We start from the raw sequence: 54,002 nt of genomic DNA, 5'->3' as shown, positions 1-54,002 counted from the left end.
CAAATTCATCGACCGCGGTCATGGAATAGGCCTGCCGCGCGGCAGCCGGGCGGCCCGAGCGGCCCATCATCGGCTCGATCCCTTTGGCCGGGTCCACGTTGCGGGCAACCAGGAAGAACTCCATCTCGGGCGCGACAACCGGTTTCCACCCTTTGTCCTTGTACAGCTGGACCACGCGTTTCAGCACGTTGCGCGGGCTGAACGGAATCGGATCGCCGTCGCGGTCGTAGGCGTCATGGATCACCTGCAACGTCCAGTCGCCCGTCCACGGTGCCGCGGTGGCGGTGGAAAAATCGGGCTTGAGGATCATGTCGCGCTCTATGAAACCATCTTCGCCTGCGGCTTCGCCCCAGTCTCCGGTTATGGTCTGGTAGAAGATGCTGTCTGGCAGATGGAAATAGGATTGCTTGGCAAATTTCGAGGCCGGAACCGCTTTGCCCCTGGCAATGCCGGGCAGGTCCGAGATGATGCATTCCACCTCGTCCAGCCGGTGTCCTTCGATGTAATCGCGCGCCGCCTGTGGCAGCTGCTCTGTCCATTCGGCCATCAGGCCCTCTCTTTCTTCAGGAAATCGGCCATCAGGCGGCCGATCCGTTCGTTGTCATCGGGGGCGGCTTCGCGGGTCTTCGCGTCTTTCATCAGCGCATCGGGCACCACACCCTTGCCGCGCGTTTCCATCAGCCCCTGGATGAAGTCGTTGGAATATTCCGGGTGGGCCTGCACGGTCCAGATCGTGTCGCCATAGGCCAGCATCGCGTTTTCGCAGAACGGGTTGCTGCCCAGCAGGTGCGCGCTTTCGGGGCGTTGCGTGACCTGATCCTGATGCCAGGCGTTCAGGCTGACGGTTTCGCCGTCATAGTCGTATTCGGTGCGCCCTATGGCCCAGCCGCCTTTGAATTTCTCGACCTTGCCGCCCAAGGCCTGCGCGATGATCTGGTGGCCGAAACAGACGCCGATCAGGGGTTTGCCGGCCGCCTGGATCTGTCGGATCAGCTCTTCGAGCGGCGGTATCCACGGATGATCCTCATAGGCACCGTGACGCGACCCGGTGATCAGCCAGCCATCGGCATCATCGGGATCATCGGGAAATTCGCCATCAACCACGGCATAGGTCACGAATTCAAAACCGTTGCCATCCAGCAGGGTGCGGAACATGGCGTCATAGTCGCCGAATTTCTTCTCCAGCGGTTCGGGCGCGTGGCCGGTCTGCAAAATGCCGATTTTCATGGGTCACCAAATTTGATCAAATTTAATCTAGCTGAGTCCCGCCGAACGGGCAAGGGGGTCAGACGGCCTCGAGATAACTGAGCCAGTGCTGATCTGCCGGGATCTGCTCGAAGCGCGCGATCTCCTGCCGCTTGGTCATGGCCATGTTGCGGATCAGAACAGTGGGAAAGATGCGCGCGACGATCGGGTCGGTCTCGAACGCAGTCACGGCCGTGTCCCAGTCAGCGGCCAATTGCGGCAGGCCGTCGATGTCGTAAGCGTTGCCGGTGATCGGGGCTGGGGGGTGCAGGCCGTCCTCGATGCCCACGAGGGCCGCGCCCAGAACCGCAGCCAGCATCAGATAGGGGTTGATGTCGCCGCCGGCCACGCGGTGCTCGATCCGGCGGGCGGCGGGCGCACCGCCCGGAATGCGGATCGCGGCGGTCCTGTTTTCATAGGCCCAGGCCGCGCCTGTGGGGGCATGGGCTCCGGGCACGAGCCGCGTGTAAGAATTGCCATGCGGAGCAAAAATCAGCGTGCTGCCGGGCATGGCGGCCAGACAGCCGGCGACGGCAGAGCGCAGGATTTCGGTTCCTTCACGCCCGCCATTGTCAAAGACGTTGCGGCCCTGGCCATCAAGCACCGAGAAGTGCACATGCATTCCGTTCCCCGCATCATCAGCATAGGGTTTGGCCATGAAGGTCGCGGTAAAGCCGTGCTTGCGAGCCAGCCCACGGGTCAATGCCTTGAAAAGCCACGTATCATCGGCGCAGCGCATGGCGTCCTGATGGTTCAGGTTGATCTCGAACTGGCCGATGCCGCTCTCGGAAATTGCCGTCTGGGCGGGGATCCCCATTTCGGCGCACCCGTCATAAAGCTCGGTGAAGAAGGCGTCGAAGGCGTCCATTTCGGCCATCGACAGCACCGCCTCGCCGCGCAGCCGACGGCCAGTGACCGGGTTATGTGGGGGCTTTGGATGCGCATCCGAGGAATCAAGCAGGGTGAATTCCAACTCGGTCGCGGCAACAACTTTCCACCCGCGCTGGGCATAGCGCGACAGGACCGCGGCCAGCGCATGGCGGGGATCGCCGGCAAACGGCGTGCCGTGATCGTCGTACAGACACATCGGCACCAGCGCCGTGGGTGTAGTCAGCCAGGGCATCGGCACCGGCCCGCGCTCGGTCGGGCGCAGCACGCCATCGGCGTCGCCGGTTTCAAACACCAGCGGGCTGCCCTCGATATCGGCGCCCCACAGATCGACGTTCAGCGCCGAAAACGGCATGCGCACCGCGCCGCTGCCCAGCTTGTCGGCGTAAGACGGGGGCACGCGTTTGCCGCGCATCTGGCCGTTCAGGTCACAGGCGGCAACGCGAAATGTGTGCAGGGCGGCAAGGTCCATCTGGGGCTCCGTAGCTGTGCTGCGGCAAACCTAGTCGAGCTTTCTGCCCTTGTCACGATATTTGATCAAATTATCCGCAGCAGCTGTCGCCTTGCTGAATGGGCGGGCAGGCCATGGTTCCGTACGAGCAGTAGACACAGCAATCGCCCGGCTTGGGTTTCAGCACCGTGTGACAGGCGCTGCATTCGTAGAACCACTGGCAGGCGTCGGTGGGCATGGTCTCGGTTTGCGAATGGCCGCAGGCGGGGCAGGTCAGGGTGCTTTCAAGCGTTACGGTCGTGTCTGTCATGGTCTCACATCTGTTGGATCAGAAATTCGTTGATGCGGGCCTCGTTGAACACGACGACCCAGGCGAGGGCGGTCATCGCGGTGCTGGCCGCCAAGCCCCATTCCAGATGGCGCACAGCATTGCGCCGACAGGCCACCAGCCACGCAGTCGCGATCAGTGCCGTCGAGGCCGCCTGAACATGGTAGCTGACCGCCATGATCTGGCCAAAGACGGCCAGCCAACTGCCGCCAAGGCCCAGCAACATCATCGTCATCGGCAGCATGCAGCACGCGCCCACACTAAGGGCCGACAGGGATCCGGCGAAGCTGAGGCCGAGAAATCCGCGCATCTTGTTCATCCGTTATTCAAGGCCTGCGGCATTGCCGCATCGCGTGGGCAGAGGTCTAAATCCTGTAGTCACTACAGGATCAAGCGAAAGAGGTCACATGATTGCGATCGGCGAAGCGGCCCGTCAAAGCGGCGTGGGGATTGAGAACATCCGGTATTACGAGCGCGAAGGCATCGTGCCGCGCCCGGCGCGGGCCACCAACAATCGGCGGCTGTATTCCGCGCAGGATGTGGGGCGGTTGCGGTTTCTGAAACGCTGCCGTGACCTGGGGGTTTCGCTGGGCGACGCAAAGGCCTTGCTGGACCTGCCCGAGGGCGGCGCGGCCGATTGCGCCGAGGTCAACGCATTGGCGCAACGTCACATGGAAAGCGTACGCCGCAAGATCGCCGAGTTGCAACGGTTGCAAGCCGCCCTGGACGAACTGACCGCCAATTGCGCCGAAGGGTCGGTGGACTGCCGGATGCTGGGCCAGTTGCGGATGGCCTGAACCCTGGCGCCTCAGCGCGCCAGGTTCAGGCGGAACCGCATCTTGGCCTTGCGCGCCACCGGCAGGTGCCGGTTCAGCCGCTTGTTGATCAGGCCGAACATGCCCACGATCACCAGCGTCAGCAGGATGAAGTAGAACGCCAGGATCGGGTAGGGGACGAACGGGTTGAACGTCTTGTCAGCGAAATAGCTGGCATAATACAGCGCATCCCCGCGTTGCTGCCAGGCCGGGAAGGCCGAGAAGAAGACCAGCGTTGTGGCATGGAACAGGAAAATCGCCTCGTTCGTGTAGGCGGGCCAGGCCAGCCGCAGCATGGTGGGCCACACGATCCGGCGAAAGCGCGACCAACCCGACATGCCATAGGCATCGGCGGCCTCGATATCACCCTTGGGAATCGACCGCAGCGCGCCATAGAAGATCTCGCCGGAATAGGCGGCGGTGTTCAGGAACAGCACGATCAGCGCCCCCAGCCAGGCCGAGGTGAAGGCGTCGAACATCGGGTAGGTCTTCTTGAGCGACAGGAACAGGAAGTAGGCAAAGAAGAACTGGATGAACAGCGGCGAACCGCGGAAGATGAAGATGAACCACTCGGACGGTTTTCGCAGCCACTTGCGGCTGGACGCCTTGCCCAGAGCCACGGCCGTGGCCAGGAAGAACCCGGTGGCCAGCGCCATCACGCCGAAATAGATGTTCCAGATCATCCCCGAACCGATCAGGGTGAACTGTTCGCATAGGGTGAAATCGCTGCGCGGCAGCAGGCGCTCGCCGATGCCGATCGAGCGCAGGCCGTAATCTTGGATGGTCTGCAGGCAGCTCATGCGGTGGTCTCCTTACGCAGCAGCTCTCCGCCCGAGGTCGCCTGGCCATGCGACAGGCGGCGCATCAGCCGTTCAAGGCCAATCTCGGAAACGCGGGTCATGCCAAGGTAAAAAACCAGCAGGAACAGGAAGTACCACATGCGCCAGTCGCCATGCGGATAGGCGGTGAATTTCGAGGTCTTGGTGCCGCCCAACTCGCGCGCCCAATAGACGATGTCCTCGACCCCCAGCAGGAACAGCAGGGGCGTGGCCTTGATCAGCACCATCCACAGGTTCGACAGGCCGGGCAGAGCATAGACCCACATCTGCGGCACGAGAATGCGCCAGAAGGTCTGGCGGCGGGTCATGCCATAGGCCTCGGCGGTTTCAAGCTGCGCCAGCGGCACGGCGCGCATGCCGCCGAACAGCACGTTGGCGGCGAAGGCGCCGAAAACGATCGAAAAGGTGATGACGGCCAGGAAAAAGCCGTAGGTTTCGTGCACCCATTCCGGTGCGGTGCCCAGCGGCAGCTTGGCGGCGGGGCAGACGAGGAAATCGTTGCCCTGACGGATCGGATCGGTCCAGTCGGGACACAGCACCTGGTGCCGCATCCATTCGAAACCCTGGTCCAGGGCGATCACGAAGAACAGGAAAAACGCAATGTCGGGCACCCCGCGCACGATGGCGATATAGCCCTTGCCCAGCCAGCCTAGCGGCGGGACATGCGACCGGGCCGCCATGGCCCCCGCAAAACCGAAGGCCAACGCCACCGGGGCCGTCACCGCCAGCAAGGCCAGAACCTTGATGAACGACAAGTAGAACGACCAGTGCACGCCGTTGGTCAGATAGCATGAAAACCAGCGGAAAGTGCCGAGCGTGTCGGGATCAGCGCAGTAGGAAAACATGAGGCGTCTTTCGAACGTCAGGCCCGGCGCGAGGCCGGGATTGGTTCGGCGCGCGTGGCGCCGAACCGTAGGACCGGATGCTTAGTTGGTGACGACCGAGCCGTCAGGTGCATAGGTGGCGGTATCCTCACCGAACCACTTTTTCAGCATCTCGTTCAGGGTGCCGTCCTGTTTCATCGAGGTAATCGCGGCATCGAATTTTTCACGCAGCTCCGTGTCGCTTTCGCGCAGACCCATACCGACGCCACCGCCCAGCGGAACTGGATCGCCGACAAAGACCAGTTCGCCATTCGATTCCTCGACAAGCGGCACCAGATAGTCGCGGTCGGCCAGAACGGCATCGGCTTCGCCGTTGCGCACGGCGGCGATGGTTTCCTCGGGCGTTGCGAATTCAACCAGGGTTGCGCCCGACTCGGCCACGTGGCCGGCCTGGATGGTCGCGGTCTGTGCAGCGACAACGCCACCGGTCACGTCAACATCCGCCGAGGTGGCCACATAGGCCGACGCGGTCGGCGGGTAGTAGTCCTGGGTGAAGTCGATGACCTCGTCACGCTCGGCCGTGATCGACATGCCGGCGATGATGGTGTCGTAGTTGCCCGACACCAGGTTCGGAATGATCGAATCCCAGTCGTTCTTGACCCATTCGCATTCCAGTTGGGCGCGTTTGCACAGCTCGTCGCCGACTTCACGCTCGAAGCCGTCGATCTCGCCGGCGTCGTTGATGAAGTTGTACGGAGGATAGGCGCCCTCGGTGCCCATGCGGACCGTGTCGGCCATGGCCATGCCGGCGCCAAGCGCCAGTGCCGCGGTGGTCAGAATCAGGTTTTTCATTGGTAACTCCCCTGTTTGGTTCTGTTCTGATGTTATGCCGCCATCGTGGCGGAGAGAAAGCCCCGAAGCCGTTCGGATTCGGGCGCGGAGAAGATATCTTCGGGCGAGCCTTCTTCTTCGATCAGGCCCTGGTGCAGAAACACCACGTGGCTCGAGATGTCGGCGGCCATCTGCATGTCATGGGTGACGATGATCATGGTGCGGCCTTCGGCGGCCAGATCCTTGATTACCTTGATCACTTCCTGTTCCAGCTCGGGATCCAGCGCCGAGGTCGGTTCGTCAAACAGAAGCGCCTCGGGCTCCATGCAGAGCGCGCGCGCGATGGCGGCGCGCTGTTGCTGGCCACCCGAGAGCTGCGCCGGATAGGCGTCGCATTTGTCGCCGATGCCAACCTTGTCCAGATATCTGCGGGCGCTGTCCTCGACCTCGTGCCGGTCACGGCCCAGCACGGTGATCGGGGCCTCCATCACGTTTTGCAGGATGGTCATGTGGGCCCAAAGGTTGAACTGCTGGAACACCATCGACAGGTTGGTGCGAATGCGCAGCACCTGCTTGGGATCGGCGGGGCGGCGATGGTCGCGGGTTCCTGTCCAGCGCACCGGCTCGCCCTTGAACAGGATCTCGCCTTCCTGGCTGTCTTCCAGCAGGTTGCAGCAGCGCAGCAGGGTGGATTTGCCCGACCCCGATGACCCGATCAGCGACACCACGTCGCCGCGATGGGCGGTGATGTCCACTCCTTTGAGGACTTCGAGATTGCCAAAGCTTTTGTGCAGGTTCCTGATCTCGATGACGGGAGTGCTGTCGGTCACGGGTCGTCCTGGTGTTGTTGAGTGCGTTGGTGCGGTACTAGGGCTGAAAAACCAGAGCAATGCAATGCGCAAATGACAAGTTCAAGACCTGAAATCTCCGATTCGGCCAAGGAAAGTGGTCAAATTGGTCAGCTTTCGGGCACCACCGCCGCGGGCGGTGGCGGGTTGGGAACGGCAAGGTAGAGATCGGGAGCAATGTCGATCAACCCGTGAATGTGCAGCGCCGCGCGATCGGCCGGGGAAAGGTCTGAGATCGCGGCGCGAACCGCGGCGGCGACCGCGGCCGGATCGCGCGTGATCGCGGTGATGTAGGGCAACGCCGGGGTGGGGCGCGTGGTTGCCACTTGGCGCAGGCGCTGGCCCAGATCGGTGTGCTCTTGCAGCAGCACCCATGTCAGCGCGTCCAGCGATGCAAAATCGGCATGTCCGTCGGCCACGGCCTGCGCTGACAGGGCGTGTCCACCGGTTTCCAGCAGGCGCGCCGGTGCAAGGCCCAGTTCGGACAGATGCGTGACCGGGGCGGCCCAGCCCGAATGGGACAGGGCCTCGTTATAGGCAAAGACGCAGGCGGCCAGTTCTGGCAGATCACGCGCATCATTGGCCCGGGCCACGAAAGCCGAACAATAATGCCCCGGTGGGCAACCCGGCAGGCCATAATCGGGGGTGCCAACCAGATGCACCTTGCCATGCAGTCGGGTGCGATAGGGCATGCCGCAGGTCTGGGCAAAGACTAGGTCAGGGTCCTGCCAGATTTCCCAGAAATCGCGATCACGGGTCAGTTGGCCCGGACCTTCGCCCAAATGCGCGCGAATCAGGCTCCAAAAGCGATCATTGACGGGCCGAAGGGCGGGCATGTCGTACATGCCCAGCATTGCGGTCACGATTTGGCGGCCTTCTGCCGGGCCCGTGCCGAATCCACGTCGCTGACGCCCAGAAGGCTGACCACCAGCCGCAAAAGCGAATCCTCATCCTGCGAGCGCTGACCGTCGGCCAGCGCCACCGACCACAGCGCCTGAACCACGCCGAGGCGGTGATCATAGGGCACCGCATCCTTGATGGCACGGGTGAAACGGACGGTGTCGGGGGCTTCTGCCTCGAGGTCCTCGGCCCGCGCACGCAGTCCTGCGGCCTCGAACGGCGACAGGTCATAGCGTTCAGCCAGGACCTTGTCGATGCGCGACATTTCGCTGTCGGCATAGTCATCGTCGGACCGGGCAAGGCGCACCAGCAGGGCGGCAAGCGCTAGCCGGGCGTCGTCATCGGTCAGTGGGTCGGGCTGCGGCTGGGTAAGCCGGGACAGGAAGGCATTGAACATGCCTCAGATATAGCGGCGGCTCAGTCTGCGTCCAACCGGCTTTGCACGCGTTCGCGCGCGGCCTGGCTGTCATTGTAGCTGAGCCCCATGGCGATGCGTGCCTCTTCCACAATCTTGATCTCGCCCTCGTCCGAGTTTCCGTCGGCCAGCACCACCTCCCACAGGGCCTCCATCGCGGCCAGCCGCTCCTGCAAGTCCGTCGTTTCGCGGATCAGCTTGCCGAACGTGTCGGTGTCGGGGGCTGCGGCGTGCAGCTTCTCGCAGGTGGCGCGGACCTGGGCGGCCTCGATCGCGTTGTGCTGGTACAGGCGTGCCAGGATGCGATCGATCAACCGGATCTCTTCCAGCTTGTAGTCGCGGTCGGCCTGAGCCACGCGCACCAGCAACGCGCCTAGAGCCAGTTCCGTGTCCGGATCGGGCAGGGTGGTCTGTTGCTGCGGGCGAAACGCCTGAAAGAACTTTTTCAACATTGGCGCAGACTATTCCGTATTTTGTGGTCCGCCAAGCCCGGGCTACCCGTCATAGCCTTCGATGACCACCAGATCGCCCAGCGAGACCGGATCGCGCAAGGCCTTGGCTTTCTGGTAACCCGCGCTTTCATAGCAGGCCAGCGCATCCTCGTAGCTTGGGAATTCGATCACCACGGTGCGGGCGCGGGCTGCACCTTCCTTGACCTGGCGCTGACCTCCGCGCACCAGAAACCGCGCGCCATAGGCGGCGAAGGGTTCGGCGTTTGCGGCGATGTAATTCCTGTAGGCCTCCATATCGTTCACGTCGACATGCGCCACCCAGTATCCTTTGGCCATGAAACTCCCCCCTGCGGTTCTTCCGGGTCAAATTGACCCGGAACGGAATGCAACGCAAGCCCAAGCCGAAGGGGCGCGTCAGACCAGGCGCGAGCTTTCCTTCGCAGCGCGCACGAAATCGCGGAACAGCGGGTGCGGGTCGAAGGGTTTGGACTTCAATTCTGGGTGATATTGCACGCCAATGAACCACGGGTGATCCGACCATTCGACGATTTCCGGCAGGCGCCCGTCGGGCGACATCCCCGAAAATTTCAAGCCCGCTTTCTCAAGCTGTTCGCGATACTTGGTGTCCACCTCATAGCGGTGGCGGTGGCGTTCCTCGATCTGGGTGGTGCCATAGACCTCGGCCACCTTGGAGCCTTCGGTCAGAACCGCATTGTAGGCGCCCAACCGCATAGTGCCGCCCTTGTCATCGCCAACCTTGCGTTCGATCTTGGCGTTACCCTGGATCCATTCCTTGAGGTGATAGACCACCGGTTCAAACCGTTTCTGGCCGGCCTCGTGGTCGAATTCCTCGGACCCCGCGCCGGAGATGCCGGCAACGTTGCGGGCGGCTTCGATCACGGCCATCTGCATACCCAAGCAGATGCCCAAATAGGGAACCTGATGTTCGCGGGCGTATTGCGCCGCCTTGATCTTGCCCTCGGTGCCACGCTCGCCGAATCCACCCGGCACCAGAATGGCGTGGAAGCCTTCCAGATGCGGACCGGGGTCCTCGGTGTCGAAGATCTCGGCATCGACCCATTCGACCTTGACCTTGACGCGGTTGGCCATGCCGCCGTGGGTCAGCGCTTCGGCAATCGATTTATAGGCGTCTTCCAGCTGGGTGTATTTGCCGACGATGGCCACCTTCACCTCGCCTTCGGCGTTGTGGATGCGGTCGCTGACGTCTTCCCATTTCGACAGGTCGGGCTTGGGGGCCGGGCTGATCTGGAAAGCGTCCAGCACCGCCTGATCCAGCCCTTCCTTGTGGTAGGCCAGCGGCGCGTCATAGATGGTCGAGAGATCCTGCGCGGCAATCACTGCATCGGGGCGGACGTTGCAGAACAGGGCCAGCTTTTCGCGCTCTTTCTGCGGGATCGGACCTTCGGAACGGCAGACCAGGATGTCGGGGGCCAGACCGATCGAGCGCAGTTCCTTGACCGAGTGCTGGGTGGGTTTGGTTTTCAGTTCTCCGCTGGCCTTGATGTAGGGCAGCAGGGTCAGGTGCATGAAAATGCACTGTCCGCGCGGCTTGTCCTGGCTGAACTGGCGGATCGCTTCAAAGAAGGGGAGGCCTTCGATGTCGCCGACAGTGCCGCCGATCTCGCACAGCATGAAATCGACCTCATCCTCGCCGATGGCGATGAAATCCTTGATCTCGTTGGTGACGTGCGGGATCACCTGGATGGTCTTGCCCAGATAGTCGCCGCGGCGCTCCTTCTCGAGCACGTTCATGTAGATGCGGCCCGAGGAAATGGAATCGGTCTTGCGTGCCGGAACGCCGGTGAAGCGTTCATAGTGACCCAGGTCCAGGTCGGTTTCGGCACCGTCATCGGTTACGAAGACCTCGCCATGTTCGAACGGCGACATGGTGCCGGGATCGACGTTTAGGTAGGGGTCGAGTTTGCGTAGACGCACCGAATATCCGCGTGCCTGCAGCAACGCGCCCAGTGCGGCCGAGGCCAGCCCCTTGCCCAGCGACGAAACAACACCACCAGTGATGAAAATAAAACGCGCCATGTTTTTCGGCTGCTCCCGTGAGACGTCATTACCAACTGCCCGGCGGCCTGAAAAACCGCAGCATCACGGGACTTCACATATAAAGGATTCGCGCCAAAAGCGCAAGAGAACCGCAAGATGCTGTTGCCGTTCTCTTTCAGATTTCTAGGTTTTGTGGATCAGTCGGCCTGCGGGATCAGCGGGGCATTGTCGCCCTGCGCCGGAGGCAGCAGATCTTCGGCCGGCGGAACCAACGGTGTGGTTTCTTCGGTTTCCACCGGAGCCGGAACGCCAAGACGATCGATGACCGACGTGCCAGCCGATTTCTGCGCCGCCAGAATCGTCAGCGTGATCGAGGTGACGATGAAACAGGCCGCAAGAATCCAGGTCAGTTTGCCCAGCGCCGTCGCGGCTGCGCGGCCGGTCATGGCGCCGCCGCCACCGCCGCCCATCCCCAAGCCGCCGCCCTCGGACCGCTGCATCAGGACAACGGCAATCAGGCCAAGGGCCAGAAGAAGGTGGATGATGAGAACGACGTTTTCCATGGTGGTCCTGTACGGCGTGGCGTGTATCGCCGGGTACTTAAGCAAGTTTGGGGGCGGGGGCAAGTCACGAGTTTCCCGCAGCCGGATCGATCCGCTATTTTGCATCGAAAGATGTGGACAGGACGCGGTGCATCGCGCAGGCTTTGGCCATGCCACATGACCACCCCGATCATCCGCACGCCCTGCTGCCGCCCGAACCCGCCCTGCGCGTGAAAGCGCTGGAAACGGTTCTCATCCGCAAGGGCCTGATCGACCCGGCGGCTCTGGATGAGATCATTGACATCTATCAAAACCGGATTGGTCCGCAGAATGGTGCGCGCGTTGTTGCAAAGGCATGGGCCGATCCAGAGTTCAAGTCCGGGCTGCTAAAGGATGCGACGCCGCTGATCGCCGAACTGGGCTATTACGGGCGGCAAGGAGAGCACATTGTGGTGGTCGAGAACACGCCGCAGCAGCACAACATGGTCGTCTGCACCCTGTGCAGCTGCTATCCGTGGCCGCTGCTGGGGATTCCGCCCACCTGGTACAAGTCAGACGCCTATCGCGCCCGCGCGGTGCGCGAGCCGCGAAAGGTTTTGGCAGAGTTCGGCGTAAATCTGCCGTCTGAGACGGCGGTACGCGTGTGGGATTCGACAGCCGAGATACGCTACCTCGTCCTTCCGATGAGGCCGCCGGGCACTGAGGGGATGAGCGAGGACGAGCTTACGGCGCTGGTGACCCGCGACAGCATGATCGGCACCGGGCTGCCCAAGGTGCCGGCATGACGCGCGCGCATGATATGGGTGGCCGGTTCGGGGATGGCCGGGTCCGGCCCGAGCCGCAGGAGGCCCCGGTTTTCGCCGAGGAGTGGCACGCCCGGGCGCTTGCCGTCACGCTGGCCGCGGGCGCGTTGGGGCAATGGAACATTGACACCGCGCGCCATGCGCGCGAGCGGTTGTCGCCGCAAGACTATGCGCGGTTTTCCTATTACGAAAAATGGATCTCGGCCCTGGCTGACCTGTTGGTCGAAACGGGTGTGCTCAGCCTGGACGAGCTGCGCGGGGTGGACACCAAGGTGGAACATCCGTTGGCGGTTCGGGCGCTGCAAGCCGGCGCCGTTGGAAAAGTTCTGGCCATGGGTGGTCCGGCCGACCGTCCTTCGAACGTCGAGGTCGAATTCAAGGTTGGTCAGGTGGTGCGTACGCGCCGACCGGCGGGGAACCGATTGGTCGATGGCGGTCATACCCGATTGCCGAAATATGCCGCCGGAGCGCAGGGGCGGATCTTGCGCGTTCACGGATCTCACGTGCTGCCGGATTCCAGCGCCCACGGACTGGGTGAAGCGCCTGAGCCGCTCTACGCCGTCGCGTTTCGGGCCTCGCAACTTTGGACGCATCCCGAAAGCCCACAGGACGAGGTCATCCTTGACCTTTGGCAAAGCTATCTAGAGCCGTCATGACCACATGCCCACCACCAATCCGACCTGACGTGGTGTTCGAGCAACCCTGGCACGCACAGTTGTTCGCCGCCACGGTTGCGCTGAACGAGGCGGGGAGGTTTTCCTGGGCTGAATGGACGAATGCCTTTTCGACCACTTTGACGCGGCACGGTGTCGCCCGCGAACTGGATGGCGGCAATGACTATTTCCTAGCTTGGCTAGAAACGCTCGAGACACTTTTGGTATCCTCAGGTGCCGCCGAGCGCAATGAACTTGATACTGTATTCGAGGCTTGGAGGGTTGCGTTTCTGAGCACTCCACACGGGCGCCCAGTTCGACTTACTCGCGAATAGGGGCTCTGCCCCCGCCGCCCGTTCCGGGCGACTCCCCCAGGATATTTATGGCCAGATGAAATTTGCGGCCAATGTTCATCCGGCCCAAAATATCCCCACCGGAGGCATCGCGCGCCAGCGCGATCGAACACTGCGTCGAAATACCGGTTTCCCTGCTGCCTGTGCCTCGTTATACGGGCCGAGTTTGGAAAATCAGCACAAAAGGACCGGATATGGCCAATGTTGTTGTTGTCGGCGCCCAATGGGGCGACGAAGGAAAAGGCAAGATCGTCGACTGGCTGAGCGAGCGGGCAGACGTGATCGCGCGTTTTCAGGGCGGGCACAACGCCGGGCATACGTTGGTTATCGACGGCAAGGTCTACAAGCTGCACGCCCTGCCGTCAGGAGTGGTGCGTGGCGGCAAGCTGAGTGTCATCGGCAACGGGGTCGTGCTGGATCCGTGGCACCTCTTGGAAGAGATAGAGACGATTCGCGGGCAGGGGGTCGAGATCACGCCCGAAACGTTGATGATTGCCGAGAATACACCCTTGATCCTGCCGATTCACGGAGAGTTGGACCGGGCGCGCGAAGAGGCCGCAAGCAAAGGGACCAAGATCGGCACGACTGGCCGTGGAATCGGGCCGGCCTATGAAGACAAGGTGGGGCGCCGCTCGGTGCGGGTGGCCGATCTTGCGGATGATGCGACACTGGAGACCCGGGTCGACCGGGCATTGCAGCATCATGACCCCCTCCGCAGGGGGTTGGGTATTGCTCCGGTCGATCGCGATGCCCTGATCGCTCAACTGAAGGATGTCGCGCAGCAGATTCTTCCGTTTGCCGCCCCGGTCTGGAAAGTGCTCAACGAAAAGCGCAAGGCGGGCAAGCGCATCCTGTTCGAGGGCGCACAAGGTGCGTTGCTGGACATTGATTTCGGTACCTACCCGTTCGTGACATCGTCAAACGTGATCGCCGGCCAGGCCGCGACGGGCGTAGGCATTGGACCCGGATCCATCGATTTCGTTCTGGGTATCGTCAAGGCCTATACGACCCGGGTGGGTGAAGGGCCTTTCCCGACCGAGTTGCATGACGCGGACGGGCAGCGCCTGGGTGAGCGCGGGCACGAGTTCGGGACCACCACTGGACGCAAGCGGCGTTGCGGTTGGTTCGACGCCTGTCTGGTGCGCCAGACCTGTGCAACCAGCGGGGTCAACGGTATTTCGCTGACCAAGCTGGACGTTCTGGATGGTTTTGACACGCTGAAGATCTGTGTTGGCTATGATTTGGATGGGCAGCGCTTGGACTATCTGCCCACGGCCGCCGAGCAGCAGGCGCGCTGCAAGCCGATCTATGAGGAGTTGCCGGGCTGGAGCGAGTCCACCGAAGGTGCGCGCAGTTGGGCGGATCTTCCGGCCAACGCGATCAAATACGTGCGTCGGGTCGAAGAACTGATCGAGTGCCCGGTGGCCTTGTTGTCCACCAGCCCGGAGCGGGACGACACCATCCTGGTGACCGACCCGTTTGCAGACTGATGCGCAGGCAACAAGAAACCGGTCTCAGCTACAAGGCGCGCAGGCGGTGGTCATTGGTGCTGCTGCTGGTGGGGCTGCCGCTCTACATCGTGGCCGTCGTTACCGTGTTGAACTGGCTGGACCGTCCTCCGATCTGGCTGGAACTTTTGGTTTATGTCGGGCTTGGGATCCTGTGGGCGCTTCCGTTCAAATTCGTGTTCAGGGGGGTGGGGCAGGCCGACCCCGACCAAGAGCAGGATTAAGTGCACCACTGGCCCTGATCAAAGCCGCGTGATCGGGGCGCGACCGGCTTCCCAAAAGAACCCATGTCAGCCGCACCAAAAAAGGCCGGAGAAATGTCTCCGGCCCGATTGGTCAGTTGTGGGGGTCTTGTCAGCCCGCGGCGCGTTTGTCCTCGGGCCGGAAGCCGATCTGGTTCGAGGCGGCAAAGCGCCCTCCGCCGGCTTTTTCGATTTTGCCGTCGCGCAGCAGCTGGCCGAACGACCGCAAGCTTTCCTCGCGGTTGAATTCGTCTTGTTTCAGGGCGCGAACCTTGTTCATCAACTGAGGGCGCGAGAACTGTTCCTGGCCCTCGATGAACGACAGGTAGGCGGCCGCGGCCTCGAGCAGTTCGGGCAGTGACTGTGCGCCCTGTTCTTGCGCGAACCGGGCAAACCCGCCTTCATCGGGTGACGAGTCCGCCGGTTCGGCGGTCACGCGGCGCGGGGTCACCGGGCCCGCCTCTGGGGCGTCCTTGTCGACCCGCTGCTCGGCCACCAGCTTGAGGGGGGCGGCCGTATCCGATTCCGGGCGCATGCTGGTTACTCGAATCTCGGGGCGGCGCGGGCTGACGACCGAGGCCAGATCGCCGCGGTATTTTTCGTCCTCGGAAGCCGCATTGTCACCGGTCGCCTCGCGCTCGGCTTCGGTGGCCGCGACAGCCGTGCGCAGGTGCGAATAGGTTTCTCGCGTGTCGGCAGTGGCCGGGTCACCCAGTTCGGCATCCGCCTTCTGCAGCAGGCGCAGAACATCCGTGTCCAGTTCGTCGTGGTCCGCGTGGTCGGCCGGCGCTTCCATTTCGGACTCGATCGCGGAAATTTCGCGCAGGATGTTTTCCTCGTCCTCGACCGTCAGGGTGCCGGTAGCCTCTTTGGTGTCATCCGAGTTTTCGTCTTCGCCCAGAATGTTGAGGATGTTGTCGACATCGGGCTGGGCGTCGTCCTCGATATCCTCGAACAGGGCTTCTTCGGCCGCTGCTTCCGGTTCGATCGGGGTGGAAGGCGCCGCGGGCGCCATCTCGTCAGACCCGTTGTCCTCGGTCTCTGCCGCCTCGGCCTGGGGCGTTTCAACGGACAAATCGTCGTCGGCATCTGTGTCTTGAAGGTCTTGAAGCGGCAGGTCGGGTTCCACGTCAGTCTGATCGACCAACTCAACGGAGGCACCGGTTTCTGCAGCGCTTTCCACATGGTCGTCCGGCTGGGCCATGATTGGTTCCGCACCGGCGGTGGACGGGGTGTCGGGCTGCCGGGGGCTGGCTGCCGCCGGATCCGAACCGGCCACCGTTTCCAGATCGTCCGGGGCCAAGGCGCCCGTTTCGAAAGCAGCCGAAATGGCGTCGACCTGGGGTTCGGTTGCAGCCAGAAAGCCGGTCTCATCTTCTTCTGCGTAATGCGTGGGGGGGTGGTCGCCGTGGGAAACCACCGCGCGGATACGCTGCAGTTTCGCGGCGATGCTGTCCGCAGCCGGGGGCGGCGCCGCAGGGCGCGCGGCTGGGTCTTGCGGGTCAGACAGGGGAGGGGTCATGGAGGGGGTCCGGGTGTCAGCAGTCATGGGGTGCGGTGCGGCCGAAGGGGGGCGATCCGAGGCGCGCAGCAGCAACCCGTTCTCGCCGGGGCGGGCCTCGACGTGGCGCGCGGTGTCTCGTTGCGCGATGCGGGCCAGCATCTCGGCGTCGGGTTGCGGAGGTTCAGAACCGAAATAGCGATCTTCTGCGGCGAGATCGCGGAAATATTCCGCAATCGCCTTCATCGTTTCGAAGGAATCGTCGAACCCTTCCAGCGTGCAGGAAAAAGTCCCGTAGGAAACGGTCAATACCTTGTTGTTCTGTACCATCAGACGCACGTCCTTTACACAATAACACAGCCAAACTCGCAACCGCGGCGCAGAATCGGCTCAAGCAACTGTTCTGATGAACCTATCATTTTGTGGTCTGAATGTGTCCAAAAGCGGGAAAAATGGTCAATCTTGGAAAAAACGGCGAAATTGTTCATTCTGATTGGCCAATCGGGCTGTTTGGTGGCGGAGAAATCGGCCCCGGCGATCTGGATCTGGCGCTGAGCCGCGTCAGGCTGGCCGTTGCTGCGGATGGGGGCGCGGCGGGTTTGATCGATTCGGGGCGCGTTCCGGATGCGGTGATCGGCGATTTCGACTCGCTTTCCAGCCGCCATCGTGCGCAGGTGCCGGCCGAGCGGCTGTTTCCGATCCGCGAACAGGACAGCACCGATTTCGACAAGGCCCTGCGCAATATTCGAGCACCGGTGGTGCTGGGTGTCGGATTCCTGGGCGGGCGGCTGGATCACCAGCTGGCGGTGTTCAATACCATGGTGCGTTGGCCGGATCGGCCCTGCATCCTTCTTGGGTCGCAAGAGGTGGTGTTCCACGCGCCGCCGCATGTCACCTTGCAGATCCCGCCAGGCGACACGGTGTCATTGTTTCCGTTCCGGCGGGTGACCGGGCGAAGCTTGGGGTTGGAATGGCCCATCGACGGATTGGTGCTGGAACCCGACGGGCGTGTGGGCACATCGAACCGGGCGCTGTCGGATGTCACGCTCACGGTGGACGGGCCGGGCTTGATCGTGATGGTGCCGCGCGGCGCGCTGGATCAGGTCATGCAGGCGTTTGCGTCCGGGCAGACAGGGCGGTGGCCCGCTCGCGCAGAATGACATAGAGGCCGGCACCCACGGTGATCGCGATCCCCAAGGCGGCAAGACCGTTGGGCAGGTCGCGGAAGATCAGCCAGCCGATCAACGTGGCGACGGGGATTTCCAGATACTGCATCGGGGCCAGCGTGGCCGACGGCGCATAGCGCAGCGACCACGTCATCAACAGGTGCGCGACCGTGCCCAATACCCCTATGGACAGCAGCAGACCGTAGGGGGCGTTGGCCGGCAGCGTCAGCGTCAGGGCAGGCAGGTCTGCGTATGCGCCGATCAGAAGGACCGGCAGCAGCAACAGCGTTGCCATCAGACCCGATACCGCTTGCAGGGCGATCGGATCGGTCTCTTTGGCGATCTGCCGTGTGACCAGCATGAACAGGGCGAAAACAACCGCAACTATCAACGGCAGCAGTGCGGGGGCGCCCACTTGGGCAAAGCTGGGCTGGATCACCAGCAGGGTGCCGGCAAAGCCGATGATGCAGGCGATCAGGCGGCGGGGGCCGACCTCTTCGCCCAGAACGTAGCGCCCCAGCAGCAGCATGATGAACGGCATGACGAAGGCGATGGCCACCGCATCGGCCAGCGGCAGGAATTGCAGCGCGCTGAACATCGCGCCGATGCCGATGATATGCAGCAGCGTGCGCAGCGCGGTCAGCCGCAGGACGCGCCCGCGCATCCGCCACGGCCGGCCGGTCAGTGCCACCAGAGGGATCAGGAGCGCAGCCTGCACCGCGAAACGCGCCAGGACCAGCAGGCCCAGCGGCATGGTCTCGCCCAACAGCTTGGCCAGCGCGTCGCCCAGCGGGGCCAGCACGCAGAAACCAAGCATCAGGAAGATGCCGAAGACGGGGCGATCCTGGGTCATGGCCCGCACGCTAGGTCAAGCGGCGGGCCGGTGAAAGGCCTAATGCGTCTCAGCAGTTCGGCACGTTGACGGCCAGACCGCCCAGCGAGGTTTCCTTGTACTTCTCGTGCATGTCATGGCCGGTCTGGCGCATGGTCTCGATCACCGCGTCCAGCGGCACGAAATGCTGCCCGTCCCCGCGCAGGGCCAGCGACGCCGCCGAAACCGCTTTGATCGCGCCCAGCCCGTTGCGCTCAATGCAGGGAACCTGCACCAGCCCGGCGACCGGGTCGCAGGTCATGCCCAGATGATGCTCCAGCGCGATCTCGGCGGCATTTTCCACCTGTTCGGGCGTGCCGCCCATCACTGCGCAGAGGCCCGCCGCGGCCATCGCGGCCGCGCTGCCCACTTCGGCCTGACACCCGGCCTCGGCGCCCGAGATCGAGGCGTTGTACTTCACCAGCCCGCCAATGGCGGCGGCGGTCAACAGGAAATCCTCGATATGGCTTTCCGATGCGCCGGGAACGTGGTCGAGGTAATAGCGCAGCACCGCCGGCAGCACGCCCGCCGCGCCGTTGGTGGGGGCGGTGACGACCTGACCGCCAGCAGCGTTTTCCTCGTTCACCGCCATCGCATAGACGCTCATCCAGTCGTTGATCGTGTGCGGCGCATTCAGGTTCATGCCCCGTTCGGCCATCAGCGCATCGTGGATCGCTTTGGCGCGGCGCCGTACCTTAAGGCCGCCGGGCAGGATGCCGTCGGTGCTCAGCCCGCGCTCGATGCAGGCGTTCATCACCTCCCACAGGCGGGCGGTGCCCTTGGCGAAACTGTCGGCGCAGCCGCGCGCGATCTCGTTGGCGCGTTTCATTTCGGCGATGGACTTGCCGCTTGCGCGGGCCATCTCCAGCATCTCGGCTGCGGTCTTGAACGGGTAGGGCACGGGGGGACCATCGTTGGTGTCCTTGCCTTCGGCCAGTTCCTCTTCGGTCAGGACAAAGCCGCCGCCGACCGAGTAATAGACCTGCCGCAGGATCACGTCGCCCTGCGCGTCGGTGGCCATCAGGATCATGCCGTTGGCGTGGCCCGGCAGCGCGTTGTCATAGTCAAAGATCAGGTCCGCCTTGGGGTCGAAGCGCAGCGTGGGCAGGCCCTCGGGCGAAACGCTGCGGGCGTCGGCGATGGCGGCCAGGGTCGCCTCGGCCTTGTCATGGTCATAGGTGTCGGGGGTGAACCCGGCCAGGCCCAGGATCGTGGCCCGGTCGGTGGCGTGGCCGACCCCGGTAAAGGCCAGCGATCCGTGCAGCGAGGCGCGCAGCCCCGCGAATTCGAACGGCGAGGCGCGCATCAGATCCAGGAACCGGGCGGCAGCCACCATGGGTCCCATCGTGTGGGACGAGGACGGGCCGATGCCCACTTTGAACATGTCGAAGACGGAAAGAAACATCAGGTGGCAGACCCTTCTGGAGGCTTTGCATAGGTGGGTGCGGTAAACGGTGCGGTGCCCAGCCCTTCGGCCGTGATCGCGGCGGTTCCAAAGATCGGGCACTGCGGGGTTCCCAGAACCCGTATCAGCCCGTTGGGATTGAGCGCGCGACAGGCGGCGCTGTCCTGCGCATTGTGGGCGCGGTCGACCAGTTCCGTGCGGTAGGGCAGGCCCATCTCTTCCAGCGCCAGCCGGATCACCAGCGCGGCGTTGTCGGGGGCGTAGTGCAGGGCATACCGTTCAGTCATGGAGCCAAAATATCCAGCCCGCCTGTTGCGCGAACATACGATTGCGACGTTTCCGATAGGAAACGCGTATTTCCGACACATCAAATCGTCAATGGCAAGGATCGGCTTTTGTGCGCCACCCAGACGAAATGGGTGATCGACATGAAAAACCGGCCCGCGTCGGCAAGGGCGTTTTGCTCATCGGCCCAGGCCGTTGCCTCGGCCTCGAGGATTTCGCCAGACTGGATGGCAAAGTCCTGCATCAGCCGAATCATCATCAGGGCCAGTCCATCGGGGCGCAGGGTGGTGTCGCAGAACGTCACCGGCCTCACGTGGTCCGGTTGAAATCCGCAATCCCGCAGGGCCGCAGGCAGCGCGGCGGGAACGCAGCGGTCGGCCAGGTGGGCGTCCCAAATTTCGCAGATGCGGCGCATGCGATCGGGGTGGTCGCTGTGCCATGTCAAACTGTCCCAGTGCGTGTCGCCGATCACCAGACGCCCGCCCGGACGCAGGACGCGGTTGAGTTCGCTCAGCGCAGGCGCCGGGTCGGCGAAATATTCGAACACCTGTACGGACACGGCCTTGTCGAAATGCTGGTTGGGGATCGGCATGTCAAAGGCCGAGCCCTCGACCAGGTCAACGTGATCAAACGCGCTGCATCGGCTGCGCGCGGCGGCCAGCATGTCCGGGCTGGTGTCGAGGCCGGTAACCTGCCCCTGTGGCCCCACCGCACGGGCCAGTTCGGCGGTCAGCAGGCCGGTACCGCAGCCAAGATCCAGGATCGCCTCACCCGGGGCGGGGGCGAGGGAGTCGAAATTGGCGCGACGGCGGCGCGAGACATCCGCGCCCTGATAGGCCAGGTCCAGCAGTTGCGCCGTGGATTTTCCGAATTTCAGCATGGTGCCCCCTTCGGACCATCGTAACCGAAATTCTTGTGCAGACGAAGGAAACCGCGCCCTCCCCCCTCGCACCCGCAGCAGGGATTGCCTATAAGGGGTCGAATTTTGAACTTTGCGAGGTTGCAATGACCCAGAAACTGTCACCGATCGACACTGCCAAGCGCGTCGCCGCCTATCGGGCGGCCGAGATGGTCGAGGACGGAATGCGCGTAGGGCTGGGCACCGGGTCGACGGCGGCCTGGCTGGTGCGCCGACTGGGTGAGCGCGTGCAGAACGAGGGCCTGAAGATCAAGGGCGTTCCGACCTCGACCGCAACGGCGCAGCTGGCGCGCGAGGTGGGCATCGAGGTGGTATCGCTGGATCAGGCCGGGTGGCTGGACCTGACCATCGACGGGGCCGACGAATTCGACGGCGAGTTGAACCTGATCAAGGGCGGCGGCGCGGCCTTGCTGCAGGAAAAGATCGTGGCCACGGCCAGCGACCTGATGGTGGTGATCGCGGATGCCGGCAAAGAGGTCGAGACTCTGGGTGCCTTTCCCCTGCCAATCGAGGTGATTCCCTTTGGCTGGCAGACCACGCGGACTCTGGTCGAGGAACTGCTGGATTCGATGGACGTTCTGGGCACGTCGGCTACGTTGCGGATGAACGGCGAGGCCCCGACCGTCACCGACGAGGGCAACCACATCCTGGACCTGCACCTGCAGCGTATCGGCAACCCGCGGCAATTGGCGCTGGCCCTGAACCAGATCCCCGGCGTGGTGGAAAACGGGTTGTTCATCGACATCTGCGACAAGGTGGTGATCGGGTTCGGCGATGGCCGGGTCGAGCTGCGCGACATCAACGAAGGCACGATCCAGCTGGATCGTCTTGGCGAGGGCGACGACAACCTGTTCTCGGACCTGGCCGACTGACCGGGGCGTTCACGCGCCCGTGTGGTATCAATGCCCGGGGCTTGGCAGGTTGTGCTGCGCCCCCACATATCCAAGACACTTCGAGGCAGGCTGACAGAAGGAACGCGGCATGAGCTTTGACTATGATCTATTCGTCATCGGCGGCGGCTCGGGCGGGGTCCGCGCGGCGCGGGTGGCGGCGGGTGAAACCGGCGCCAAGGTCGCGCTGGCCGAAGAGGACCGGTATGGCGGAACCTGCGTGATCCGGGGCTGTGTGCCCAAAAAACTGATGGTGTTCGCCAGCGAATATTCGGGCATGGTTGAAGACGCTCGCGCCTATGGCTGGGACATCCAGCCGGGCGCTTTCGACTGGCAGCAGTTCCGCAGCAAGCTGCATGCCGAGCTGGACCGGCTTGAGGGGATCTATCGCAATATCCTCAAGAACAACGGCGTCGAAACCTTTGACCAGCGCGCGAAACTGGTCGATCCGCACACGGTCGAACTGGCCGATGGCACCCGCAAGACCGCCAAGCACATCCTGATCGCAACCGGCGGCCGCCCCGTGGTGCCCGAGTTTCCGGGTTCGGAACTGGCGATTACCTCGAACGAGATTTTCCATCTGGATAAGCTGCCCGAGACCATGCTGATCGTCGGCGGCGGCTATATCGCCTGCGAGTTCGCCGGGATCATGAACGGCCTGGGCGTTAAGACCACGCAATTCTATCGCGGGGCGCAGATCCTGCGCGGGTTCGATGACGAGGCGCGCGGGCTGATCTGCGAAGAGATGTGCCAGAACGGTGTCGACGTGCATCTGGGCACCAATGTGCTCGAGATGAAAAAGCAGGGCGACAAGATTTGGGTCAAGGCGACCAACGGGTCGGAACTGCTGTTCGACGTGGTCATGTTCGCCACGGGCCGGGCGCCCAATGCCGACGATCTGGGACTGGAAGGTCTGGGCGTCGAACGTGGCCGCAAGGGCGAGATCATCGTGGACGAATACAGCCAAACGGCGGTGCCCTCGATCTTTGCCATCGGTGACGTGACCGACCGGGTGAACCTGACGCCGGTCGCGATCCGCGAAGGGATGGCCTTTGTCGAGACCGTGTTCAAGGGCAACCCCACCCCGGTGGATCATGAACTGATCCCGACCGCAATCTTCACCCAGCCCGAGATGGGCACCGTGGGGCTGAGCGAGGAGGCCGCCGCTGAGCAGGAGCCGATCGAGGTCTATGCGACCTCGTTCAAACCGATGCAGAAGGCGTTCGCAGGCAGCACGCAACGGGTGTTGATGAAGCTAATCGTAAGTCAGGCCACCCGCAAGGTGCTGGGGTGTCACATCGTCGCCCCCGGCGCGGGCGAGATGATCCAGTTGGCTGGCATCGCGGTCAAGATGGGGGCGACAAAAGAAGATTTCGATCGCACGGTTGCGGTTCATCCAGTAATGGCTGAAGAACTGGTAACCATGCGGCAACCCGTGCGTACCGCTTGATTTGCAAGCGCGCGCACACAGGTTACAAGTGATCCCGTGAGCTCACGGGCCAAAACAAGGGAAATGAAACACATGGCGGGCAACAGCGGAGGCCCCTGGGGGGGCGGAGGCTCATCCGGTGGCGGAGGAAACCGGGGAAACAATGGCGGCGGGCGACGTCCGCCCGAAGGCGACGGGCCGCAGATCCCCGAAATCGATGAATTGATGAAAAAGGGCCAGGAGCAGCTGCGCGTGCTGATGGGCGGGCGCGGCGGCGGTGGTCGCGGCAGCAACGGGTCCGGCCAGGGAGGCGGTGGCGGCCCGGCGATCACCAAGGGCACGATCCTGCTGGGTGGGGTTGCCGCCCTGGTTCTGTGGGGCTTTGCCAGCGCCTATACGGTCAAGCCCGAAGAACAGTCGGTTGAACTGCTGTTCGGCCGCTTTTCCGGGATCGGCACCGAAGGTCTGAACTTTGCCCCCTGGCCCGTGGTCACGGCCGAAGTCATCCCGGTGAAGGTCGAACAGACCGAGACCATCGGCTCGGGCGGTCGCGGCACCGATGCAGGGCTGATGCTGACCGGCGACGAGAACATCGTCGACATCGATTTCCAGGTGGTCTGGAACATCTCGAACCCGGCGGACTTCCTGTTCAACCTCCGCGATCCGCGCGAAACCATCCGTGCGGTGTCTGAATCGGCCATGCGCGAGATCATCGCGCAGTCGGACTTGGCGCCGATCCTGAACCGCGACCGTGCGGTAATCGCCGAGCGGCTCGAGGAGCTGATCCAGTCAACGCTGGACAGCTACAATTCGGGCATCAACATCGTCCGTGTGAACTTCGACGGGGCCGACCCGCCAGAGCCAGTCAAGGACGCCTTCCGCGAGGTCCAGTCGGCCGGACAGGAACGGGACCGGCTCGAGAAGCAAGCCGATGCCTATGCCAACCGGGTTCTGGCCGGTGCGCGCGGTGAAGCCGCGCAGGTGCTGGAAGAGGCCGAGGCCTATCGCGCCCAGGTCGTGAACGAAGCCCAGGGTGAGGCCAGCCGATTCAGCGCGGTTCTGGAAGAATATTCCAAGGCGCCGGACGTGACTCGCAAACGTCTGTACCTGGAACGGATGGAGCAGGTTCTGGGCGACGTGGACAAGATCATCCTGGACGAAAGCGCGACCGGACAGGGGCAGGGCGTCGTGCCCTATCTGCCGCTGAACGAACTGCGCCGCAATTCGGGCGAGGGGAATTAAGACATGCGTAAATCATCCTTTCTCCTGCCGGCCATTTTCGTGGTTCTGGTGATCGCCCTGTCGGCGATCTTCATTGTGGACGAGCGCGAAAAGGCGCTGGTTCTGCAATTCGGCCGGGTGGTCGACGTCAAGGAAGAGCCGGGCCTGGCCTTTAAGATTCCGATCATCCAGGAGGTCGTGCGCTATGACGACCGTATCCTCAGCCGCGAGGTCGGGCCGCTGGAAGTCACGCCGCTGGATGACCGCCGCTTGGTGGTCGACGCCTTCGCGCGCTATCGGATCGCCGATGTGCGCCAGTTCCGCGAGGCCGTGGGTGCCGGTGGCATCGACACTGCCGAGCAGCGTCTGGACTCGATCCTGCGCGCCAAGACGCGCGAGGTTCTGGGCTCGGTCAGCTCGAATGACATCCTCAGCTCGGACCGGGCAGCGCTGATGCTGCGCATCCGCAACGGCGCGATCGCCGAGGCCCGCGATCTGGGCCTCGAGGTGATCGACGTGCGCCTGAAACGCACCGACCTGCCGCAGGCCAACCTCGAGGCGACCTTCGCCCGGATGCGCGCCGAGCGGGAACGCGAGGCGGCCGACGAAGTGGCCCGTGGTGAGGAAGCCGCACAGCGGATCCGCGCTCAGGCCGATCGGACCGTGGTCGAATTGGTGTCAGAAGCACGCCGCGAGGCCGAGATCGTCCGCGGTGAGGCCGATGCGCAGCGCAACGCGATTTTTGCCGAAGCTTATGGCAAGGACCCGGAGTTCTTCGAGTTCTACCGGTCGTTGACGGCTTACGAGAACGCCTTGAAGGGGGGCAACAGCTCGTTGGTTCTCAGCCCGGAATCCGAGTTCTTCAACTATCTCGGATCGCCGACCGGGCGCCGTGGAGCGGCGGCCGAGTGATGGGCATGGTCTTGCTGGCCTTCGGGCTGGTGTTGATTGTCGAGGGGCTGGCCTATGCGCTGGCCCCTTCGCTTGTGGTGCGAATGCTCGAAGCGCTGCGCAGCCTGCCCGAACCGGCGCGGCGGCTGGTAGGGTTGCTGTGCGTGGTCAGCGGTTTCATTCTGCTCTGGGCCGCGTATCAGGCGGGGTTTTGACCCGCCGCGGTCACGCGCAGGTGAATTCCTGTGCTTACCGAGTTGCGGGGCGGTGCAAACTGACTACATTGTTTGCAAACAGGGCGCGCCAAGGCGGTCCTAATGGCGATTGTCGACAAGGAGAGACCAAGTGCAGGCATTAGCACGCAGTGTGGCCGTCCGCCGGGACGATATGGTAACGATGATGCGGTTGATGTGGCTGTCTTTTGCCACCGCGATCCTGGTGCTGGCCCAGACCGTGGCCGCGCAGGCCCGGCCCGAAAGCCTGGCGCCTCTGGTCGACAGGATCAGCCCCGCGGTGGTCAACATCACCACCACAACCCTGATCGAGGGGCAGGCCGGTCCGCGCGGCATCGTACCCGAAGGCTCTCCGTTCGAGGATTTCTTTCGCGAATTCCAGGACCGCAATGGCGGCGAGGAAAACCGTCCCCGCCGCAGCAACGCGCTGGGATCGGGCTTTGTGATTTCCGAGGATGGATTTATCGTCACCAACAACCACGTCATCGCCGAGGCCGATGAAATCCTGATCGAATTCTTCCCGGGTGACGGACAGCCAAAGAAAGAGCTGCCGGCCAAGGTGATCGGCACCGACGAAAAAACCGATATCGCTGTGCTCAAGGTCGAGGCTTCGGGGCCGCTGAAGTACGTCACCTTCGGTGACAGCGATACGGCACGTGTCGGCGATTGGGTCATCGCGATGGGAAACCCGCTGGGGCAGGGATTTTCGGTCTCGGCCGGTATCGTGTCAGCGCGCAACCGTGAACTCAGCGGCAGCTATGACGACTACATCCAGACCGATGCGGCGATCAACCGAGGCAACTCGGGCGGGCCGCTGTTCAACATGGACGGTCAGGTGATCGGCGTGAACACCGCGATCCTCTCGCCCAATGGCGGCTCGATCGGCATCGGGTTTTCGATGGCATCGAACGTCGTGGTCAAGGTGGTCGACCAACTGCGCGAGTTCGGCGAAACCCGTCGCGGTTGGCTGGGTGTGCGCATCCAGGACGTGACCGAGGACATGGCCGAGGCGATGGGGCTGGACAAGCCCGGCGGGGCGCTGATCAGCGATGTGCCGGACGGCCCCGCGAAAGAGGCGGGCCTGCTACCGGGTGACGTGATCCTGAGCTTTGACGGGGTCGAAGTGCAGGATACGCGCGCATTGGTGCGCCAGGTCGGCGAAACCCCGGTCGGCAAGGCGGTGCGCGTCGTGGTGATGCGCGACGGGGCGACCAAGACCGTGGTGGTCACGCTGGGCCGCCGCGAAGACGCCGAGCGGGCCGAACAGGGCGTAGCTGAAGATTCTCAGGCGCCGGTCGAGGAGGACGCCACTGTTCTGGGCTTGACGATCGCACCGCTTACGGATGCGCTGCGCGAGGATCTGGGGCTGGATGCGGGTGGCGAGGGCCTTGTGGTCATGGATGTCGACGAGGCGTCCGAGGCCTTTGACAAGGGCCTGCGGGCCGGTGACATCATCACCGAGGCGGGCCAGCAGAAGGTCAGCACCATTGCCGAGTTCGAGGCCCGCATGGACGAGGCCCGCGAGGCCGGGCGCAAGTCGCTGTTGCTGCTGGTACGGCGCGGCGGCGACCCACGGTTCGTGGCGCTGAGCCTCGAGGAGTAGGCGCTCCAAGAAAGGACGGTATGGCCGGGGCTTCACGCTCCGGCCATTTTTTATCGGTCCCGAACGCAAAAGAGCCACATGCCGGGGAGGCACATGGCTCTGGTGCAGGGAGAGGCCAGTGGACAGATATCGGGGATGATACGCTGGCCCCCTACGGTAACGTCTATCGGTGTAATCTATTGTCCGTGCTCTGTATGTGAAGCGGATCACATCGGCCGTGGTTTTCCGAAACCTCAGATCAGATCGGATTCCGCAAGCTGGCGCAGGGCATCGAAATCATGAATTTGTACCCCCCCGCGCGTTGCTTCGACCACTTTGCTGCGTTTCCAGGTGGCGATGGTCTTGGACACGGCCTCGCGTGTGGCACCGACGAATTCGGCCAGTTCGCTCTGCGACAGGGCAATTCGGGCGCTGGGTACCTCTTGCTGGTTTGCAAGGTGCAACAGCTTGCGCGCAAGGCGCACGGGCATGGGCAGGAAGACCTGCTCATTCAACTGTACCCCCATCCAGCGCATTCGCAGCCCGGCCAGCCGGATCATATCCACCGCAAGGTCCGGGTGTGCACGGATCTGGTTCATCACGTCTTTGCGGCGCACGCGCAGCACCCGCGACGGCTCGGCCGCCGTGATGGTGGCGGTGCGGGGGCCGCTGTCGAACAGGGCAATCTCGCCAAACACCTCGCCCGGCCGCATCAGGCTGAGCGCCAGCTTGCGCCCGCTCATGGCCAGGAAGGAAACCTCGAGCATGCCTTCCATCAGGGCATAGAGCGCATCGCCCTCGTCGCCCTGTTCAAACAGAACCTCTCCCTGCGACAGGAATACGGGGGTTGCCAGGCTGGACAGCATGACGCGCAACCGTTCGGACGCTTCGGAAAGAAACCCGCTGTTGGGAAATGCTGTCATGGACGACACGAGGCCTCGGCCGGGAACTTGGTGGGTGGTGGTGTGTCAGCTTTCCACAGCTTGCGCGTCAAGCCAAGGATTTTGTGTGGTTTTCCACCGATGCAGGGCTCGCCGGTCGGTGCCTTAGTTCTGGTCCGGGTCGTCCATGTAGCTTTGCAGGATGCTGAATTGCAGCATCAGGAACCCCATCAAGGCGATCGGGAAGCCAAAGGTTTCGATCTTGACCCACAGATCGGTGGACAGTGTGCGCCAGACCAGTTCATTTGCCACCGCCAGAACGGCGAAACAGGCGCACAGGCGGCGGGTCAGGATCATCCAGCCCTCGTGGCGCATGGGCAGCATCTCGTCCAGCACATAGGCGAGGTAGGATTTCCCTTGCAGCAGACCGATGCCCAGCGTCAGCGAGAAGAATCCGTAGACCAACGTGGTTTTCATCTTGAAGAACCGCTCGTCGTTGAACCAGGCGGTCAGGCCGCCGAAAAAGATGACCATGATGGCGGTGAAGATCTGCATCCGGCTGAGTTTGCCGGTCAGGTACCACAGGATACCCATCGCCCCCAACATCAGCGGAACGAAGATGATGGTGGCCACGATGAAGCCGGAATATTCCGTGCCACCGATCAGAAAGCTGTCGTCGCGCAGGCGCAGGTAGATGAAGAAGAAGGCCAGCGGTGGTCCCAGTTCCAGCACCTGTTTCAGAAACGGATTGATCTCTTTCTTGCCTGCCATGCCTGTCGTCCTGCTGTTCACCCGCCCATTTCAACTATTACCGCGCCCAATGCAATCAATGCCATCAGGATTATGCGCCGAGGCCCCACGGTCTCTTTCAGGGCCAGCCAGCCGATCAGCGCGGCAAAGACGGTCGAGGTTTCGCGCAGCACCGCGGCTTCGCCGACCTTGTCCAGCCGGGTGGCCAGCATGATTGCTCCGAAAGACATGGGGGCGATCAGCCCGCCTGCAAGCCCCCGCAGCATCAACGGCCCGATCGCCGGGCGGTGAGTCATCGCCCGCCAGCGCAGGAAGGCGTAGATCGGCATTGTCGCCCCGTCGATCATGAAGAACCAGGCCAGAAAGGTGAACGGATCAGCCGTGGCGCGGATGCCGTAGGCGTCATAGGTGGTGTAGAGCGCCACGAAGAGGCCGGTTGCAACCGCAAGGGCCAATGCGATGCCCAAAGTCTCGCGGTTGGTTTCCAGGAAGCGGAAATTGTAGGCAGCCAATCCAAAGATACCGGTCAGCAGCACGGCAACGCCCAGCCATTGGGTGGGCGAAAAGGTTTCGTTGAACAGCAGATAGGCACCGATGACGGTGAACAGCGGGCCGGTGCCGCGCACCACCGGGTAGACCACGGTGTAGGACCCCTTGGTATAGGCCATCGCCTGCAGCGTCTTGTAGGCGACATGGATCAGCCAGACCACGGCAAATATCGGCCACATAAAAGGTTCGGGCCAGGGCACGACGAAGAACGCAAAGGGCGCGGCCATCAGGCAATAGCAGGCGTCGATCGCCCCGCGCGACAGCCAGGGGTCATGCCGACCCTTCTGCAGCGCGCCGAAAACCGCGTGTAGGAAGGCCGCCATAAGGGCGAGGCCAAGGGCCAGCCTGTGTCCGGCCTCGGTGCCTTCGAGGGAGATCAGCCAGTCGCTCACGCTGCGGGTCTTTCGCTGGTGGAGAGGCTGGGGGTTTTCCACCCCCAGACCCCCGAGGATATTTGGGGCCAGATGAAGGTCAGTTGGGGGCGAGTCCGGTCAGGGCGGCGGCGAATTCCTCGGGGTCGAAGGGGGCCAGATCGTCGATCTGTTCGCCGACGCCGATGGCGTGGATCGGCAGGCCGAACTTGTCGGCCAGCGCTACCAACACGCCGCCCTTGGCGGTGCCGTCGAGCTTGGTCATCACCAGGCCCGAGACATCGGCCAGCTTGCGGAAGGTTTCCACCTGGCTGAGCGCGTTCTGACCGGTAGTAGCGTCGAGCACCAGAAGCGTGTTGTGGGGCGCCGTCTCGTCGATCTTGCGGATGACGCGGACGATCTTGGCCAGTTCCTCCATCAGGTCGGCGCGGTTCTGCAGGCGGCCGGCGGTGTCGATCATCAGCAGGTCGGCGCCTTCGGCTTGCGCCTTGGTCAGGGCGTCGAAGGCGAGCGAGGCGGGGTCGGAGCCTTCGGGCGCGGTCAGGACCGGTACACCGGCGCGATCGCCCCAGACCTGCAGCTGTTCCACGGCGGCGGCCCGGAAGGTGTCGCCCGCGGCGATGACCACCTTTTTGCCGGCGGCCTTGAACTGGCTGGCCAGCTTTCCGATCGTCGTGGTCTTGCCAGACCCGTTGACGCCCACCACCAGCACCACCTGCGGGCGCTTGGGGTAGATCGGCATCGGTTTGGCGACCGGCTCCATCACGCGGGCGATTTCGCGGGCCAGCAGTTGCTTGATCTCTTCGGTCGAGAGTTTCTTGCCGTAGCGCCCCTCGGCCATGTTGGCGGTGACGCGCAGGGCGGTGTCGACGCCCATGTCCGAGGCGATCAGCAGTTCCTCGAGCTGTTCGAGCATGTCGTCGTCCAGCGTGCGGCGGACCACCGGCCCGGCATCGCCGCGACCGAAGAGACGCCCGATCAGGCCCTTGGACTGGGGCTGTTCCGGCAATTCCGGCGGCGGCGGGGCGGGCGTCGGATCGGCCGGCTCGGGCGACGGTGTCTCGACCGGCTGCGGTGTGGGTGCGGGTTCGGGGATTTCCGGGACGGGTTGCGGTTCGGGCTCGGGCTGGGGGATCATCGGATCGGGGGCGGTGGTTTCTTCGCCGCCGTCCTCGACGATTGCCTCAAGCCCCTGTTCGAGGCGGGACGAGGATTTGAACAGCCGGTCCTTGAGCTTGGTAAAAAACGCCATAGTGGTCTCCGCAGGTGTTCTCTTCACCTAATGCGGAATGGCGGCAGTTGCAAAGGGTCAGGTGAAGGCCAGGAAAAAGCCGAACTGTGCGCCCCAGTAGAGCGGCCAAACCAGATAGGGCGTCAGCCGCAGGGCCGGGTGGCTAGGCGGCAGCAGGAACCTTTCGGTTGCCAGGATCAGGTCCGAGGCGATGAAGGCCATCGCGGCTGGCAAAGCCCAGCGCAGCGCCCCGGCCTCGGGCAGGGTCAGAACAGTGATGCCCATGCCCAGAATGATCGGGATATAGGCAAGGACCGGTCCGCGCAGATCCCCGGCCCGAGTGGCCAGCAGCGTGGCCATCACGATCCCCAGAACGACCAGCGTCCAGGCGTATCCGGGTTTGTCCAGGATCAGCGCGGTGTCGCTTGCCGGATGGGTCAAGAACAGAGCGATGTAAACCAGATGCCCGGCGGCGAACGCCCCGATGCCGGCCATGAATGCGCCTTCTGTCTCGTGCGACAGAAGCGCGTCTCCTAAGGCGCAGAGAGAAAGCGCGAGGACCAGAAGCAGAGGGCCGGACTGCACTGCGGCCTCGACGGCCAGCAGGGCGACGCTGGCAGTTTTCAGCGCCGTGCGTAGCAGGCTGGCCGGACGAGCCGTCAAGGCCAGATAGGCCAGGGCACAGGCCAGCGCTGCGAGTACGAGAATGGTCATCTTTGGCCTCCGGTTTCCGCCTGCGCCGGAAAGTTTCGCCGCAAGCGGGGCAAATCCTCAACCCGTAACGTGGGGGCATGGCATGCGGCGGCCAAACGGGCGATGGCACAGGGCGGCGGCATCTGCCAAGATACCCCCATGTTCACGCGAGCGGCGATTCTGTTTTTCGTGCTGGCCCCATCGGTGGTGGCCCAGCCCTTGTCGGGCGCCGAATTCGATGCCTACACCCGGGGCAAGACCCTGTTTTACGGGTTCGACGGCGTTGCCTACGGGGTCGAGCGGTACCTGCCGGACCGGCGGGTGATCTGGTCATTTCTGGATGGCGACTGCAAACAGGGCGTCTGGTATGAACAGGACGGCCAGATCTGTTTTGTCTACGAAGATCGCCCGGACCCGCAATGCTGGGTCTTTAGGCAATCGGGGGGCAGGCTGGTCGCCCAGTTCGAAGGCGACCCCGAGGCAACCGAGTTGTATGAAGCGGGCGACATCGACGAAGAGATGATCTGCTATGGCCCGGATGTCGGGGTTTGATCGCTCGGGTTTCTAGAACAGCGACCCTTGATCCGGGGCAGGTGGCTTGGATGGTTTCTTCGCGGCTGAGGCCGTTCCGGACAGCGGTGCTGCCTTCAAGTTTCCATCCGCGAACTCAATAGTCAGAGTGGCGTGCTTGCTGGCCATTGCCTTTGTGGTGACCACGCCGCTTTCGGCATGCACCACGGCATAGCCGCGTTGAAGTGTGGCCTTGTAGCTGAGCGTTTCCCTAAGTCGGTCGGTCGCATCCAGTTGTTGGCGAAGCCGGTCCATCCGCAGATTCTGCGCGGCCGTCATGCGCTGGGCCAGCTGATTGACCCGGTCGCGCTGCTGCTGGACTTCGCGCTGGATCGGGCGGATCGACAGGCGCGAGGACAGGTTGCGCAGCGTGTCCCGCCGCGCGGCCACGAGGCTGCGCAGCGTTGACGGGCGCAGGTGCCCCGACAGTTCCACCACTTGCAGGCGGCGGTTCTGCACGCCGCGTTGCAACGCTGGAGCCAGACGATCGGCAATCAGGTCCAGCCGTTGGCGCGGACCATCCAGCAGAGTTTCGGGGCGCGGCAGTGCGCGCGACAGATCGCGCAGGCGTTGGGCGCGGCGCTGCACAGCGTCGGTGGCCGCGCGGGATAGGCGGGCGCCCTGTTCGCCGGTCCAGGCCAGCAGTTCCATCCGCACGGGCACGGCCAGTTCGGCGGCGGCTGTGGGCGTGGGCGCGCGGCGGTCCGAGACATAGTCGATTAGCGTGGTGTCGGTTTCGTGCCCAACGGCCGAGATCAACGGGATCTCGGACGCGGCGGCGGCACGGGCCACGATTTCTTCGTTGAAACCCCACAGATCCTCGATCGAGCCGCCGCCACGGGCGACGATGATCAGGTCGGGCCGCGGTAGCGCGCCACCGGGCGTCAGGCGGTTGAAGCCTTGAATTGCGTTGGCGACCTCGGTCGCGCAGTTGGCGCCCTGCACGGCCACGGGCCAGATCAGCACCTTGCGCGGGAAACGGTCACGTAGGCGGTGCAGGATGTCGCGGATCACCGCGCCCGAGGGCGAGGTGACGACGCCGATGATCTGTGGCAGGAAGGGCAGGGGTTTCTTGCGCTCGGGCGCAAACAGCCCTTCGGATTCCAGCTGTTTCTTGCGCTTTTCCAGCAAGGCCATCAGCGCGCCCTGACCGGCCACGACGACCTCGTCGACGTTCATGTTGTATTTCGACTGCGCGCCGAATGCAGTGAGGCGGCCTGTGACCACGACCTCGAGCCCTTCCTCGGGGATCACCGCTAGGCCGGAGATCTGGCCTTTCCACGTGGTGCAGGCCAGCACGTTGCGGTCATCCTTGACGTCGTAATACAGGTGCCCCGAGCGCGCCTTGAATACGCGCCCGACCTCGCCGCGCACGCGGATTCGCCCGAAAGTGCCTTCCAGCGTGCGTTTCACCTCGCCCGAGATCTCGGACACGGTGTATTCGGGGGTATTCTGGCCGGGAATCGGATCGTCAAGCAGGTCGGACATTTCAGCGCCTTGTTTCGATTGCCCGCGCAGCTTAGAACGCCGCGCAGGCAAGGCCAAGCAGATCGGAGACTTTCATGAACATCCTCATTCTCGGCAGCGGCGGGCGCGAACACAGTCTGGCCTGGGCGGTGATGCAGAACCCCAAATGCGACCGCCTGATCGTGGCGCCGGGCAATGCCGGGATCGCGCAGATCGCCGATTGTGCGGCACTAGATATCGAGAATGGCGGCGCGGTGGTCAGTTTCGCCGAGGAAAACGCCATCGACTTCGTGATTGTCGGCCCCGAGGCGCCCTTGGCCGCCGGGGTTGCCGACCGGCTGCGCGAGGCGGGCATTCTGGTGTTCGGCCCCTCGGCCGAGGCGGCGCGGCTGGAGGCCTCAAAAAGCTTTACCAAGGAGATCTGCGATGCGGCCGGTGCGCCCACCGCCGCCTATGCCCGGTTCACCGAGGCCGAGCCGGCCAAGGCCTATATCCGCCAGCAGGGCGCGCCGATCGTCGTCAAGGCCGATGGTCTGGCCGCGGGCAAGGGCGTGATCGTGGCGATGGACGAGGCGACCGCGCTGGAGGCCGTGGACGACATGTTCGGCGGCGCCTTCGGCGGGGCCGGGGCCGAGGTGGTGATCGAGGAGTTCATGGACGGCGAAGAGGCCTCGCTGTTCGTGCTGTGCGACGGCGAGAACATCCTGTCGGTCGGCACCGCGCAGGACCACAAGCGCGTGGGCGAGGGCGATACCGGCCTGAACACCGGCGGCATGGGAGCCTATTCTCCGGCACCGGTTCTGAGCCCCGAGGTCGAGGAGCGTGCGATGGAACAGATCGTGCGCCCGACGATGGCCGAGATGGCCCGGCGCGGCACGCCGTTTCAGGGCGTGCTGTATGCCGGTCTGATGATCAAGGACGGGCAACCGAGGCTGGTGGAGTACAACGTGCGCTTCGGCGACCCGGAATGTCAGGTTCTGATGATGCGTCTGGGGGCGCAGGCGCTGGACCTGATGCATGCGGCGGCCGAGGGACGGCTGGACGAGGCGCGGGTCAACTGGGGCGACGATCATGCCATGACGGTGGTGATGGCCGCGCAGGGCTATCCTGGGGAATATGAAAAAGGCAGTGTGGTCAACGGGCTGGATGACTTGCCCGAGGACAGCAGCCATATGGTTTTTCATGCGGGTACCAAGGCGCAGGACGGACAGATTTTGGCCTCGGGGGGGCGGGTTTTGAACGTGACGGCGCGTGGAGCAACTTTGCAGGAGGCGCGTGACAACGCTTACGCAATGGTCGAGGCCATCGATTGGCCGGGCGGCTTCTATCGGCGCGATATCGGGTGGCGGGCGCTTTGACCGTTTGAATGCCTGCAGGGAAAGGGGGCTTTGCCCCCGCGGCCTGCGGCCTCACCCCCAGGATATTTGAGGCCAGATGAAGCGTGCGGTCAGCAAGTGAGCGCGCGCGCCATGGCTTTGTTGTCGGTCAGCGGGCCGAGGTCTCTGGTGCGCCAGCCGTCTTCGTGGTGGACGGCGATGATCCGTCGCCAGTCGGCGCTGGCGACGATCAGTTCCGGCCGTTCGTTGCAGGTGCGAAGGCCGCCCGAGATGAAATCCTCGCCGATCCGGTGGTTGGTCAGGCCGGGAAGCGCGGCGATTTCCGTCAGTTGGCCGTCGGCAAAGCGCCAGATGCGTAGGATTTTGGCCAAGTGGGGGCGATCGACATAGGCGATTTCGACATGTCCGTCGCCGTCGAGGTCAGCTGCGCTGACCGGGGCCAGCCAGCGGAAACGGGTGCCGATATGCGGTGTCGTCGCCATGCGGCCGTGCGGGCCGTAGATGGCAAGGCGCGCGCCGTGCTGCGCGTCACTCTCCACCGTAATGACTTCCGGAAGACCGTCGCCCGTGACGTCGACCACCCGGGGCGCGAGGTCTTCGAAGACGAGATGATCGGGCAAGGTGAAGGTGCGGTGCACGCCGTCCGAAAGCCTGAGTTCAAGCGTCCCCCATTCGATCCGGTCACCCAGAACGCCGTGTGGATAGCGGGTGGTCGGGTCGGTGTAGTGGGCGGTCGCTATGGTTTCGGCGGCCAAGGCAGGACCCGCCAGCCACAGGCATGCAGCCATCAGCGCGCCGCGCACGCGGCACGGCCAAAAGCGCACCGCCAGACGCGGCGCTTTGAAGCCGCAACGCATGCCGCCGGACGAGCGGGACATGCGCCGTCGCATCAGATCTGCTTTTCCGGCATCTGCACGATCAGCCCGTCCAGTTCGTCCGTCACCTTGATCTGGCAGGTCAGGCGCGAACGGGCCGGGTCGGGCTCGTAGGCGAAATCCAGCATGTCCTCTTCCATGTCGTCCTTGGCGGGCAGTTTCTCGACCCAGTCGGGGTGGACATAGACATGGCAGGTCGAGCAGGCGCAGGCCCCGCCGCAATCGGCTTCGATGCCGGGGATGTTGTTGTCGCGGGCGCCTTCCATCACGGTCAGGCCGTTGGCGACTTCGACGGTGTGCTCGGTGCCACCGTGCTCGATGTAAGTGATTTTTGCCATTGCTCGCGTCTTCCTCTTGCGATGTTTCGCATCTTCCTAATCAAGCCATCTAGGCGTTTCCACCCTCATTTGCGACTCGTCGTGGCGCGTCTGGACATTCGTAGCGTATGTTCTATTTTTGTTCCTATGATCGCAACCCCGGCATCCCCCACGGTTTCAGGCCAGGACTGGCCGCGCCCGCCCGCCTGCCTGCCCGCCAACCGGCTGCAGGAGCCGCCCGAGGGCGCGCGGGTGACGGTCGCGGGGCTGGTGATCCTGCGGCAGAGGCCGGGGACGGCCAAGGGGGTGATCTTTGTCACGCTCGAGGACGAGACCGGCATCGTGAACGTAATCGTCTGGCGCAAGATCTACGAACGGTTCCGCCGGGCGGTGATCTCGGGACGGCTCTTGCGCGTCACCGGACGGATGCAGCGGGCCCATTCGGTGACCCATGTGATCGCGGAAGAGATCGAGGACATCTCGGGGATGCTGGACCTGCTGGTGCGGGGGGATGGGCAGGCCGGCTTGCCCTGATGCCTGACCTGATGCAAACTTTCCCGCGGAGGAGTTTGTCATGGCATCCAAAGCCGAAGGGTCCACGCCGGGCAACCCGGCGCCGCAGCAGGGGACTGCGCCCAAGGTCAACAAGGTTACAGCGGATGATATTGCCGAGTCGCTGAAAGCGGGGTTTTCCGACTTTCTGGCGCGCCCGGTCATGAGCGGCTTTTTCGGCCTATTCTACGCGCTGTTCGGGATACTGTTCGTTTGGGCCCTGGTCTGGCTGGGCGCGGTCTGGATGGTCATTCCCGCCGCCGTCGGCTTTCCGCTGGTCGCGCCCTTTGCCGCCGCCGGGCTGTATGAAATGTCGCGCCGGATGCAGAAGGGCGAAGACTTTGGCTGGCGTGATATTCTCACGGTCATGGCCAATCAGCGCAAACGCGAAATGGGTTGGATGGCCTTTGTCACCCTGTTCATTTCTTGGGTGTGGTTCTATCAGTTCCGGACCGTGATGGTGATCGTCCTGCAACATTCATCCTTCTCGGATCTCGAAGGGTTCCTGAATACCGTGTTCTTTTCGCCCGAGGGCTGGATCTTTCTTGCGATCGGCACCTGTGTCGGCGCTTTTCTGTCGGCGGTGCTGTTCTCGGTGACCGTCGTCGCCATGCCCCTGCTGCTTGACCGCGAGGTCGATTTCATCACCGCGATGATCACATCCGTTCGGGTCGTCCGGGAAAACCCGGTGGTCATGCTGAGCTGGGCGGCGATCATCGCGGTCACCATGCTGCTGTCGCTGGTTCCGGCCTTTCTGGGCCTGATCTTTACCCTGCCGATCCTTGGCCACACCACTTGGCATCTGTATCAGCGAGCCGTGCAGCCGGCCGAGGGGTGATCTGTCCTGCAAATGAATGGTGTCGGTAGCGAAAGCCTCGGCCAAGACAACCCGGATAGCAGCTTCACCTCTTGAACAAGACCCCCTGCGCCTCTTTGCTGCGGTGATCGCCGCGCAGTTCGGCGTGCAAGCCCCGCCCCGCCTGCACCCCTGGACGGGCGGCCATGACCTCGAGCCACCGGGCCATGCGCGGTTTGTCTTCCAGCGTCTGCTGCTGGCCCTCCCACAGGCTGGCCCAGGGCCAGATCGCCATGTCGGCGATGGAGTAGAAGTCTCCGGCGACGTATTCATTCTCCGCCAGCCGCCGGTCCAGCACGCCATAAAGACGGGCGACCTCGGTGCGGTAGCGATCCTTGGCATAGGGGATGTCCTGCGGCGGGTCGAAATATGGGGCGTATTTCAGGAAATGATGCGCCTGACCCGCCATCGGGCCGACGCCGCCCATCTGCCACATCAGCCATTCCTCAACCGCAATCCGCTGGCGCTCGGTCTGCCCATAGAACCGCCCGGTCTTGCGCGCCAGATACATCAGGATCGCGCCGCTTTCGAAAACCGAGATCGGTGCGCCGTCTGGGCCGTCGGGGTCGACGATGGCGGGCATCTTGTTGTTCGGGGCAATCTTGAGGAACTCGGGGTCGTACTGGTCGCCCTTGCCGATGTCGATTAGGTTGACGGTGTAGGGCAGACCCATCTCCTCGAGCGCGATGGAGATTTTCCAGCCATTCGGCGTGGGCCAGTAGTAAAGCTCGATCGGGTCCGCCATGTGTCCTCCGTGTCTCGGAAGGTGATCATGAGGCATTTGCGGCAAACGGCAAGGGGCAGGCCGCGCACCCGTTCAGGCTTGACGCAACGGGATGCGCGGCGTATGGGCAGCGCAGGAACCACGTGGCGATTTGTTACCGGATTGCGGGCCACGCTAAACAACACCGCTAAAAGGTCAGGATGAAAGCCCCCTTTCGCTTGACCGCGATTGGGTTTTTTTTTGCCCTCGGGTTCCGGGGCGGAAAGGGATGAGATGAGCGACAGCTGGAGCAAGCGCACCAAGGCCGTGCATGGTGGAATCCGCCGCAGTCAATACAAAGAGGTGAGCGAGGCGATCTTCCTGACACAGGGCTTCGTCTATGACACCGCCGAACAGGCCGAGGCGCGGTTCATCGAATCCGGGCCTGATGAGTTCATCTATGCCCGTTATGGCAACCCGACCGTATCGATGTTCGAGCAGCGCATCGCTGCGCTGGAAGGGGCCGAAGACGCCTTCGCCACCGCCTCGGGCATGGCAGCGGTGAACGGGGCACTGACCTCGATGCTCAAGGCCGGGGATCATGTGGTTTCGGCCAAGGCGCTGTTCGGGTCGTGCCTGTATATCCTGGAAAACATCCTTGGACGGTACGGGGTCGAGGTGACTTTCGTCGATGGCACCGATCTGGACCAGTGGAAGGCGGCGATCCGGCCCGACACCAAGGCGGTGTTCTTTGAATCCATGTCCAATCCGACGCTCGAGGTCGTCGACATCGAGGCCGTGGCCGAGTTGGCCCACGCGGTCGGGGCCACGGTGATCGTAGACAACGTGTTCTCGACCCCGGTCTTTTCCAAGGCGATCGCGCAGGGTGCCGATGTGGTGGTCTATTCGGCGACCAAGCATATCGACGGGCAGGGGCGTGCGCTGGGCGGGGTGATCCTTGGCAGTCGCGAGTTCATCCGCGGCACGGTGGAGCCCTACCTGAAGCATACCGGCGGCGCGCTGAGCCCCTTCAACGCGTGGATCATGCTCAAGGGGCTGGAAACGTTGGCGCTGCGGGTCAATGCGCAGGCCGAGACGGCGCAGAAGCTGGCCGAGACGCTGGAAGGGCACCCGGCGCTGGATCGGATCATGTATCCGGGTCTGAAATCTCATGCCCAAAACGCTCTGGTGCAGAGCCAGCTGGGGGGTAAGGGCGGCACGGTTCTGTCGCTGGACATCAAAGGGGGCAAGGACGCGGCCTTCCGGTTCCTGAACGCGCTGACGATCCCGGTGATCTCGAACAATCTGGGCGACGCCAAGTCCATCGCTACCCATCCAGCGACGACCACGCACCAGCGGCTGAGCGAAGCCCAGAAAGACGAATTGGGCATCACGCCCGGTTTGATCCGCTTTTCCGTCGGGCTCGAGGATGCCGACGATCTGCTGGCGGATATACGACACGCATTGTCGGCTGCTGCGGACTAATGGCGCAATTGGGCGGGTGAACACATCGGCATCGGCGAAAGGCAGATCGGGACAAGGGCGCAATCCGTTCGGAAACGGCGGTTTTAAGATGGTTTTTTCAATCCGGGCTGCTATCTCAACCGTATTGGGTTAGACTGAGGCTTTCGCCGTGGTCACAGATGACCTGACGACACACTGAGGATATGCAGCCGATGAACATTCATTCGCGCGACATTGACGAAAAACCTGATCGGGACGCGGCCGCCGAGGCTCTCAAGGTCCTGCGGAAATGGGCAAAAGGCGCAAGCTCGGCCGAGATTAGCCAGCTTGATCCGGCGGTGGCGCGCCTGGTGCCTGGGTTGATGCCGGAAAACTACCCTGCGATGTCGCGTGAATATCCCGACGACTTTAAGGTCGACGACGCCTACAAATCTGCTTTGCCCGACCTTCAGAACGGTCCGTCCAGCCTGATCCGTGGTGCCAAACAGCAGATCCAGCATGTGGGCATCTCGAATTTCCGCCTGCCGATCCGGTTCCACAGCAAGAACGGCCCTGACCTGACGCTGGAGACCTCGGTCACCGGCACCGTCAGCCTCGAGGCCGACAAAAAGGGCATCAACATGTCCCGGATCATGCGGTCCTTCTACAAACATTCCGAGCGTACGTTCAGTTTCGAGGTGATGGAGGCCGCGCTGAGCGATTACCTGACCGATCTCGACAGCTTCGACGCGCGGCTGCAGATGCGCTTTTCCTACCCCGAACGGGTCAAGAGCCTGCGGTCGGGGCTGGAGGGATATCAGTATTATGACATCGCGCTAGAATTGGTTGAACAGGGCGGGGTCCGTCAAAAGATCATGCATCTGGACTATGTCTATTCTTCGACATGCCCGTGTTCGCTGGAACTCAGCGAACACGCCCGATCGGTGCGGGGGCAGTTGGCAACGCCGCATTCGCAACGGTCGGTGGCGCGGATCTCGGTCGAGGTCGACAGTGACGCCGATTGCCTTTGGTTCGAGGACCTGATCGCCTTGTGCCGCCGGGCCGTGCCCACCGAAACCCAGGTGATGGTCAAGCGCGAGGATGAACAGGCCTTTGCCGAACTGAATGCCGCCAATCCGATTTTCGTCGAAGATGCCGCGCGTTTGTTTTGCGCTGAGCTTCTGGCCGATCACCATATCGGTGACTTCCGCGTGATCGCCAGCCACCAGGAAAGCCTGCACAGCCATGACGCGGTCTCGATCCTGACCGAAGGGCCGACTTTCGCCGCATCCAGCCTGGACCCGCGCCTGTTCTCGACGCTGTTCCACGTGGGATGATCGGCGCAAGCTGCTGAAAAAATGCGCAGGATCTGTCGGTTCAGCGCCTTTTCGCCGCATCGCAGCAAATTTTGCTGCGCGTGCGGCATTTATGCGATACGATTCTTGTGAATGCAGCATCGGCGCATCCGCACGGGTGGGTGTGCCATCCCGAAAGGAAGCCGAGACGTGCATCGCCTTGGACTGCACCCCGCCTCTGATCGCCCGATGGTTCGGTGTGGCAAGGGTTTTGCCCCTCAGGTTTCCGGCTGCTTCGCATTTACAGGAGAGACATGTAATGAATCCGATTGCCCATCAGCTTGAGCTTCAAGCCGCTGCCATGCGCCTAGCGGGCCATGCCGTTGCCAGCCAGTTGAAACTTATGGAAATCGTAGCTCGTTCGGCATTCGAACTGCCCTTGGCGCCGTTTGGCGTGCCAAGTGCAGGGACCAAGGCGACCGCGGCCGCACCGGCCAAGCGCCCCGCCCCGAAGCCTGTTCGCAAAGCGAAACCCGCAGCTAGTCCCAAGTCTGCCGCCAAAGTGGCCAAGCCCAAGCTGGCAGCTAAAGCCACCGCAGCGCAGGCGAAGCCCGCCGCGAAGCCGGCACCCGCGCGAAAGGCGGCCAAGCCATCGGTGGTGGCGACGCCGAAAGCCGCTGCTTCAAAAGCCACGACTCCCGCCATCGCGCCGAAAACCGACGCCGGGGCCAAGGTTTCCGAGCGGAACGCAGCGCCCAAAAGTGCGGTCTCGGAACCGGCTCGGCCTCAAAAGGTTACCGCGAAACCGGCATCGAACGTTCAGTCGAACAAGGTGCCCGCGCCGGTAGAGGTCGCCGCCCCGACCAAGCCGGTTGCCGCGACCGCCAAGCCTACGCCACGCCGGACCCGGGCGCCGTCCAAGCCGCCGGCGATGCCGGAGCCAAAGGTCACAAACACGGACTGATCTTTCTCCGCTTGCTTGACAGTTCCGGGCGGGCGCGCCAACCCTGCGCCTCATGATTGATCTTCGCCCTGTCGGATATGTGATTGGATTGCTGGTCGCCATTCTCGGGGCGACCATGGCTCTGCCCATGCTTGCCGACGTCATCGAAGGCCGTGGCGAATGGACCGTTTTCTTTGAAAGCGGCGTCATCACGATTCTGACCGGGGTCGTTCTGGCAATGAGCTGCGCGAACGGCGTAGGTGAGGGGTTAACGATCCGCCAGACCTTTCTTCTGACCACGGCGGTTTGGGTCGCGCTGCCTGTGTTCGGCGCGATCCCCTTCATCTTCGGCGCGACCGAGCTGCGCTTCGTCGATGCCTATTTCGAGGCGATGTCCGGCCTGACCACCACCGGATCGACGGTCATTTCCGGGCTGGACGACCTGCCGCGCGGTTTGCTGCTGTGGCGTGGAATCCTGCAATGGTTGGGTGGGATCGGCATCATTGTCGTGGCCATGGTCTTCCTGCCCGAGCTCAAGGTCGGCGGTATGCAGATTTTCCGCTCGGAAGGGTTCGAGACCATGGGGAAGATCCTGCCCCGCGCGCAGGAGATCGCGGGCCAGATTTCCCTGATCTACGTCTTTCTGACCTTTGTCTGTGGCCTTGTTTATGCCGGGCTGGGGATGAGTTTCTTTGACGCGCTGGTGCATGCGCTGACGACGATTTCGACCGGCGGATTTTCGAACTATGACGCGTCTTTTGGCACCTTTTCGGGGCCTGCAGAATATGCGGCATCCGTTTTCATGATCCTCGCAGCGCTGCCCTTCGTGCGCTATGTGCAATTCGTTAACGGCCGGACCACTTCCTTGTGGGAGGACAGTCAGATCCGCGTGTTCCTGGCCACGATCGCCGTGCTGGTGATGGTTATGGCGGTTTTCCTGACCTCGGTCTTTCCGCATCATTGGGAACAGGCGGTGCGCGAGTCGCTGTTCAACATCACCTCGATTATTTCCGGAACCGGCTATGCCAGCGTCGATTACATGGCCTGGGGCAGTTTTCCGATCATGATGTTCTTCATGATCGGGCTGATCGGCGGGTGTGCGGGCTCGACGGCCTGTTCGATCAAGGTGTTCCGGTATCAGTTGCTGTTTGCCTCGATCAAGGCGCAGATTCAGCGCATCCGGTCACCGCATGGGGTGTTCATCCCCAAATATGACGGCCGCCCGATCAGCCGCGACGTGCTGACCTCGGTCATGAGCTTTTTCATGTTCTTCGCCCTGTCGCTGGGCGGGCTGTCGTGGGCACTGGCCCTGACCGGGTTGGATTTCATCACCGCCGTCTCGGGCGCGGCCACGGCGTTGGCCAATGTCGGCCCCGGTCTGGGCGATCAGATCGGCCCGGCCGGAAACTTTTCCGGGTTGAACGACACGGCCAAGTGGCTGCTGACCTTCGGCATGCTCACCGGGCGGCTGGAGTTGATGGCCGTCTATGTCCTGTTCACCATAAGGTTCTGGAGAGGCTGATGAAAAGACCGCTGGGCGCGCAGATTTCCCACATGCTCAGGGATCGGGGGGTCGAGGTCATCTTCGGCATCCCCGGCGTGCACAATCAGGAAATGTATCGCGGGATCGAAGAGGCAGGTATTGCCCATGTCCTGGCCCGGCACGAACAGGGCGCGGGGTTCATGGCCGACGGTTACGCACGCGCCACGGGCAAGCCGGGCGTGGCCTATGTGATCACAGGGCCGGGCCTGTGCAATATCCTGACGCCGATGGGGCAGGGGTACACGGACTCGGTGCCGATGCTTGTTTTGTCCTCGTGCCTGGACGAGTCCCAAGCCCAGCGGGGCCAGTTGCACCAGATGAAGGATCAGCGCGCCGCTGCGGGCTGCGTGGCCGACTGGTCGTGCCAGGCCAACGACGCGCAAGCGGTTTATGGCCTGATCGAGCGCGCCTTCGAGGAATTCGCGCTTCAGCGTCCGCGTCCCAAGCATATCCAAGTGCCGATCGGCCGGCTCGAGGCCGAGGCCGATCCTGCGCCTTTTCCCAACCAGGACGCGCAACGGGTGCGCGCGCTGGCGCCCGACATCGCCCCGGTCCTGTCGCTGCTGAACATCGCGCGCCGGCCTTTGTTCATTTTGGGAGGCGGAGCCCGGTCGAACCTGTGGCGCCAGATCCTGATCAATCTGGGCGCGGCCTGTTTCACCACCTATGCCGGGCGGGGGCTGGTCGGCACGGGATACGCGCTGGATTTCGGCGCCATGCTGCCGCGTCCGGGCAGCGCCGAGGTCATCGGGTCCGCCGACCTAGTGATCGCAGTTGGGGCCGAGTTGGGAGAGGTGGATCTGTGGCGCGACGACCTGGGCCACAAGGCAACGCTGGTGCGGGTCGATCTGGACCCCGAGGTGCTGTCGGATCGCCACCGGGCCGCGGTCAAGCTGCAGGCCGATGCCGAGAGCTTTGCGCTGGCCCTGTGGGCGGCCACCGAAGCCGCCAAGCCCGCAACCGGCTGGAGCCCCGATGAGGTGGCCGAGGCGCGCGCGCGCTGGCGGGCCGAGGTCGATGCCGAGCGCCCGGGTATCGTGCCCGTGGCCGATGCCCTGCGCGCGGCGATGCCAGCCGACACGATGATCTATTCCGACATGACCCAGTTCGCCTATGCCGCGAAAGAGGTCTGGGACATGGCCTTTCCCCACCACTGGCATCATCCGACCGGGTTCGGCACCCTGGGCTATGCCCTGCCGGCGGCGATCGGTGGTGCGGTGGCGCGGCGCGGCAAGCCGACCGCCGTGATCGCGGGGGATTACGGTTTTCACTACACGATGCAGGAACTGGGCGTCGCAGTAGAGCTGGGTCTGTCGCTGCCGATCATCCTGTGGGACAACGGCAAGCTGAAAGAGATCGAGGACAGCATGGTCAGCAGCCAGATCGCCCCCAACGCCGTGGTGGCGCACAACCCCGATTTCTGCAAACTGGCCGAGGCATTCGGTGCCTTGTCAGCGGCCCCTGCGTCACTGTCCGACATGCAAAATGCGGTGCGGACGGCCTTTGAGGCGCCGCGGCCCACGCTGATACATGTGACGCCCGAAATCCTGAACGGTTGATCGCAAAAGGCGCCGCATGGAACTGCGGCGCCCTCGGTCGGTTCACAAGGCCCGGATCAGTCCCAGCAATTCACCAGGACCGTCATACCGATTGCCCGACGGTTCAGTTCGTCCGGCGAGACCTGTCCGGTTTCCTGCGCGGTTTGGGCCGTGGCACCTGCTTTTGACAGAAGGTCATGCAGGTGGTCGGCGGCGGCCGCCAGGCTGACATCGCGTGGCAGGGTGCGGCCTTCGGTCCGGGTGGGCAGCAACATGCCCACGACATTGCCGTGATCGTCAAAGACCGGCCCGCCGGCGTCCCCCGGTTGCGCCGCAAGGTTCAGGCGGGTCACGCCGGTTTCGCCGTTCAGCCCGCGGATGTCTGCGACCTTGCCAAAGGTCAGCGTCGGGGCACCCAGCGCGCCTTCGTAGGAATACCCGGCCACGGCTACTTCGGACTGCAGCCGCGGAGGTGCGTCGTTCAGGGCCGCCACGGCCATCGGCGCAAGATTGCGAGCCGGTCGCAGCACCGCCGCACCAAGATCCGGGTCGCTGTGGGCCAACTCCAGGTCCTGATCGTCATCCAGGGTGATGCGGCTGCAGTTCTGGACGGCCTCGGCTACGGTCAGGACCAGCCCGCTCGGGTCGGCAAAGAAGCCCGACCGTGACAGGCGCGGCTTGCGGATGCGCAGGCCCGACATCAGATCGACGCTCTGGCTGGCCGTTGCACCGGCGGACGAGTCCAGCACTGCGTCGAGCGGGGCAAAGCTGTTGGTCATGACGGACAGAACGCGGGTGCGGCGGGCCTCGTCCCCCTCGGGCCAGACCAGGGTGAAACCCTTGATCCGGCCATCCTTCAACTCGGCCTGGGTATGGGACACGATCCCTTTGCCCCGACCTTCGATCGAGAAGCGGTTTCGACTGATCTCGCGCGGGCCGTTCAGGGGGACGATTTCCAGCGACTGCATCACCTCGTAGAGGGCACGCAGGGTGTTGTTGTCGCCCTTTTGGCTGATCAACAGAACGCGGGCGTCCAGATCGCCCTTCGGGTTGAAATGGGCGAATGGAGCCTCGTACCGGTCAAAGGCCACGACACCCAGCGGCAGGTCCATCGAGATCCCGGCGCGGTCATCGACATGGCGCTGCATGCCAACGCTGATGAGCGGTGCGTTGTAGTCATCCATCAGCACCTTGCGCTGTGCGGTGGTCAGAACGCCGGTAGGCTCGAACCCGTTGAACCGCTGCCAGTCGGCCATCGACCGGCGGGTGCCCTGTCCGAATGCGCCGTCGATCGTGGCGTTGTAAAAGCCCGCGGCCTGCAGGGCGGTCTGCAGGTCTTTGCGCTCCTGCGCGCTCAGCCGCCGTTCGGACTGCAGAGCCTGGGCGCGGGTTTCGTCCGACGGTTGCTGGGTCAGGCTGGTCTGGGGCTGTTCGGGTTCGGGCTGGACGGGGGCCGTGATGGCGCCCCGGTTCAGGACATTCGCGCCGATGGGCCAGAACTGCTGTCCCAGCGCGGAGGAAAAGGTGATGAAACTGTCCGACGGGATCTGACGCTCGGCCCGATAGACGCGCAGTACCTGTTCGGCATCTGCACGAAGATAGGGGCCGATGACGATGGCGTACCAGCCGCTGTTCAGGCGAAACCCGTTCACGTCGGGTAGATCGCTGGCATAGGCCTGGGCGCGCTCCTGCGCCTCGCGCAGCGAGGGCTGCGCCTCGATCTGCACCCAGACGCCGGGGTCGGTGCCTTGCTGAGCGATCGCGGCCCGCAGACCGAAGGAAATCGTGAAAATAAATGCAACTAGAATACGTGTCATTTTCTGCCCGTTGGTGCGGTGTCTTGGTCAAGGAACAGGTTACGCGATTCACCAGGGCGAAAGCCATGGCCCGGCCACGGGGAATTTCCAGTGTGGCGGCACAGTGACAGCCAGCGGCCATTGGCCCGTTGACGCCCTTTGGCCCCTTGCATAGGAAGGGCCAAACCGACCGGAACCGGGCACATCCGCGCCCAAAGGGAATGTCATGACCGAACCGTCAAGCGCACCACGTTCATTTCAGGAAATCATCCTGCGGCTTCAAAACTACTGGGCCTCGAAGGGCTGCGCCATCCTGCAGCCCTACGACATGGAGGTCGGCGCCGGCACCTTCCACCCTGCAACCACATTGCGCGCACTTGGCGCCAAGCCCTGGGCTGCGGCCTATGTGCAGCCCTCGCGCCGCCCGACCGACGGCCGCTATGGCGAAAACCCCAACCGTCTGCAGCATTATTACCAGTACCAGGTGCTGATCAAACCCAGCCCGCCGGACCTTCAGGAGCTGTATCTGGGCAGCCTTCAGGCCATCGGCATCGACATGGACCTGCATGACATCCGATTTGTCGAGGATGACTGGGAAAGCCCCACCTTGGGCGCATGGGGCCTGGGCTGGGAGGTCTGGTGTGACGGGATGGAAGTCAGCCAGTTCACCTATTTCCAGCAGGTCGGCGGCCATGACTGCGCGCCGGTCTCAGGCGAATTGACCTATGGGCTGGAACGGCTGGCGATGTATGTGCTGGGCATCGATCACGTGATGGACATGCCCTTCAACGATCCACAATCGCCGATCCCGCTGACCTATGGCGACATCTTCAAGCAGACCGAGGAAGAATACGCCCGCTGGAATTTCGACGTGGCCAATACCGAGGTTCTGCTGCGCCATTTCGAAGAGGCCGAGGCCGAGTGCGCTGCGATCCTGAGCCAGGAGCATGCGGACCCCAAGACGGGCAAGCGCATCATCATGGCGCATCCCGCCTATGACCAGTGCATCAAGGCCAGCCACATCTTCAACCTTCTGGACGCGCGCGGCGTGATCTCGGTGACGGAACGGCAGGCCTATATCGGGCGGGTGCGGGCGCTGGCCAAGCAATGCGCCGATGCCTTCGTGCAGACCGAGGCGGCCGGGTACCAGGCCTGATGGGCCGCTCAGGCCAATCCCGGCAGCAGGGTCTTCAGGCCGTCCGCGATCATGCCGACCGCGATGGCCGACAGGATCATGCCCATCAGACGGCTCATGATGACGCGGGCGTTGTCCGACAGGCGCCGGCCGAGGGCCGCGGCATTCCAGAACGTGACCAGCAACAGCAGCGTCACGCCCAAAAACACCCCGGCATAAAGCATGGCATCGGCAACGTTGCTGACATGATGGGCAAACAGGATGACCGTGGTGATGGTGCCGGGCCCCACGAGAATGGGAAAGGTCAGCGGATAGAAGGCGACAGTCTCGGGCGCCGGGTAGGCCTGTTTTTCGCTGTCCGTCCCGTGATGCGCGCTGGTTTCGCCACCGTTCAGCATGTTCAGCCCGAACAGCAGAACCACCAGGCCGCCAGCGACCCGCAGATCATTGACGCTGATCCCGAACAGCCCCAGAATATGATTGCCGAGGATGGCGAAAAGACCCCCGAGAACAAGGCAGTACACGGCGGTCTTGACCGCAACCTTGCGCTGGTCGCCCAGGTCCAGGCCCTCGGTCACGGTCAGGAAAACGGGCAGGTTGGTGATCGGGTTCATGATCGCAAACAGCGCGCCGAAAAATCCGGTGGCCAGTGTCAGATCCATGCAAATAGCCTTACGAAATCAGGTTCAGGTTCCGACACTGTCTCATTTTCGGACGACTTGAAAGACGCTGCGTGAACAGGAGGCGTGATCTATGACCGGAAAGCTGCTGGCAATTCTCATTGTGATCTGCGCGGTGATGGCGGGCGTGGCCATGTATTACCTGCAGGTCTACGGGTACTACTACACCGTCACGCCGACCCCCGGCCGGGATGTCGTTCTGACCGACCGGCAAAGCGGCGCGACGGTGCCCATTTCCTATGACGGGTTTCAAGCCATCGACGCCGACAGCTCTCCGATCCGGTACCGGGCCTGTTTCACGACGGATCTGACACCGGATCAACTGGCCCAGCAGTTCGAACCCGCCGAAAAGGCCGAGCCGCTGACGGCACCGGGCTGGTTCGACTGCTACGACGCCGAGGCGTTGGGAAAGGCGCTGGCAAGCGGTTCGGCCCGCGCGTTCATCGGCGTCAAGAACATCCACTATGGCGTGGACCGGGTGGTTGCGGTCACCCAGGACGGGCGCGGCTTTGCCTGGCACGTCCTGAACAACTGCGGCGAAAAGGCCTATGACGGCACCGTGGTCGGCGAGGAATGTCCGCCCCGCCCGGAAAGCTGAGCGGCAGGATGGGGTTCACCTTGGATATTCCCGGTTTCGTGACGGCAACACTGGGTTTTGCAGTCTACCTGATGGGCGCCGAGATCAACGCCCGCGCCGAGGTTCTGCGTCGGTTCAACATTCCCGAACCTGTGACCGGAGGCCTGCTGGCCTCACTGGTGGTTCTGGCGCTGTATTTGCTGTTCGGGATCGAACTGGAGTTCGACCTGACCGCGCGGGATTTCCTGCTGGTGCTGTTCTTTGCCGGGATCGGCCTGAACGCCCGGCTGTCCGACCTGATCGCAGGCGGAAAGCCCTTGCTGCTACTGCTGATCCTCACGCTGCTGACGATCGTGGCGCAGAACCTGATCGGCGCGGCGGGGGCGGCGGCCTTTGGCTATCCGGCGCAGTCCGGCGTTCTGTTCGGGTCGGCCGCCCTGATCGGCGGCCATGGCACTGCCATCGCTTGGGCGCCCGAGGTCGCGCAGGCCACCGGGCTTGAGGGCGCGACCGAGCTGGGGGTGGCCGTTGCGACCCTCGGGCTTGTTCTGGCCGCGCTGGTCGGTGGCCCCATCGCGCGTCTGTTGATCGAAGGGCGCGACCTGTCGCCAAACCGCCCGGACGAGGAACACACGATCGGCTTGCCCGACGAACCGTCAGACGCTGCCGCGAAGATCGACCACCTGACGGTGATGCGGGTGCTGCTGTACCTGAACATGGCCATCATCGCGGGCTATGCTCTGTCCGAGGTGATCCTGGCCGCGGGTTTGAAACTGCCGTTGTTCGTGCCGTGCCTGATCATGGGCATCGTGATCGGCAACCTGCGTCCGCTGCTGGCCCCGCGCGCTGCGCCTGTGTCGCGCACGCCGTCGCTGGCGCTGATTTCGGAGTTTGCGCTGGGCGCGTTTCTGGCCATGTCGCTGATGAGCCTGCAGCTGTGGACCATCGCAGATTTGGGCCTGTCGATCGTGGTGATCATGACGGCGCAAACGTTGTTTGCAGTGGCTTTCGTGATCTGGGTTCTGTTCCCAGTCATGGGCGCCAACTACCGCGCGGCCGTGCTGGCGGCGGGGTTTGGCGGCTTCGCGCTGGGCGCGACACCGACCGCAATTGCCAATATGACCGCCGTAACCAAGCGATACGGGCCTTCGCCTATTGCCTTTATCGTGCTCCCCCTTGTATCCGCATTCTTCGTGGATATCGCCAATGCCATCGTCATCCAGACGATCGTCAATTTCTAAGGATCGAAAATGCCCGACCTGCTGATCGAACTGTTTTCCGAGGAAATCCCCGCGCGCATGCAGACCCGCGCCGGCGAGGATCTGAAAAAACGGATCACCGACGGTCTGGTAGAGGCCGGTCTGACCTATGCCCACGCCCACGCCCTGACCACGCCGCGCCGCCTGACGCTGGCGGTCGAGGGGCTGCTGGCCGAAAGCCCCACCATCCGCGAGGAGCGCAAGGGCCCCAAGGTTGGCGCGCCGGACAAGGCCATCGAAGGCTTCCTACGTGGCGCGGGGATCAGCCGCGACCAATTGGAAGAGCGCGAGACGCCCAAGGGCGCGGTCTATTTTGCCACCATCGAGAAATCGGGTCGCCCGGCGGCCGAGATCGTGGCCGAGGTTTTGGCCGACACGATCCGAAACTTCCCCTGGCCCAAGTCGATGCGCTGGGGCAGTTCCTCGCTGCGCTGGGTGCGCCCGCTGCATTCGATCCTGTGCATCCTCAGCGATGAAGGCGGTGCACAGGTCGTGCCGATGGAGATTGGCGGGATCACGACCGGTGACACCACCGAGGGCCACCGCTTCATGGCGCCCGGCCGGTTTGCCGTGACCGGGTTCGAGGATTACGCCGCCAAGCTGAAGCGCGCGTTTGTCGTGCTGTCGCCCGAGGAACGGGCCGAGCACATCTGGAACGACGCACAGAATCTGGCCTTTGCTGCCGGTCTGGAGGTGGTCGAGGACAAGGGCCTGCTGGCCGAGGTAGCCGGGCTGGTCGAATGGCCGGTGGTGCTGATGGGGCAGATCGACGATGAATTCCTCGACCTGCCGCCCGAGGTGCTGCAGACCTCGATGAAAGAGCACCAGAAATTCTTCTCGGTCCGCAATCCCAAGACGGGGCGGATCGAGCGGTTCATCACCGTCGCCAACCGCGAGACCAGCGACAATGGCGCGACCATTCTGGCCGGAAACCAGAAGGTGCTGTCGGCCCGTCTGGCCGATGCAAAATTCTTTTGGGAAAATGATCTGCGCGTTGCCAAGGCAGACATCACGCAATGGACCCGCGCGCTTGAGAACGTGACCTTCCACAACAAGCTGGGCACCCAGGCCCAGCGGATCGACCGCATTGCCGCGCTGGCCCGCGAACTGGCCCCGGTGACGGGTGCCGACCCTGATCAGGCTGAAAAGGCCGCGCGGCTGGCCAAGGCCGATCTGAGTTCTGAAATGGTGTATGAATTCCCCGAACTTCAGGGGCTTATGGGCCGCTATTACATCGAGGCCGCCGGTGAAGACGCCGCCGTGGCCGCCGTGGCGCAGGAGCATTACTCCCCGCTGGGCCCGTCGGATGATGTTCCGGCGGCACCGCTGTCGATGACCGTGGCGCTGGCCGACAAGCTGGACACGCTGACCGGGTTCTGGGCGATTAATGAAAAGCCCACCGGCTCGAAAGACCCGTTCGCGCTGCGCCGCGCGGCGCTGGGGGTGATCCGGTTGATCCTAGAGAACGATCTGAGGCTGGATTTGAAAGAGGCCTGTGTCTGGGCCTACTTCCCGCACGCTCTCAAGCGTGACACCTCGGCCGGTGAAACCATCGAGGAAAAGCGCGCGGAATACGCTCGGATCATGGGAGTCGAGGTCGACAAACTGCATGATCTGGGGATCGAGGCATTGGCGTCGATGATTGCCGAGCGTGGAATTCTCGGTACGTTGTGGGACACGCTGAATGACCGGAACTCCAGCTTCCGCGAAGATGCGGTGATCCTGGAAGATTTGCTTACCTTCGTCCACGACCGGCTCAAGGTCTTTCTGCGTGACGAAGGCATACGCCACGACGTGATCGACGCCTGTATCGCGATGGACGGTAATGATGACATCAACCTGCTGGTTAAACGCGCCCGCGCGTTGAATGTGGTGATCGCGACCGAGGATGGAGAGAATCTCGTGCAGGGATTCAAACGCGCCAACAACATCCTGACCCAGGCCGAGGAAAAGGACGGCGTGGAATATTCCTTCGGGGCCGATCCGAAATTTGCTGAAACCGACAGCGAAAAGGCCCTGTTCACCGCGCTGGAGGAGGCGCAGGCCAAGATCGCGCCGGCACTCGAGGCCGAGGATTTCCCGGCGGCGATGGCAGCGATGGCCGCGCTGCGCGGGCCAATCGACGCATTCTTCGAGGACGTTCAGGTCAATTCCGACAATGCCGTGCTGCGCCGCAACCGCTTGAACCTTCTCAGCCAGATCCGCCAGATCTGTTCCAGCGTCGCGGACCTGACGAAGATCGAAGGCTGAGGCCCACGGGCGCGCCGCGGCGCGCCCACTCGGCCCTTGCGCGACCGGCGCAGGCGCTTATGCTGCGGAGAAACCAAAAGGTGCCGCAGTGCAGAATAATCCACATACAACGCTTGTCACACCCGATGCGCCCATCGCCGCGAATACGCATGGCGGGCGGGCGAAATGCCTGCAACGCTTGGTGCGGCTGAACCTGCCAGTGCCGCGCACCGTGGCGCTGTCTTTCGACGCCGTCCAGCGGATCGCCGATGGCGAGGTGCCCGACATCGAGGCGGTGCTGGAACAATTCGATGCTTCGGCGCTGCTGTGCGTCCGGCCCAGTTCCGAGGACCCCGATTGGGGTGGGCCGGGCGCGGTGTTGAACATCGGCATGAACGACGCGCGCTATGTAGAGCTGTCCGACAAGATGGGGGCCGAGGCCGCCGCCGCCCTGTATCTGCGGTTCGTGCAAAGCTATGCGATCCACGTCGCTCGGCTGGATCCGGATGTGTTCGACGATATCGAGGGCGACGGCCGCAGCGGGCTGCGCCAGACCCTGCGCGCCTACGAGGACGAGACCGACGAGGAGTTCCCACAGGACCGTGGCGAGCAGCTGATCGGGGTGCTGCGCTCGATGGCGCGGGCGTGGGACGGAACGTCGGCACGATTGCTGCGTCAGGCCAAGGGGGCGCCGGCCGATGCCGGGCTGGGTCTGGTGATCCAGGAGATGATTCCGGGCGTCGGGCAGGGCGAGTGCGGCTCGGGTGTTCTGCAACTGGTCGACCCCACGACGGGTCTGCCGCAGATCACGGGCCGCTATCTGAGCCAGAGCCAGGGCCGCGACGCGCTGGGCGACGGCGTTTCCGCACTTTATCTGGAAAAGGACCCCCGCGGACCGTCGCTCGAGGATGTGGCGCCGCAAGCCTTTGCCGACCTCAAGGCACATGCCGCGTTGATGCGCAAAAAGCTGCGCGAGGAAATGCAGGTTGAATTCGTGATCGAGAACGGCAAGGTGCATATTCTGGACGGCGTGCGCGTACCGCGCAGCGCCCGCGCCGCGATG

Annotated in this window: 56 protein-coding genes, 2 pseudogenes and 1 riboswitch (1 of these 59 running past the window's edge); of the genes and pseudogenes, 27 read left to right on the top strand and 31 right to left on the bottom strand. The window is 63.4% G+C overall.

The annotated features are described in order from the left end of the window. The 5 genes from AC2FMN_RS14200 to AC2FMN_RS14180 form a co-directional block, all read right to left on the bottom strand. Positions 1-547 carry the start of a glutamine synthetase family protein gene (locus AC2FMN_RS14200; protein WP_496688905.1) on the bottom strand. It extends 812 nt beyond the left edge of the window, so the window shows 547 of its 1,359 coding nt (coding positions 1-547); the start codon lies at positions 545-547; its stop codon lies beyond the left edge, outside the window. Next, positions 547-1,227, bottom strand: a complete 681-nt coding sequence (locus AC2FMN_RS14195) for a type 1 glutamine amidotransferase (protein WP_496688904.1) — start codon at positions 1,225-1,227, stop codon at positions 547-549. Before AC2FMN_RS14195 ends, AC2FMN_RS14200 begins: the two co-directional genes overlap by 1 nt. 58 nt (positions 1,228-1,285) lie before the next feature. Continuing rightward, positions 1,286-2,605 (bottom strand): glutamine synthetase family protein, encoded by a 1,320-nt coding sequence (locus AC2FMN_RS14190; RefSeq protein WP_496688902.1) that lies wholly within the window; start codon positions 2,603-2,605, stop codon positions 1,286-1,288. A 70-nt stretch (positions 2,606-2,675) separates the two neighbouring features. Continuing rightward, a complete protein-coding gene (locus AC2FMN_RS14185) occupies positions 2,676-2,894 on the bottom strand; it encodes a GDCCVxC domain-containing (seleno)protein (RefSeq protein WP_496688900.1) in 219 nt (72 codons plus the stop codon). 4 nt (positions 2,895-2,898) lie between these two features. Next, positions 2,899-3,231, bottom strand: coding sequence for a hypothetical protein (locus AC2FMN_RS14180; RefSeq protein WP_496688898.1), 333 nt, complete (start codon positions 3,229-3,231; stop codon positions 2,899-2,901). 88 nt (positions 3,232-3,319) lie between these two features. On the opposite strand from AC2FMN_RS14180, the gene AC2FMN_RS14175 reads away from it, so the two are divergent. After that, positions 3,320-3,709 (top strand): MerR family DNA-binding protein, encoded by a 390-nt coding sequence (locus tag AC2FMN_RS14175; protein WP_496688896.1) that lies wholly within the window; start codon positions 3,320-3,322, stop codon positions 3,707-3,709. Positions 3,710-3,720: 11 nt separating this feature from the next. Here the strand turns inward: AC2FMN_RS14175 and AC2FMN_RS14170 are convergent, their stop codons facing one another. The 10 genes from AC2FMN_RS14170 to secG form a co-directional block, all read right to left on the bottom strand. Beyond that, positions 3,721-4,527: an ABC transporter permease gene (locus AC2FMN_RS14170; RefSeq protein WP_496680269.1), complete on the bottom strand. Its 807-nt coding sequence runs from the start codon at positions 4,525-4,527 to the stop codon at positions 3,721-3,723. After that, entirely contained in the window at positions 4,524-5,411 is an 888-nt protein-coding gene (locus tag AC2FMN_RS14165; protein ID WP_480633320.1) for an ABC transporter permease, read from the bottom strand. Before AC2FMN_RS14165 ends, AC2FMN_RS14170 begins: the two co-directional genes overlap by 4 nt. An 81-nt stretch (positions 5,412-5,492) precedes the next feature. Then, positions 5,493-6,242 (bottom strand): transporter substrate-binding domain-containing protein, encoded by a 750-nt coding sequence (locus AC2FMN_RS14160; protein WP_496680270.1) that lies wholly within the window; start codon positions 6,240-6,242, stop codon positions 5,493-5,495. A 32-nt stretch (positions 6,243-6,274) separates the two neighbouring features. Beyond that, positions 6,275-7,051, bottom strand: a complete 777-nt coding sequence (locus AC2FMN_RS14155) for an ABC transporter ATP-binding protein (RefSeq protein ID WP_496680271.1) — start codon at positions 7,049-7,051, stop codon at positions 6,275-6,277. 128 nt (positions 7,052-7,179) lie between these two features. Then, positions 7,180-7,923, bottom strand: coding sequence for a phosphate/phosphite/phosphonate ABC transporter substrate-binding protein (locus AC2FMN_RS14150; RefSeq protein ID WP_496689014.1), 744 nt, complete (start codon positions 7,921-7,923; stop codon positions 7,180-7,182). A gap of 5 nt (positions 7,924-7,928) precedes the next feature. Further along, complete coding sequence (locus AC2FMN_RS14145) at positions 7,929-8,366, bottom strand: tellurite resistance TerB family protein (protein ID WP_496688894.1); 438 nt, start codon at positions 8,364-8,366, stop codon at positions 7,929-7,931. 20 nt (positions 8,367-8,386) lie between these two features. Continuing rightward, entirely contained in the window at positions 8,387-8,836 is a 450-nt protein-coding gene (locus AC2FMN_RS14140) for a tellurite resistance TerB family protein (RefSeq protein WP_496680273.1), read from the bottom strand. Between the two features lie 42 nt (positions 8,837-8,878). Continuing rightward, the gene (locus AC2FMN_RS14135) at positions 8,879-9,172 is read right to left on the bottom strand and encodes a DUF1330 domain-containing protein (protein ID WP_496680275.1); all 294 of its coding nucleotides are present in this window, start codon (positions 9,170-9,172) and stop codon (positions 8,879-8,881) included. A gap of 78 nt (positions 9,173-9,250) precedes the next feature. Next, positions 9,251-10,894, bottom strand: a complete 1,644-nt coding sequence (gene pyrG, locus AC2FMN_RS14130) for a CTP synthase (protein WP_496680276.1) — start codon at positions 10,892-10,894, stop codon at positions 9,251-9,253. A 158-nt stretch (positions 10,895-11,052) separates the two neighbouring features. Continuing rightward, the gene (gene secG / locus AC2FMN_RS14125; protein ID WP_496680278.1) at positions 11,053-11,418 is read right to left on the bottom strand and encodes a preprotein translocase subunit SecG; all 366 of its coding nucleotides are present in this window, start codon (positions 11,416-11,418) and stop codon (positions 11,053-11,055) included. Positions 11,419-11,567: 149 nt separating this feature from the next. Between secG and nthA the strand changes: the two genes are divergently transcribed. From nthA to AC2FMN_RS14100, 5 genes are all read left to right on the top strand, one after another. Beyond that, positions 11,568-12,182, top strand: a complete 615-nt coding sequence (gene nthA, locus AC2FMN_RS14120; RefSeq protein ID WP_496688892.1) for a nitrile hydratase subunit alpha — start codon at positions 11,568-11,570, stop codon at positions 12,180-12,182. Further along, on the top strand, positions 12,179-12,856 hold the full coding sequence (gene nthB, locus AC2FMN_RS14115) for a nitrile hydratase subunit beta (protein WP_496688890.1): 678 nt from the start codon (positions 12,179-12,181) through the stop codon (positions 12,854-12,856). The genes nthA and nthB overlap by 4 nt, the downstream gene beginning before the upstream one ends. Further along, a complete protein-coding gene (locus tag AC2FMN_RS14110; protein ID WP_496688889.1) occupies positions 12,853-13,188 on the top strand; it encodes a nitrile hydratase accessory protein in 336 nt (111 codons plus the stop codon). Before nthB ends, AC2FMN_RS14110 begins: the two co-directional genes overlap by 4 nt. Positions 13,189-13,400: 212 nt before the next feature. Next, positions 13,401-14,696, top strand: a complete 1,296-nt coding sequence (locus AC2FMN_RS14105; protein ID WP_496688887.1) for an adenylosuccinate synthase — start codon at positions 13,401-13,403, stop codon at positions 14,694-14,696. Then, positions 14,696-14,938, top strand: a complete 243-nt coding sequence (locus AC2FMN_RS14100) for a DUF2842 domain-containing protein (RefSeq protein ID WP_496688885.1) — start codon at positions 14,696-14,698, stop codon at positions 14,936-14,938. The genes AC2FMN_RS14105 and AC2FMN_RS14100 overlap by 1 nt, the downstream gene beginning before the upstream one ends. Positions 14,939-15,068: 130 nt before the next feature. Here AC2FMN_RS14100 and AC2FMN_RS14095 read toward each other — a convergent pair whose 3' ends face one another. Continuing rightward, a complete protein-coding gene (locus AC2FMN_RS14095; protein WP_496688884.1) occupies positions 15,069-16,787 on the bottom strand; it encodes a hypothetical protein in 1,719 nt (572 codons plus the stop codon). 122 nt (positions 16,788-16,909) lie between these two features. Here AC2FMN_RS14095 and AC2FMN_RS14090 point away from each other — a divergent pair, with 122 nt between their 5' ends. Then, on the top strand, positions 16,910-17,617 hold the full coding sequence (locus AC2FMN_RS14090; RefSeq protein ID WP_496680288.1) for a thiamine diphosphokinase: 708 nt from the start codon (positions 16,910-16,912) through the stop codon (positions 17,615-17,617). Here the strand turns inward: AC2FMN_RS14090 and AC2FMN_RS14085 are convergent. The 4 genes and pseudogenes from AC2FMN_RS14085 to AC2FMN_RS14070 all read right to left on the bottom strand — a co-directional run bounded on the left by AC2FMN_RS14085 (position 17,562) and on the right by AC2FMN_RS14070 (position 21,064). Beyond that, positions 17,562-18,476 (bottom strand): DMT family transporter, encoded by a 915-nt coding sequence (locus AC2FMN_RS14085; RefSeq protein WP_496688882.1) that lies wholly within the window; start codon positions 18,474-18,476, stop codon positions 17,562-17,564. The two genes, AC2FMN_RS14090 and AC2FMN_RS14085, sit on opposite strands and share 56 nt — an antisense overlap. 49 nt (positions 18,477-18,525) lie before the next feature. Beyond that, positions 18,526-19,899 carry an L-serine ammonia-lyase gene (locus tag AC2FMN_RS14080; protein WP_496680292.1) on the bottom strand — a complete coding sequence of 458 codons (1,374 nt, stop codon included), beginning with the start codon at positions 19,897-19,899 and terminating at the stop codon, positions 18,526-18,528. Positions 19,900-19,973: 74 nt separating this feature from the next. Next, a pseudogene (locus AC2FMN_RS14075) lies at positions 19,974-20,186 on the bottom strand (thioredoxin domain-containing protein); the annotation flags it as partial. Positions 20,187-20,266: 80 nt separating this feature from the next. After that, positions 20,267-21,064: a methyltransferase domain-containing protein gene (locus AC2FMN_RS14070; RefSeq protein ID WP_496688880.1), complete on the bottom strand. Its 798-nt coding sequence runs from the start codon at positions 21,062-21,064 to the stop codon at positions 20,267-20,269. Between the two features lie 125 nt (positions 21,065-21,189). Between AC2FMN_RS14070 and rpiA the strand changes: the two genes are divergently transcribed. From rpiA to AC2FMN_RS14040, 6 genes are all read left to right on the top strand, one after another. Then, on the top strand, positions 21,190-21,975 hold the full coding sequence (rpiA, locus tag AC2FMN_RS14065; protein WP_496688878.1) for a ribose-5-phosphate isomerase RpiA: 786 nt from the start codon (positions 21,190-21,192) through the stop codon (positions 21,973-21,975). Positions 21,976-22,084: 109 nt separating this feature from the next. Continuing rightward, positions 22,085-23,443 (top strand): glutathione-disulfide reductase, encoded by a 1,359-nt coding sequence (gene gor, locus AC2FMN_RS14060; RefSeq protein WP_496688876.1) that lies wholly within the window; start codon positions 22,085-22,087, stop codon positions 23,441-23,443. A 72-nt stretch (positions 23,444-23,515) separates the two neighbouring features. Then, positions 23,516-24,664: an FtsH protease activity modulator HflK gene (gene hflK / locus AC2FMN_RS14055; protein WP_496680296.1), complete on the top strand. Its 1,149-nt coding sequence runs from the start codon at positions 23,516-23,518 to the stop codon at positions 24,662-24,664. Positions 24,665-24,667: 3 nt separating this feature from the next. Continuing rightward, positions 24,668-25,555, top strand: a complete 888-nt coding sequence (hflC, locus tag AC2FMN_RS14050) for a protease modulator HflC (protein ID WP_496688874.1) — start codon at positions 24,668-24,670, stop codon at positions 25,553-25,555. Continuing rightward, the gene (locus tag AC2FMN_RS14045; protein ID WP_496680299.1) at positions 25,555-25,749 is read left to right on the top strand and encodes a DUF2065 domain-containing protein; all 195 of its coding nucleotides are present in this window, start codon (positions 25,555-25,557) and stop codon (positions 25,747-25,749) included. Before hflC ends, AC2FMN_RS14045 begins: the two co-directional genes overlap by 1 nt. 172 nt (positions 25,750-25,921) lie before the next feature. After that, on the top strand, positions 25,922-27,370 hold the full coding sequence (locus tag AC2FMN_RS14040) for a DegQ family serine endoprotease (RefSeq protein ID WP_496689012.1): 1,449 nt from the start codon (positions 25,922-25,924) through the stop codon (positions 27,368-27,370). 233 nt (positions 27,371-27,603) lie between these two features. Here the strand turns inward: AC2FMN_RS14040 and AC2FMN_RS14035 are convergent, their stop codons facing one another. The 5 genes from AC2FMN_RS14035 to AC2FMN_RS14015 all read right to left on the bottom strand — a co-directional run bounded on the left by AC2FMN_RS14035 (position 27,604) and on the right by AC2FMN_RS14015 (position 31,845). Then, complete coding sequence (locus AC2FMN_RS14035) at positions 27,604-28,272, bottom strand: Crp/Fnr family transcriptional regulator (protein ID WP_496688872.1); 669 nt, start codon at positions 28,270-28,272, stop codon at positions 27,604-27,606. Positions 28,273-28,395: 123 nt separating this feature from the next. Then, a complete protein-coding gene (locus tag AC2FMN_RS14030; protein ID WP_496688870.1) occupies positions 28,396-29,001 on the bottom strand; it encodes an inner membrane-spanning protein YciB in 606 nt (201 codons plus the stop codon). 17 nt (positions 29,002-29,018) lie between these two features. Beyond that, entirely contained in the window at positions 29,019-29,921 is a 903-nt protein-coding gene (locus tag AC2FMN_RS14025; RefSeq protein ID WP_496688868.1) for an EamA family transporter, read from the bottom strand. Between the two features lie 79 nt (positions 29,922-30,000). Further along, positions 30,001-31,152: a signal recognition particle-docking protein FtsY gene (gene ftsY / locus AC2FMN_RS14020; protein WP_496688866.1), complete on the bottom strand. Its 1,152-nt coding sequence runs from the start codon at positions 31,150-31,152 to the stop codon at positions 30,001-30,003. A 57-nt stretch (positions 31,153-31,209) separates the two neighbouring features. Beyond that, complete coding sequence (locus AC2FMN_RS14015; protein WP_496688864.1) at positions 31,210-31,845, bottom strand: lysoplasmalogenase; 636 nt, start codon at positions 31,843-31,845, stop codon at positions 31,210-31,212. A gap of 138 nt (positions 31,846-31,983) precedes the next feature. On the opposite strand from AC2FMN_RS14015, the gene AC2FMN_RS14010 reads away from it, so the two are divergent. Then, positions 31,984-32,376: a hypothetical protein gene (locus AC2FMN_RS14010; protein ID WP_496688862.1), complete on the top strand. Its 393-nt coding sequence runs from the start codon at positions 31,984-31,986 to the stop codon at positions 32,374-32,376. A gap of 12 nt (positions 32,377-32,388) precedes the next feature. Here the strand turns inward: AC2FMN_RS14010 and xseA are convergent, their stop codons facing one another. Then, complete coding sequence (gene xseA / locus AC2FMN_RS14005; protein ID WP_496688860.1) at positions 32,389-33,882, bottom strand: exodeoxyribonuclease VII large subunit; 1,494 nt, start codon at positions 33,880-33,882, stop codon at positions 32,389-32,391. A 74-nt stretch (positions 33,883-33,956) separates the two neighbouring features. On the opposite strand from xseA, the gene purD reads away from it, so the two are divergent. Continuing rightward, entirely contained in the window at positions 33,957-35,219 is a 1,263-nt protein-coding gene (gene purD / locus AC2FMN_RS14000; RefSeq protein WP_496688859.1) for a phosphoribosylamine--glycine ligase, read from the top strand. A gap of 89 nt (positions 35,220-35,308) precedes the next feature. On the opposite strand, the gene AC2FMN_RS13995 is transcribed toward purD, so the two are convergent. Next, complete coding sequence (locus tag AC2FMN_RS13995) at positions 35,309-36,055, bottom strand: FG-GAP repeat domain-containing protein (RefSeq protein WP_496689010.1); 747 nt, start codon at positions 36,053-36,055, stop codon at positions 35,309-35,311. 32 nt (positions 36,056-36,087) lie between these two features. Continuing rightward, positions 36,088-36,411: a 2Fe-2S iron-sulfur cluster-binding protein gene (locus tag AC2FMN_RS13990; RefSeq protein ID WP_149776058.1), complete on the bottom strand. Its 324-nt coding sequence runs from the start codon at positions 36,409-36,411 to the stop codon at positions 36,088-36,090. Positions 36,412-36,537: 126 nt separating this feature from the next. On the opposite strand from AC2FMN_RS13990, the gene AC2FMN_RS13985 reads away from it, so the two are divergent. Both AC2FMN_RS13985 and AC2FMN_RS13980 read left to right on the top strand, forming a co-directional pair. Then, positions 36,538-36,924, top strand: coding sequence for an OB-fold nucleic acid binding domain-containing protein (locus AC2FMN_RS13985; protein WP_496688857.1), 387 nt, complete (start codon positions 36,538-36,540; stop codon positions 36,922-36,924). A gap of 40 nt (positions 36,925-36,964) precedes the next feature. Then, positions 36,965-37,780 carry a DUF2189 domain-containing protein gene (locus AC2FMN_RS13980; protein WP_496688855.1) on the top strand — a complete coding sequence of 272 codons (816 nt, stop codon included), beginning with the start codon at positions 36,965-36,967 and terminating at the stop codon, positions 37,778-37,780. A 64-nt stretch (positions 37,781-37,844) separates the two neighbouring features. On the opposite strand, the gene AC2FMN_RS13975 is transcribed toward AC2FMN_RS13980, so the two are convergent. Beyond that, positions 37,845-38,543 carry a glutathione S-transferase N-terminal domain-containing protein gene (locus tag AC2FMN_RS13975; protein ID WP_496688853.1) on the bottom strand — a complete coding sequence of 233 codons (699 nt, stop codon included), beginning with the start codon at positions 38,541-38,543 and terminating at the stop codon, positions 37,845-37,847. 112 nt (positions 38,544-38,655) lie between these two features. Then, positions 38,656-38,733: riboswitch (SAM riboswitch) on the top strand. A gap of 62 nt (positions 38,734-38,795) precedes the next feature. Here AC2FMN_RS13975 and metZ point away from each other — a divergent pair. The 5 genes from metZ (at position 38,796) to AC2FMN_RS13950 (ending at position 45,284) form a co-directional block, all read left to right on the top strand. Beyond that, positions 38,796-39,986, top strand: coding sequence for an O-succinylhomoserine sulfhydrylase (gene metZ / locus AC2FMN_RS13970; protein ID WP_496688852.1), 1,191 nt, complete (start codon positions 38,796-38,798; stop codon positions 39,984-39,986). Positions 39,987-40,177: 191 nt separating this feature from the next. Next, positions 40,178-41,281, top strand: coding sequence for a GTP cyclohydrolase FolE2 (gene folE2 / locus AC2FMN_RS13965; RefSeq protein WP_496688850.1), 1,104 nt, complete (start codon positions 40,178-40,180; stop codon positions 41,279-41,281). A gap of 277 nt (positions 41,282-41,558) precedes the next feature. Continuing rightward, positions 41,559-42,203 (top strand): hypothetical protein, encoded by a 645-nt coding sequence (locus tag AC2FMN_RS13960; RefSeq protein ID WP_496688848.1) that lies wholly within the window; start codon positions 41,559-41,561, stop codon positions 42,201-42,203. Positions 42,204-42,255: 52 nt separating this feature from the next. After that, positions 42,256-43,704 carry a TrkH family potassium uptake protein gene (locus tag AC2FMN_RS13955; RefSeq protein ID WP_496682232.1) on the top strand — a complete coding sequence of 483 codons (1,449 nt, stop codon included), beginning with the start codon at positions 42,256-42,258 and terminating at the stop codon, positions 43,702-43,704. Then, positions 43,704-45,284 (top strand): thiamine pyrophosphate-binding protein, encoded by a 1,581-nt coding sequence (locus AC2FMN_RS13950; RefSeq protein WP_496688847.1) that lies wholly within the window; start codon positions 43,704-43,706, stop codon positions 45,282-45,284. The genes AC2FMN_RS13955 and AC2FMN_RS13950 overlap by 1 nt, the downstream gene beginning before the upstream one ends. Before the next feature lie 56 nt (positions 45,285-45,340). On the opposite strand, the gene AC2FMN_RS13945 is transcribed toward AC2FMN_RS13950, so the two are convergent. Continuing rightward, on the bottom strand, positions 45,341-47,080 hold the full coding sequence (locus AC2FMN_RS13945) for a serine protease (RefSeq protein ID WP_496688846.1): 1,740 nt from the start codon (positions 47,078-47,080) through the stop codon (positions 45,341-45,343). A gap of 205 nt (positions 47,081-47,285) precedes the next feature. Here AC2FMN_RS13945 and AC2FMN_RS13940 point away from each other — a divergent pair, with 205 nt between their 5' ends. Next, complete coding sequence (locus AC2FMN_RS13940; RefSeq protein WP_496682224.1) at positions 47,286-48,215, top strand: glycine--tRNA ligase subunit alpha; 930 nt, start codon at positions 47,286-47,288, stop codon at positions 48,213-48,215. An 8-nt stretch (positions 48,216-48,223) separates the two neighbouring features. On the opposite strand, the gene AC2FMN_RS13935 is transcribed toward AC2FMN_RS13940, so the two are convergent. After that, positions 48,224-48,856 (bottom strand): MarC family protein, encoded by a 633-nt coding sequence (locus AC2FMN_RS13935; RefSeq protein ID WP_496688844.1) that lies wholly within the window; start codon positions 48,854-48,856, stop codon positions 48,224-48,226. Between the two features lie 91 nt (positions 48,857-48,947). On the opposite strand from AC2FMN_RS13935, the gene AC2FMN_RS13930 reads away from it, so the two are divergent. The 4 genes and pseudogenes from AC2FMN_RS13930 to AC2FMN_RS13915 all read left to right on the top strand — a co-directional run. After that, a complete protein-coding gene (locus AC2FMN_RS13930) occupies positions 48,948-49,472 on the top strand; it encodes a DUF6446 family protein (RefSeq protein WP_496682218.1) in 525 nt (174 codons plus the stop codon). 8 nt (positions 49,473-49,480) lie between these two features. Beyond that, the gene (gene gltS / locus AC2FMN_RS13925) at positions 49,481-50,692 is read left to right on the top strand and encodes a sodium/glutamate symporter (protein WP_496689008.1); all 1,212 of its coding nucleotides are present in this window, start codon (positions 49,481-49,483) and stop codon (positions 50,690-50,692) included. Between the two features lie 9 nt (positions 50,693-50,701). Then, on the top strand, positions 50,702-52,960 hold the full coding sequence (gene glyS / locus AC2FMN_RS13920) for a glycine--tRNA ligase subunit beta (protein ID WP_496688842.1): 2,259 nt from the start codon (positions 50,702-50,704) through the stop codon (positions 52,958-52,960). Positions 52,961-53,048: 88 nt separating this feature from the next. Beyond that, positions 53,049-54,002: pseudogene (locus AC2FMN_RS13915) on the top strand (pyruvate, phosphate dikinase); the annotation flags it as partial.

Source organism: Ruegeria sp. BHSC037 (assembly GCF_059613045.1).
Note: the sequence above shows the minus strand (reverse complement) of the source record. Positions and strands in the feature narration are given on the sequence as shown.

What these genes read in the sequence shown, in the direction of transcription:
- AC2FMN_RS14195 (WP_496688904.1), bottom strand. Translation starts at nt 1,227, where the DNA reads ATGAAAATCGGCATTTTGCAGACCGGCCACGCGCCCGAACCGCTGGAG.
- AC2FMN_RS14190 (WP_496688902.1), bottom strand. Translation starts at nt 2,605, where the DNA reads ATGGACCTTGCCGCCCTGCACACATTTCGCGTTGCCGCCTGTGACCTG.
- AC2FMN_RS14185 (WP_496688900.1), bottom strand. Translation starts at nt 2,894, where the DNA reads ATGACAGACACGACCGTAACGCTTGAAAGCACCCTGACCTGCCCCGCC.
- AC2FMN_RS14180 (WP_496688898.1), bottom strand. Translation starts at nt 3,231, where the DNA reads ATGAACAAGATGCGCGGATTTCTCGGCCTCAGCTTCGCCGGATCCCTG.
- AC2FMN_RS14175 (WP_496688896.1), top strand. Translation starts at nt 3,320, where the DNA reads ATGATTGCGATCGGCGAAGCGGCCCGTCAAAGCGGCGTGGGGATTGAG.
- AC2FMN_RS14170 (WP_496680269.1), bottom strand. Translation starts at nt 4,527, where the DNA reads ATGAGCTGCCTGCAGACCATCCAAGATTACGGCCTGCGCTCGATCGGC.
- AC2FMN_RS14165 (WP_480633320.1), bottom strand. Translation starts at nt 5,411, where the DNA reads ATGTTTTCCTACTGCGCTGATCCCGACACGCTCGGCACTTTCCGCTGG.
- AC2FMN_RS14160 (WP_496680270.1), bottom strand. Translation starts at nt 6,242, where the DNA reads ATGAAAAACCTGATTCTGACCACCGCGGCACTGGCGCTTGGCGCCGGC.
- AC2FMN_RS14150 (WP_496689014.1), bottom strand. Translation starts at nt 7,923, where the DNA reads ATGCTGGGCATGTACGACATGCCCGCCCTTCGGCCCGTCAATGATCGC.
- AC2FMN_RS14145 (WP_496688894.1), bottom strand. Translation starts at nt 8,366, where the DNA reads ATGTTCAATGCCTTCCTGTCCCGGCTTACCCAGCCGCAGCCCGACCCA.
- AC2FMN_RS14140 (WP_496680273.1), bottom strand. Translation starts at nt 8,836, where the DNA reads ATGTTGAAAAAGTTCTTTCAGGCGTTTCGCCCGCAGCAACAGACCACC.
- AC2FMN_RS14135 (WP_496680275.1), bottom strand. Translation starts at nt 9,172, where the DNA reads ATGGCCAAAGGATACTGGGTGGCGCATGTCGACGTGAACGATATGGAG.
- pyrG (WP_496680276.1), bottom strand. Translation starts at nt 10,894, where the DNA reads ATGGCGCGTTTTATTTTCATCACTGGTGGTGTTGTTTCGTCGCTGGGC.
- secG (WP_496680278.1), bottom strand. Translation starts at nt 11,418, where the DNA reads ATGGAAAACGTCGTTCTCATCATCCACCTTCTTCTGGCCCTTGGCCTG.
- nthA (WP_496688892.1), top strand. Translation starts at nt 11,568, where the DNA reads ATGCCACATGACCACCCCGATCATCCGCACGCCCTGCTGCCGCCCGAA.
- nthB (WP_496688890.1), top strand. Translation starts at nt 12,179, where the DNA reads ATGACGCGCGCGCATGATATGGGTGGCCGGTTCGGGGATGGCCGGGTC.
- AC2FMN_RS14110 (WP_496688889.1), top strand. Translation starts at nt 12,853, where the DNA reads ATGACCACATGCCCACCACCAATCCGACCTGACGTGGTGTTCGAGCAA.
- AC2FMN_RS14105 (WP_496688887.1), top strand. Translation starts at nt 13,401, where the DNA reads ATGGCCAATGTTGTTGTTGTCGGCGCCCAATGGGGCGACGAAGGAAAA.
- AC2FMN_RS14100 (WP_496688885.1), top strand. Translation starts at nt 14,696, where the DNA reads ATGCGCAGGCAACAAGAAACCGGTCTCAGCTACAAGGCGCGCAGGCGG.
- AC2FMN_RS14095 (WP_496688884.1), bottom strand. Translation starts at nt 16,787, where the DNA reads ATGGTACAGAACAACAAGGTATTGACCGTTTCCTACGGGACTTTTTCC.
- AC2FMN_RS14090 (WP_496680288.1), top strand. Translation starts at nt 16,910, where the DNA reads ATGGTCAATCTTGGAAAAAACGGCGAAATTGTTCATTCTGATTGGCCA.
- AC2FMN_RS14085 (WP_496688882.1), bottom strand. Translation starts at nt 18,476, where the DNA reads ATGACCCAGGATCGCCCCGTCTTCGGCATCTTCCTGATGCTTGGTTTC.
- AC2FMN_RS14080 (WP_496680292.1), bottom strand. Translation starts at nt 19,899, where the DNA reads ATGTTTCTTTCCGTCTTCGACATGTTCAAAGTGGGCATCGGCCCGTCC.
- AC2FMN_RS14070 (WP_496688880.1), bottom strand. Translation starts at nt 21,064, where the DNA reads ATGCTGAAATTCGGAAAATCCACGGCGCAACTGCTGGACCTGGCCTAT.
- rpiA (WP_496688878.1), top strand. Translation starts at nt 21,190, where the DNA reads ATGACCCAGAAACTGTCACCGATCGACACTGCCAAGCGCGTCGCCGCC.
- gor (WP_496688876.1), top strand. Translation starts at nt 22,085, where the DNA reads ATGAGCTTTGACTATGATCTATTCGTCATCGGCGGCGGCTCGGGCGGG.
- hflK (WP_496680296.1), top strand. Translation starts at nt 23,516, where the DNA reads ATGGCGGGCAACAGCGGAGGCCCCTGGGGGGGCGGAGGCTCATCCGGT.
- hflC (WP_496688874.1), top strand. Translation starts at nt 24,668, where the DNA reads ATGCGTAAATCATCCTTTCTCCTGCCGGCCATTTTCGTGGTTCTGGTG.
- AC2FMN_RS14045 (WP_496680299.1), top strand. Translation starts at nt 25,555, where the DNA reads ATGGGCATGGTCTTGCTGGCCTTCGGGCTGGTGTTGATTGTCGAGGGG.
- AC2FMN_RS14040 (WP_496689012.1), top strand. Translation starts at nt 25,922, where the DNA reads ATGGTAACGATGATGCGGTTGATGTGGCTGTCTTTTGCCACCGCGATC.
- AC2FMN_RS14035 (WP_496688872.1), bottom strand. Translation starts at nt 28,272, where the DNA reads ATGACAGCATTTCCCAACAGCGGGTTTCTTTCCGAAGCGTCCGAACGG.
- AC2FMN_RS14030 (WP_496688870.1), bottom strand. Translation starts at nt 29,001, where the DNA reads ATGGCAGGCAAGAAAGAGATCAATCCGTTTCTGAAACAGGTGCTGGAA.
- ftsY (WP_496688866.1), bottom strand. Translation starts at nt 31,152, where the DNA reads ATGGCGTTTTTTACCAAGCTCAAGGACCGGCTGTTCAAATCCTCGTCC.
- AC2FMN_RS14015 (WP_496688864.1), bottom strand. Translation starts at nt 31,845, where the DNA reads ATGACCATTCTCGTACTCGCAGCGCTGGCCTGTGCCCTGGCCTATCTG.
- AC2FMN_RS14010 (WP_496688862.1), top strand. Translation starts at nt 31,984, where the DNA reads ATGTTCACGCGAGCGGCGATTCTGTTTTTCGTGCTGGCCCCATCGGTG.
- xseA (WP_496688860.1), bottom strand. Translation starts at nt 33,882, where the DNA reads ATGTCCGACCTGCTTGACGATCCGATTCCCGGCCAGAATACCCCCGAA.
- purD (WP_496688859.1), top strand. Translation starts at nt 33,957, where the DNA reads ATGAACATCCTCATTCTCGGCAGCGGCGGGCGCGAACACAGTCTGGCC.
- AC2FMN_RS13995 (WP_496689010.1), bottom strand. Translation starts at nt 36,055, where the DNA reads ATGCGTTGCGGCTTCAAAGCGCCGCGTCTGGCGGTGCGCTTTTGGCCG.
- AC2FMN_RS13990 (WP_149776058.1), bottom strand. Translation starts at nt 36,411, where the DNA reads ATGGCAAAAATCACTTACATCGAGCACGGTGGCACCGAGCACACCGTC.
- AC2FMN_RS13985 (WP_496688857.1), top strand. Translation starts at nt 36,538, where the DNA reads ATGATCGCAACCCCGGCATCCCCCACGGTTTCAGGCCAGGACTGGCCG.
- AC2FMN_RS13980 (WP_496688855.1), top strand. Translation starts at nt 36,965, where the DNA reads ATGGCATCCAAAGCCGAAGGGTCCACGCCGGGCAACCCGGCGCCGCAG.
- AC2FMN_RS13975 (WP_496688853.1), bottom strand. Translation starts at nt 38,543, where the DNA reads ATGGCGGACCCGATCGAGCTTTACTACTGGCCCACGCCGAATGGCTGG.
- metZ (WP_496688852.1), top strand. Translation starts at nt 38,796, where the DNA reads ATGAGCGACAGCTGGAGCAAGCGCACCAAGGCCGTGCATGGTGGAATC.
- folE2 (WP_496688850.1), top strand. Translation starts at nt 40,178, where the DNA reads ATGAACATTCATTCGCGCGACATTGACGAAAAACCTGATCGGGACGCG.
- AC2FMN_RS13960 (WP_496688848.1), top strand. Translation starts at nt 41,559, where the DNA reads ATGAATCCGATTGCCCATCAGCTTGAGCTTCAAGCCGCTGCCATGCGC.
- AC2FMN_RS13955 (WP_496682232.1), top strand. Translation starts at nt 42,256, where the DNA reads ATGATTGATCTTCGCCCTGTCGGATATGTGATTGGATTGCTGGTCGCC.
- AC2FMN_RS13950 (WP_496688847.1), top strand. Translation starts at nt 43,704, where the DNA reads ATGAAAAGACCGCTGGGCGCGCAGATTTCCCACATGCTCAGGGATCGG.
- AC2FMN_RS13945 (WP_496688846.1), bottom strand. Translation starts at nt 47,080, where the DNA reads ATGACACGTATTCTAGTTGCATTTATTTTCACGATTTCCTTCGGTCTG.
- AC2FMN_RS13940 (WP_496682224.1), top strand. Translation starts at nt 47,286, where the DNA reads ATGACCGAACCGTCAAGCGCACCACGTTCATTTCAGGAAATCATCCTG.
- AC2FMN_RS13935 (WP_496688844.1), bottom strand. Translation starts at nt 48,856, where the DNA reads ATGGATCTGACACTGGCCACCGGATTTTTCGGCGCGCTGTTTGCGATC.
- AC2FMN_RS13930 (WP_496682218.1), top strand. Translation starts at nt 48,948, where the DNA reads ATGACCGGAAAGCTGCTGGCAATTCTCATTGTGATCTGCGCGGTGATG.
- gltS (WP_496689008.1), top strand. Translation starts at nt 49,481, where the DNA reads ATGGGGTTCACCTTGGATATTCCCGGTTTCGTGACGGCAACACTGGGT.
- glyS (WP_496688842.1), top strand. Translation starts at nt 50,702, where the DNA reads ATGCCCGACCTGCTGATCGAACTGTTTTCCGAGGAAATCCCCGCGCGC.